Source organism: Coriobacteriaceae bacterium, assembly GCA_025992705.1.
GTDB lineage: Bacteria > Actinomycetota > Coriobacteriia > Coriobacteriales > QAMH01 > QAMH01.
In genome coordinates, this window is the sequence record DAJPGJ010000001.1 from 576,714 (window position 1) to 634,384 (window position 57,671).

54 protein-coding genes, 3 tRNA genes and 4 pseudogenes (2 of these 61 cut by a window edge) are annotated in these 57,671 nt (G+C 57.3%); 51 read left to right on the forward strand and 10 right to left on the reverse strand.

Features of this window, described 5'->3' with window-relative positions:
* The 9 genes from OIM11_02575 to OIM11_02615 form a co-directional block, all read left to right on the forward strand.
* Positions 1–255, forward strand: partial view of a Mur ligase family protein gene (locus OIM11_02575; GenBank protein HJJ00023.1) — the end only. Its footprint begins 1,092 nt before the window's first position; only the last 255 of its 1,347 coding nucleotides appear in the window; its start codon lies off the left edge, out of view; it ends in the stop codon at positions 253–255.
* A 46-nt stretch (positions 256–301) separates the two neighbouring features.
* Entirely contained in the window at positions 302–754 is a 453-nt protein-coding gene (locus OIM11_02580; protein ID HJJ00024.1) for a zinc ribbon domain-containing protein, read from the forward strand.
* Between the two features lie 109 nt (positions 755–863).
* Entirely contained in the window at positions 864–2,786 is a 1,923-nt protein-coding gene (thrS, locus tag OIM11_02585) for a threonine--tRNA ligase (GenBank protein HJJ00025.1), read from the forward strand.
* Complete coding sequence (gene leuC, locus OIM11_02590) at positions 2,786–4,051, forward strand: 3-isopropylmalate dehydratase large subunit (GenBank protein ID HJJ00026.1); 1,266 nt, start codon at positions 2,786–2,788, stop codon at positions 4,049–4,051. The genes thrS and leuC overlap by 1 nt, the downstream gene beginning before the upstream one ends.
* 3 nt (positions 4,052–4,054) lie before the next feature.
* A complete protein-coding gene (locus OIM11_02595) occupies positions 4,055–4,543 on the forward strand; it encodes a 3-isopropylmalate dehydratase small subunit (GenBank protein HJJ00027.1) in 489 nt (162 codons plus the stop codon).
* 5 nt (positions 4,544–4,548) lie between these two features.
* A complete protein-coding gene (gene leuB, locus OIM11_02600) occupies positions 4,549–5,646 on the forward strand; it encodes a 3-isopropylmalate dehydrogenase (GenBank protein HJJ00028.1) in 1,098 nt (365 codons plus the stop codon).
* The gene (locus OIM11_02605; GenBank protein HJJ00029.1) at positions 5,643–6,497 is read left to right on the forward strand and encodes a UTP--glucose-1-phosphate uridylyltransferase; all 855 of its coding nucleotides are present in this window, start codon (positions 5,643–5,645) and stop codon (positions 6,495–6,497) included. The genes leuB and OIM11_02605 overlap by 4 nt, the downstream gene beginning before the upstream one ends.
* A 68-nt stretch (positions 6,498–6,565) precedes the next feature.
* Positions 6,566–6,658, forward strand: a tRNA-Ser gene (locus tag OIM11_02610).
* A gap of 37 nt (positions 6,659–6,695) precedes the next feature.
* Entirely contained in the window at positions 6,696–7,604 is a 909-nt protein-coding gene (locus OIM11_02615; GenBank protein ID HJJ00030.1) for a glycosyltransferase, read from the forward strand.
* Between the two features lie 89 nt (positions 7,605–7,693).
* Here OIM11_02615 and OIM11_02620 read toward each other — a convergent pair whose 3' ends face one another.
* Positions 7,694–8,464 (reverse strand): HAD-IIA family hydrolase, encoded by a 771-nt coding sequence (locus OIM11_02620; GenBank protein ID HJJ00031.1) that lies wholly within the window; start codon positions 8,462–8,464, stop codon positions 7,694–7,696.
* Between the two features lie 58 nt (positions 8,465–8,522).
* A complete protein-coding gene (locus OIM11_02625) occupies positions 8,523–10,673 on the reverse strand; it encodes a PBP1A family penicillin-binding protein (GenBank protein ID HJJ00032.1) in 2,151 nt (716 codons plus the stop codon).
* 255 nt (positions 10,674–10,928) lie between these two features.
* On the opposite strand from OIM11_02625, the gene OIM11_02630 reads away from it, so the two are divergent.
* The 29 genes and pseudogenes from OIM11_02630 to groL all read left to right on the forward strand — a co-directional run bounded on the left by OIM11_02630 (position 10,929) and on the right by groL (position 37,865).
* Positions 10,929–11,096 carry a 4Fe-4S binding protein gene (locus OIM11_02630; protein HJJ00033.1) on the forward strand — a complete coding sequence of 56 codons (168 nt, stop codon included), beginning with the start codon at positions 10,929–10,931 and terminating at the stop codon, positions 11,094–11,096.
* Between the two features lie 84 nt (positions 11,097–11,180).
* Positions 11,181–12,515, forward strand: a complete 1,335-nt coding sequence (gene rlmD, locus OIM11_02635; GenBank protein HJJ00034.1) for a 23S rRNA (uracil(1939)-C(5))-methyltransferase RlmD — start codon at positions 11,181–11,183, stop codon at positions 12,513–12,515.
* A 21-nt stretch (positions 12,516–12,536) separates the two neighbouring features.
* A tRNA-Arg gene (locus OIM11_02640) sits at positions 12,537–12,613 on the forward strand.
* A 112-nt stretch (positions 12,614–12,725) separates the two neighbouring features.
* Complete coding sequence (locus tag OIM11_02645; GenBank protein ID HJJ00035.1) at positions 12,726–13,256, forward strand: peptidylprolyl isomerase; 531 nt, start codon at positions 12,726–12,728, stop codon at positions 13,254–13,256.
* A 33-nt stretch (positions 13,257–13,289) separates the two neighbouring features.
* Positions 13,290–14,966, forward strand: coding sequence for a tetratricopeptide repeat protein (locus OIM11_02650; protein HJJ00036.1), 1,677 nt, complete (start codon positions 13,290–13,292; stop codon positions 14,964–14,966).
* A gap of 63 nt (positions 14,967–15,029) precedes the next feature.
* The gene (ndk, locus tag OIM11_02655) at positions 15,030–15,431 is read left to right on the forward strand and encodes a nucleoside-diphosphate kinase (GenBank protein HJJ00037.1); all 402 of its coding nucleotides are present in this window, start codon (positions 15,030–15,032) and stop codon (positions 15,429–15,431) included.
* 186 nt (positions 15,432–15,617) lie between these two features.
* Positions 15,618–16,658 carry a rod shape-determining protein gene (locus OIM11_02660; protein HJJ00038.1) on the forward strand — a complete coding sequence of 347 codons (1,041 nt, stop codon included), beginning with the start codon at positions 15,618–15,620 and terminating at the stop codon, positions 16,656–16,658.
* A 60-nt stretch (positions 16,659–16,718) separates the two neighbouring features.
* Entirely contained in the window at positions 16,719–17,789 is a 1,071-nt protein-coding gene (mreC, locus tag OIM11_02665; GenBank protein ID HJJ00039.1) for a rod shape-determining protein MreC, read from the forward strand.
* Positions 17,782–18,348 carry a rod shape-determining protein MreD gene (mreD, locus tag OIM11_02670; protein HJJ00040.1) on the forward strand — a complete coding sequence of 189 codons (567 nt, stop codon included), beginning with the start codon at positions 17,782–17,784 and terminating at the stop codon, positions 18,346–18,348. Before mreC ends, mreD begins: the two co-directional genes overlap by 8 nt.
* Positions 18,349–18,360: 12 nt before the next feature.
* On the forward strand, positions 18,361–20,400 hold the full coding sequence (gene mrdA / locus OIM11_02675; GenBank protein HJJ00041.1) for a penicillin-binding protein 2: 2,040 nt from the start codon (positions 18,361–18,363) through the stop codon (positions 20,398–20,400).
* A 7-nt stretch (positions 20,401–20,407) separates the two neighbouring features.
* Positions 20,408–21,622 (forward strand): rod shape-determining protein RodA, encoded by a 1,215-nt coding sequence (gene rodA, locus OIM11_02680; GenBank protein ID HJJ00042.1) that lies wholly within the window; start codon positions 20,408–20,410, stop codon positions 21,620–21,622.
* A gap of 23 nt (positions 21,623–21,645) precedes the next feature.
* Positions 21,646–22,668, forward strand: coding sequence for a hypothetical protein (locus OIM11_02685; protein HJJ00043.1), 1,023 nt, complete (start codon positions 21,646–21,648; stop codon positions 22,666–22,668).
* Between the two features lie 33 nt (positions 22,669–22,701).
* Positions 22,702–24,654 carry a TIGR03960 family B12-binding radical SAM protein gene (locus tag OIM11_02690; protein HJJ00044.1) on the forward strand — a complete coding sequence of 651 codons (1,953 nt, stop codon included), beginning with the start codon at positions 22,702–22,704 and terminating at the stop codon, positions 24,652–24,654.
* Positions 24,651–25,322, forward strand: coding sequence for a TIGR03936 family radical SAM-associated protein (locus OIM11_02695; protein HJJ00045.1), 672 nt, complete (start codon positions 24,651–24,653; stop codon positions 25,320–25,322). Before OIM11_02690 ends, OIM11_02695 begins: the two co-directional genes overlap by 4 nt.
* A gap of 184 nt (positions 25,323–25,506) precedes the next feature.
* Positions 25,507–25,797 (forward strand): annotated as a pseudogene (gene rplU / locus OIM11_02700) (50S ribosomal protein L21).
* 174 nt (positions 25,798–25,971) lie between these two features.
* Positions 25,972–26,076: a Rho termination factor N-terminal domain-containing protein gene (locus OIM11_02705; protein ID HJJ00046.1), complete on the forward strand. Its 105-nt coding sequence runs from the start codon at positions 25,972–25,974 to the stop codon at positions 26,074–26,076.
* A gap of 19 nt (positions 26,077–26,095) precedes the next feature.
* Positions 26,096–26,347 (forward strand): 50S ribosomal protein L27, encoded by a 252-nt coding sequence (gene rpmA, locus OIM11_02710; GenBank protein HJJ00047.1) that lies wholly within the window; start codon positions 26,096–26,098, stop codon positions 26,345–26,347.
* Positions 26,348–26,489: 142 nt separating this feature from the next.
* Positions 26,490–28,322, forward strand: a complete 1,833-nt coding sequence (glmS, locus tag OIM11_02715; GenBank protein ID HJJ00048.1) for a glutamine--fructose-6-phosphate transaminase (isomerizing) — start codon at positions 26,490–26,492, stop codon at positions 28,320–28,322.
* 38 nt (positions 28,323–28,360) lie between these two features.
* Complete coding sequence (gene acpS / locus OIM11_02720; protein HJJ00049.1) at positions 28,361–28,858, forward strand: holo-ACP synthase; 498 nt, start codon at positions 28,361–28,363, stop codon at positions 28,856–28,858.
* Complete coding sequence (locus tag OIM11_02725; protein ID HJJ00050.1) at positions 28,851–29,735, forward strand: NAD(P)H-hydrate dehydratase; 885 nt, start codon at positions 28,851–28,853, stop codon at positions 29,733–29,735. The genes acpS and OIM11_02725 overlap by 8 nt, the downstream gene beginning before the upstream one ends.
* Positions 29,732–30,988: an alanine racemase gene (gene alr, locus OIM11_02730; protein ID HJJ00051.1), complete on the forward strand. Its 1,257-nt coding sequence runs from the start codon at positions 29,732–29,734 to the stop codon at positions 30,986–30,988. Before OIM11_02725 ends, alr begins: the two co-directional genes overlap by 4 nt.
* Before the next feature lie 27 nt (positions 30,989–31,015).
* Complete coding sequence (locus tag OIM11_02735; protein HJJ00052.1) at positions 31,016–31,642, forward strand: uracil-DNA glycosylase; 627 nt, start codon at positions 31,016–31,018, stop codon at positions 31,640–31,642.
* Complete coding sequence (gene tsaE / locus OIM11_02740; protein HJJ00053.1) at positions 31,639–32,115, forward strand: tRNA (adenosine(37)-N6)-threonylcarbamoyltransferase complex ATPase subunit type 1 TsaE; 477 nt, start codon at positions 31,639–31,641, stop codon at positions 32,113–32,115. The genes OIM11_02735 and tsaE overlap by 4 nt, the downstream gene beginning before the upstream one ends.
* 25 nt (positions 32,116–32,140) lie before the next feature.
* Entirely contained in the window at positions 32,141–32,893 is a 753-nt protein-coding gene (locus OIM11_02745; GenBank protein HJJ00054.1) for a J domain-containing protein, read from the forward strand.
* Between the two features lie 18 nt (positions 32,894–32,911).
* Positions 32,912–33,823 (forward strand): efflux RND transporter periplasmic adaptor subunit, encoded by a 912-nt coding sequence (locus OIM11_02750; GenBank protein ID HJJ00055.1) that lies wholly within the window; start codon positions 32,912–32,914, stop codon positions 33,821–33,823.
* 8 nt (positions 33,824–33,831) lie between these two features.
* Positions 33,832–34,500, forward strand: a pseudogene (gene tsaB, locus OIM11_02755) (tRNA (adenosine(37)-N6)-threonylcarbamoyltransferase complex dimerization subunit type 1 TsaB).
* A gap of 189 nt (positions 34,501–34,689) precedes the next feature.
* Positions 34,690–35,694: pseudogene (gene tsaD / locus OIM11_02760) on the forward strand (tRNA (adenosine(37)-N6)-threonylcarbamoyltransferase complex transferase subunit TsaD).
* 223 nt (positions 35,695–35,917) lie between these two features.
* Entirely contained in the window at positions 35,918–36,202 is a 285-nt protein-coding gene (gene groES, locus OIM11_02765; GenBank protein ID HJJ00056.1) for a co-chaperone GroES, read from the forward strand.
* A 28-nt stretch (positions 36,203–36,230) separates the two neighbouring features.
* Positions 36,231–37,865, forward strand: coding sequence for a chaperonin GroEL (gene groL, locus OIM11_02770; protein ID HJJ00057.1), 1,635 nt, complete (start codon positions 36,231–36,233; stop codon positions 37,863–37,865).
* 92 nt (positions 37,866–37,957) lie between these two features.
* On the opposite strand, the gene OIM11_02775 is transcribed toward groL, so the two are convergent.
* Positions 37,958–38,368, reverse strand: coding sequence for a PaaI family thioesterase (locus OIM11_02775; protein ID HJJ00058.1), 411 nt, complete (start codon positions 38,366–38,368; stop codon positions 37,958–37,960).
* Between the two features lie 157 nt (positions 38,369–38,525).
* Between OIM11_02775 and OIM11_02780 the strand changes: the two genes are divergently transcribed.
* Positions 38,526–39,851 carry a hemolysin family protein gene (locus OIM11_02780; protein HJJ00059.1) on the forward strand — a complete coding sequence of 442 codons (1,326 nt, stop codon included), beginning with the start codon at positions 38,526–38,528 and terminating at the stop codon, positions 39,849–39,851.
* Between the two features lie 48 nt (positions 39,852–39,899).
* On the opposite strand, the gene OIM11_02785 is transcribed toward OIM11_02780, so the two are convergent.
* Positions 39,900–40,508: a zeta toxin family protein gene (locus OIM11_02785; GenBank protein HJJ00060.1), complete on the reverse strand. Its 609-nt coding sequence runs from the start codon at positions 40,506–40,508 to the stop codon at positions 39,900–39,902.
* The gene (locus OIM11_02790) at positions 40,508–40,900 is read right to left on the reverse strand and encodes a helix-turn-helix domain-containing protein (GenBank protein HJJ00061.1); all 393 of its coding nucleotides are present in this window, start codon (positions 40,898–40,900) and stop codon (positions 40,508–40,510) included. The genes OIM11_02785 and OIM11_02790 overlap by 1 nt, the downstream gene beginning before the upstream one ends.
* 142 nt (positions 40,901–41,042) lie before the next feature.
* Between OIM11_02790 and OIM11_02795 the strand changes: the two genes are divergently transcribed.
* The 9 genes from OIM11_02795 (at position 41,043) to OIM11_02835 (ending at position 51,432) form a co-directional block, all read left to right on the forward strand.
* A tRNA-Met gene (locus tag OIM11_02795) sits at positions 41,043–41,119 on the forward strand.
* Between the two features lie 289 nt (positions 41,120–41,408).
* Positions 41,409–42,533 (forward strand): IS1249 family transposase, encoded by a 1,125-nt coding sequence (locus tag OIM11_02800; GenBank protein HJJ00062.1) that lies wholly within the window; start codon positions 41,409–41,411, stop codon positions 42,531–42,533.
* 189 nt (positions 42,534–42,722) lie between these two features.
* Positions 42,723–42,926, forward strand: coding sequence for a hypothetical protein (locus tag OIM11_02805; protein ID HJJ00063.1), 204 nt, complete (start codon positions 42,723–42,725; stop codon positions 42,924–42,926).
* A gap of 2 nt (positions 42,927–42,928) precedes the next feature.
* Positions 42,929–44,524 (forward strand): type I restriction-modification system subunit M, encoded by a 1,596-nt coding sequence (locus tag OIM11_02810; GenBank protein ID HJJ00064.1) that lies wholly within the window; start codon positions 42,929–42,931, stop codon positions 44,522–44,524.
* Positions 44,511–45,635 carry a restriction endonuclease subunit S gene (locus OIM11_02815; protein HJJ00065.1) on the forward strand — a complete coding sequence of 375 codons (1,125 nt, stop codon included), beginning with the start codon at positions 44,511–44,513 and terminating at the stop codon, positions 45,633–45,635. The genes OIM11_02810 and OIM11_02815 overlap by 14 nt, the downstream gene beginning before the upstream one ends.
* A 16-nt stretch (positions 45,636–45,651) precedes the next feature.
* Entirely contained in the window at positions 45,652–48,840 is a 3,189-nt protein-coding gene (locus tag OIM11_02820) for an HsdR family type I site-specific deoxyribonuclease (GenBank protein ID HJJ00066.1), read from the forward strand.
* A gap of 15 nt (positions 48,841–48,855) precedes the next feature.
* Positions 48,856–49,497, forward strand: coding sequence for a hypothetical protein (locus OIM11_02825; protein ID HJJ00067.1), 642 nt, complete (start codon positions 48,856–48,858; stop codon positions 49,495–49,497).
* Between the two features lie 57 nt (positions 49,498–49,554).
* On the forward strand, positions 49,555–50,103 hold the full coding sequence (locus OIM11_02830; protein HJJ00068.1) for an SLATT domain-containing protein: 549 nt from the start codon (positions 49,555–49,557) through the stop codon (positions 50,101–50,103).
* Between the two features lie 9 nt (positions 50,104–50,112).
* Positions 50,113–51,432 (forward strand): hypothetical protein, encoded by a 1,320-nt coding sequence (locus OIM11_02835; GenBank protein HJJ00069.1) that lies wholly within the window; start codon positions 50,113–50,115, stop codon positions 51,430–51,432.
* A gap of 550 nt (positions 51,433–51,982) precedes the next feature.
* Here the strand turns inward: OIM11_02835 and OIM11_02840 are convergent.
* Positions 51,983–53,170, reverse strand: coding sequence for an IS1249 family transposase (locus OIM11_02840; GenBank protein ID HJJ00070.1), 1,188 nt, complete (start codon positions 53,168–53,170; stop codon positions 51,983–51,985).
* Positions 53,171–53,306: 136 nt separating this feature from the next.
* On the opposite strand from OIM11_02840, the pseudogene OIM11_02845 reads away from it, so the two are divergent.
* A pseudogene (locus OIM11_02845) lies at positions 53,307–53,915 on the forward strand (Abi family protein).
* 109 nt (positions 53,916–54,024) lie between these two features.
* Positions 54,025–54,816, forward strand: coding sequence for a hypothetical protein (locus OIM11_02850; protein HJJ00071.1), 792 nt, complete (start codon positions 54,025–54,027; stop codon positions 54,814–54,816).
* Between the two features lie 268 nt (positions 54,817–55,084).
* Here the strand turns inward: OIM11_02850 and OIM11_02855 are convergent, their stop codons facing one another.
* The gene (locus tag OIM11_02855; GenBank protein HJJ00072.1) at positions 55,085–55,429 is read right to left on the reverse strand and encodes a DUF86 domain-containing protein; all 345 of its coding nucleotides are present in this window, start codon (positions 55,427–55,429) and stop codon (positions 55,085–55,087) included.
* Positions 55,426–55,722 (reverse strand): nucleotidyltransferase domain-containing protein, encoded by a 297-nt coding sequence (locus OIM11_02860; protein HJJ00073.1) that lies wholly within the window; start codon positions 55,720–55,722, stop codon positions 55,426–55,428. The genes OIM11_02855 and OIM11_02860 overlap by 4 nt, the downstream gene beginning before the upstream one ends.
* A 119-nt stretch (positions 55,723–55,841) precedes the next feature.
* Between OIM11_02860 and OIM11_02865 the strand changes: the two genes are divergently transcribed.
* Positions 55,842–56,276, forward strand: coding sequence for a TIGR04076 family protein (locus tag OIM11_02865; protein ID HJJ00074.1), 435 nt, complete (start codon positions 55,842–55,844; stop codon positions 56,274–56,276).
* Positions 56,277–56,740: 464 nt separating this feature from the next.
* On the opposite strand, the gene OIM11_02870 is transcribed toward OIM11_02865, so the two are convergent.
* Positions 56,741–57,370 carry a GyrI-like domain-containing protein gene (locus tag OIM11_02870; GenBank protein HJJ00075.1) on the reverse strand — a complete coding sequence of 210 codons (630 nt, stop codon included), beginning with the start codon at positions 57,368–57,370 and terminating at the stop codon, positions 56,741–56,743.
* A gap of 115 nt (positions 57,371–57,485) precedes the next feature.
* Positions 57,486–57,671, reverse strand: the end of a protein-coding gene (locus OIM11_02875) for a molybdopterin molybdotransferase MoeA (GenBank protein HJJ00076.1). It continues 1,134 nt past the right edge of the window; only the last 186 of its 1,320 coding nucleotides appear in the window; its start codon lies beyond the right edge, outside the window; its stop codon occupies positions 57,486–57,488.

Consider the following 57,671-nt stretch of genomic DNA (forward strand, 5'->3'; position numbering starts at 1 on the left):
GGCGTACTGGACGACAAGGACGCCCGCGGTATCATCCGCGAGCTCTGCCCGCTGTTCTCGCGCATCGTCGTCACGGCATCGTCGTCGCCGCGCTCCATTCCTGCGGTGGAGCTTGCCGCGCTCGTCGAGGAGGAATGCGGCATGCGCCCCGAGATTGCCACGAGCATATCCGAGGCCCGCGAGTTACTGCGCCACGAGCCCGTTATCGCTACGGGCTCGATAACCGTTGCTGGTGAGGTGAAGGATATTTGGTGATAGAATCTCACCAATAGTCCACTACCACAGGCAGTAAGAAGGCAGCATGTCCGCTATTCTCGCGTCGGTACTCACACCTCCCGTGCTCGTCATCCTCATCGTGACGGCAATCATCTTCGTGGGGCTCTGGGTCGTATGCATCATCTGGGTCAACAGGGATGCCAAGACACGCGAGGCTCCCGTGCTGCTATGGACCGTCATCGCCGCCGTACCCGTCGCCGGCTTGGTTGCCTACTGCTTGCTGCGTCCGCCCCTCAACGCGGCCGACTCCACCGAGCAGGTCATGAACCTTGAGCTCATGGGGCGGCAGCTCTCCGATTACGGTAACTGTCCCCGTTGCGGCGAGCCAGTGAAGAGTGACTACATCGCTTGCCCCAACTGTCGTGTCCAGCTGCGTAACGTATGCAACAGTTGCGGACGTCCGCTCGAGCCCAGTTGGCAGATATGTCCCTATTGCGCGCAGCCGCTCACGCGTCAGACGCGCCAGCGCTCGGTCTAGCGCAAGTTCTCCTTGCATCACGCCTGTTTGCGGTGTAGATTCTCGCCATGTGCTTTTAACGATAGGTCCCACTCGGTTTGTGACCGAGAACGGGCGGAAAGGAACAGCCATGAGCACGATTTCTGTCATTCTCCCCGACAATTCCACCAGAGAGCTCGAAGAGGGCGCGACGGTAGCCGATCTCGCGGCGGCTATCGGAGCCGGCCTCGCCAAGGCCGCCGTTGCCGGCAAGATCGACGGAGAGCTCGTCGGCCTCGATGCGCCGCTTGCTGACGGCGCGCAGGTCGAGATCGTCACCAAGACATCACCCGAGGGTCTCGGCATCTTGCGTCACTCGACGGCGCACATCATGGCAGAGGCCGTACAGGAGCTCTTCCCGGGTGCGCAGATTGCCTTTGGACCGCGAACCGATGACGGCTTCTTCTATGACTTCGGCTTGACCGAGAACCTCTCGTCCGATGATTTCGAGGCCATCGAGGCCAAGATGAAGGAGATCATCAAGAAGGACGAGCCCTTCGTGCGCGAGGTTGTCACGCGCGATGAGGCCAAGGAGATTTTCAAGGACCAGAAGTTCAAGCTCGAGCATATCGACGACTTGCCCGAGGATGCCGAAATCTCCATCTATCGCCACGGCGATTTCGTTGACCTGTGCAAAGGTCCGCACATTCCCAGCTCGCGCAAGATCGGCGCTTTCAAGCTCATGAAGCTCGCCGGTGCCTACTGGAAGGGTGACGCCGACAACGAGCAGTTGCAACGTCTCTACGGCACGGCATTTTTCGACAAGAAGGATATGAAGGAATATCTCTTCATGCTCGAAGAGGCCGAAAAGCGCGATCATCGCAAGCTCGGCCGCGAGCTCGGCATCTACATGATGGACGAGGAAGCCGGTGTTGGCCTGCCGCTGTATCTGCCGGCCGGCGCGCGCATCATCCGCATCATGCAGGAGTGGTTGCGCAAGGAGCTGTATCGCAGGGGCTACGAAGAGGTCATCACGCCGCACATCTACAAAGCAGATGTCTGGAAGACGAGTGGCCATTATGGCTACTACAAGGACAACATGTACTTCTTCGAGATTAACGAGGGAAGCGACGAGGAGCCGCGCCTGAGCGAGTATGGCGTGAAGCCGATGAACTGCCCTGGTCACGTTATCCTCTACAAGAACGACATCCACTCGTATCGCGAGTTGCCCATCAGGTATTTCGAGTTTGGTACCGTGTATCGTCACGAGATGAGCGGCGCCGTGCATGGTCTTATGCGTGCCCGCGGCTTCACGCAGGACGATGCACACGTCTTCTGTCGCGAGGATCAGGTCGTTGACGAGGTCTGCGCAATCCTCGACCTGGCGGATTCCATCATGAAGGAGTTCGGTTTCGAGTACATGGCCGAGATATCCACGCGCCCCGAGAAGTCCATCGGTACCGACGAGATGTGGGAAAAGGCCGAGAGCTTCTTGCGCGAGGCCATCGAGCGTCGTGGTATTCCATACGAGATCAACCCCGGCGATGGCGCCTTCTATGGGCCCAAGATTGACATCAAGGTCAAGGACGCGCTCGGCCGCTGGTGGCAGTGCTCGACGGTGCAGGTTGACTTCAATCTGCCCGAGCGATTCGACGTCACGTATCGCACGGCGGATAACACGAGCGAGCGTCCGTGGATGCTCCATCGTGCGCTCTTCGGTTCCATCGAGCGCTTCCTCGGCATACTCATCGAGCACACGAGTGGCAATCTGCCGTTGTGGCTCGCGCCGACGCAGGCCGTCATCATCCCCATTGCCGATCGTCACGTCGAAGCTGCCGAGCAAGTCGCGGCCGAGCTGCGCGCGCACGGCGGGCGTGTTGAGGTGTACGAGCAGAACGAGCCGATGCGCGTGAAGATTGCCAAGGCGCAAGGGCAACGCGTTCCCTACATGCTTGTCATCGGCGACAAGGAAGTCGAGAACGGCGAGGTTGCAGTGCGTGAGCGCCATGAGGGCGACTTGGGCTCGATGAAGCTCGAGTACTTCACGAAGATCATCGAGGAAGCTCAGGTCTAATGGCACGGCCCATGACCATCGCCGAGAAGATCCTTGCGGCGCACGCGGGGCTCGACGAGGTCGTTCCCGGCCAGCTTATCGAGTGTGAGTTGGACGTCGTACATGCCAATGACATTACGGCGCCCATCGCCATCGACGTGTGTCGCCAGGTAGGCGATGAGGTCTTTGACCCAGCGCGCGTGGTTCTCGTTCCGGATCATTACACGCCGAACAAGGACATCAAGAGCGCCGAGCAGGCAAAGATTATGCGCGAGTTTGCGCACGAGCAAGGCATCGAACACTACTACGAGGTCGGATGCGCGGGAATCGAGCACGCACTGTTGCCCGAGAAAGGCGTAGTGGTGCCGGGCGATCTCACCATAGGGGCTGATTCGCATACCTGCACCTATGGTGCACTCGGGGCGTTTTCGACGGGCATGGGGTCGACCGACGTGGGCGTTGCCTTTGCGACGGGCAGCGCCTGGTTCAAGGTGCCCGAGAGCATCAAGGTCGTACTCGAAGGGGAGTTCGCCCCTGGTGTAAGTGCCAAAGACCTCATACTGCACATCATCGGCCAGATTGGCGTTGACGGAGCGCTCTACCAGGTGCTGGAGTTCACCGGCCCGGCTGTCGCGCAGATCTCGATGGACGGGCGTTTTACCATGTGCAACATGGCCATCGAAGCTGGCGCCAAAACGGGCATCTTCGCCGTCGATGACGTGACACGTGCCTATGCGGAACCGCGTGCCGAGCGGCCATGGGTCGAGTACGCTTCAGATGAGGATGCGTCCTATGCGCGTGTCGTGCGCATTGATGTCTCGCAGCTTACCCCGACGGTCTCGCTGCCGCACCTGCCAAGTAACACGAAGCCGGCTGCTGACTGCAATGACATGTGCATCGACCAAGCTGTCATCGGCAGCTGCACGAACGGTCGTATCGAGGACATGCGCGTTGCCGCCGAGGTGCTGCGTGGCCGTGTCGTCAATCCCATGGTGCGCTGCATCATCATCCCTGCAACGCAAGACGTGTACCGCCAGTGCATGCACGAGGGGCTTCTCGACGTGTTTCTCGACGCGCATTGTGCCGTGTCGACACCTACCTGTGGTCCCTGTCTGGGCGGGTATATGGGCGTGCTCGCCTCGGGCGAACGCTGCATCGCCACGACCAACCGCAACTTCGTCGGTCGCATGGGGGCCAAGGACAGCGAGGTCATTCTCGCGAGTCCTGCCGTGGCCGCCGCGAGTGCTGTTGCCGGCTACGTCTGCACGCCAGAGCAATTGGATTAAGTTATGCAATTTGAAGGCACCGCAATCAAATACGGGCGCGACGTCGATACCGACGCGATTATCGCGGCACGCTACCTGAACTCATCCGATATGGACGAGCTCGCGGCTCACTGCATGGAGGATCTCGATCCAACGTTTACGCAACGCGTCAAGCCCGGTGACATCATCATCGCCGGCGAGAACTTTGGCTGCGGATCGTCGCGCGAGCATGCGCCGAGCTGCATCAAGGCAGCGGGCATCTCCTGCGTCATCGCCAAGAGCTTCGCGCGCATCTTCTACCGCAACGCCATCAACGTCGGACTGCCCATCATCGAGTGCCCCGAGGCTGCCGATGGCATTGGGGAGGGCGATGCGGTTTTTGCCGATACGGGCACGGGCATCATCGAAGACCTGACTACGGGGGAGAGCTGGAACGTCCGGCCCTTCGAGCCTTTCATACAGGAGATTATCGAGGCGGGTGGGCTTGTGGCCCGCACGAAGATGCACAGGTGATGACCGTGACCAAGCAACGATACGAGATCTGCGTCTTGCCAGGTGATGGCATCGGTCCGGAGATCATGCGAGTCGCGCTCGATGTTCTACATGCCGTCGGACGCAAGTACGACATCGAGTTCACATGCACCGAGGCTCTTATCGGCGGTTGCGCAATTGACGCATGCGGCAGCGCACTTCCCGAGGCGACGCTCGAACTTGCCCGCCGCGCCGACGCGGTACTGCTCGGGGCCGTCGGGGGTCCGCGTTGGGATACGGTTGATCCGGACAAGCCGCGTCCTGAGGACGGGCTCCTCGGCATACGCAAGGAGCTCGGGCTCTATGCGAACTTGCGCCCCGTGCACGTCTACGATGCGCTTGTCGCTGCCTCACCGCTCAAACCCGAGGCAGTGCGCGGTTGCGATATCTTCATCGTTCGCGAGCTCACGGGAGGCCTGTACTTTGGCGAGCATGCAACCGTGGAGACTGCCGCGGGGACGCATGCACATGATGTCATGCAGTATGACGAGTACGAGATCGAGCGTATCGCGCGGCAGGCTTTCGATGCGGCTGCGAAGCGACGCGGCAAGGTCACGAGCGTCGACAAGGCTAACGTGCTCGACACGGGGCGTCTCTGGCGAAAGGTCGTGCATCGTGTCGCCCTCGATTATCCCGATGTCGAGCTTGTCGATATGCTCGTCGATAATTGCGCGATGCAGCTTGTCATGAATCCGGGGCAGTTCGATGTCATCCTCACCGAGAACACCTTTGGCGACATACTTTCCGACGAGGCGTCCGTGCTGGCTGGTTCGCTCGGGCTGCTCGCAAGCGCCTCGCTCGGGGATGGGACATCGCTATTCGAGCCCTGTCACGGCTCGGCTCCCGACATCGCGGGCAAAAACATCGCCAATCCTCTGGCTCAGGTGCTTTCGACTGCTATGATGCTTGCGCACGGCTTGGGTTTGGATGAGGCCGCAGCCGATGTGAGGCGAGCGGTCGATCGCGTCTTGGCGCACGGTTGGCGTACGGCTGACATCGCGCAGGAAACGACGGATGCCGGGCATGTTCTGGGAACGACTGAGATGGGCGAGAAGATTGTCGCCTGCATCGAGGAGGAAAGATGAAAGCCGTAATACCTGCTGCTGGTTTGGGAAGCCGCTTCTTGCCCGCGACGAAGGCTCAGCCCAAGGAGATGCTCCCCGTACTCGACAAGCCGGCGATTCAGTACATCGTCGAAGAGGCTCTCGAGGCGGGCGTCGACGAGGTCATCATCGTCAACAGCCGTGACAAGAAGTCCATCGAGGACCAGTTTTCCCCGCACGACGCGCTTGTCGGGCACTTGCGCGGCGTGGGCAAGGACGCATATGCCGATGCCGTCGAGCATGCGGGTGCGCTGCCCGTGAGCTTCGTGTATCAGGATGAGCCGCTCGGCCTCGGTCACGCCGTTCACGTCGCCGCGCCCGAGACCGGTGACGACATGTTCTTCGTCATGCTCGGTGACGTGCTCGTACCCGAGAACGGCATCTGCCAGAAGATGCGCGAGGTATCCGAGGCGCATGGCAATGCGAGCGTGATTGCCGTACTGCCCGTATCCGATGACGAGGTGAGTCGTTTTGGCATCATCGGCGGCGAGGACCTGGGCGATGGCGTCTGGAAGGTCACGGAGATGATCGAGAAGCCGGCGCTCGAGGACGCGCCGAGCAATCTCGCGAGCTTCGGTCGCTATCTGCTGACTCCAAAGGTCATGGAGCTGCTTGCCACGACCGAGCCTGGTGCCGGTGGAGAAATCCAACTCACCGACGCCCTCGTATCGCTGCTCGACCATGAGGACATGTACGCGCTCGTCATCGATCCGCGCGATGGATATGACACGGGCACGGTTCCCTCGTGGATCGCCGCGAATGTCGCCCAGGCCATGAAGGATCCCAAGATCGCCGCATATCTCAAGGAGACGGTCGGCTCGCTCTTCGCGTAAATGCGCAGCAGCCAGATGGGTGCACGTGCATTTGTCTGGTGTAGAATACAGCGATGCGCGCCACATGCGGAGGGATGGCAGAGTGGTTGAATGCAACGGTCTTGAAAACCGTCAGGCGGTGCTGAGCCGCCTCCAGGGTTCGAATCCCTGTCCCTCCGCCAGCTGGCAAGCTGGGCAACGCAGCTCGAAAGGGGAGTCATGAGCAGCATCGCACGTGTGCTCGTTCTCATGGCCACCTACAACGGCCAAGAGCATCTTGCCGAGCAACTCGATAGCATCTTGAGCCAGGAGGGCGTCGAGGTCTTCGTGCGCGTCTCCGATGATTGCTCGACCGACAGTACCTTTCGGATTCTCGAGACCTATGCTTCCGAGCACGACAACATCGAGATCATCTACAACAGCACGCACCAGGGCAAGACGCGCACCATCATGCAGCTCGTCTACGATGCGCCGGTCGAGGAGTTCGACTACATTGCGCTTGCGAACCAGGACGATATCTGGCTTTCCGGCAAGCTCGCGGCCGGTACCGACCACATCTCGGCGAACACGAGCCGTCCCGAGCTCTACTATGCGGGCAGCGTTTGCATCGATGCGCGGGGCAGGGTGATTGGCGACGAATTCGACGGGTACGAGGTCTGTGCGTCGCATCCGGGCAGCCTCCTGCTCGTACGCAACTGGGCTCTGGGCTGCACGATGCTCATGAATGGGGCGCTCGTTAAGCTACTGCGCCGCCGTCCCGTCTTCGATTTCGCGCGCAGCTACGATACCTGGATTCACGCAGTCGCGCTCTACTGCGACGGCTACGTCTTTTGCGATTTGCCACATCGTTACGTCGATAGACGCCTTGCGCCAGGGCAGTCAGTGCTGCCTGCCTGCGATGACCTGGACCCCGAGCTTGCGGACCAGGCGACCACCATGGCGCGGGTGCTTTTGCGCGAGTACGAGCGAGCCATGAATCCGGATGCCGCCAAGCTCGTCGAGGCGGTCGCGGTCAGGCATGTTTCGGCCAAGGCGCGTCGCTTTCTTGCCGGACGCACGGACATCATGTTGCCGACGAATCCACGCACGAGCAAGCTGCGCTGGAATATCCTGAGAAGCAAGTTCTAGGCCGGCGGGTGAGACACATTGGACAGGTACATCTGTCTCACTGCATGCAGTGAGACAGATGTACCTGTCCAATGTGTCTCACCCGCCGGCTACTCCGGTTTTGCTGGTTCGCCGATGAGGTTAAGCAGCTCGCCGACGTTTTCCACGCTCACGGCATCTCCGTAGACATGCGAGCTAATGATGATTGCGGGACTGCCAAACTTGCCCGCCATGACGATGTCGGTGTCGTAGTTGTCACCAACGACGAGAATCTCCTCCGGCGCCAGACCGAGTTGCTCGCTGACCTCCTTGAGCATGAAGGTATTGGGCTTGCCGATCGTGAGGTCGACCATGCGCCCCGAGCACCACTCGACCGATGAGACCATGCCGCCGCAGCCGGGCATGAGGCAGTCTTCCTCGCCCGGATAGGAGCGCTCCTTGTTGCAGGCGATGACCTTGTCGACCTTGAGGGCGACGTTGCTGGCAATGGCGAGCTTCTCATAGTCGAATTCCGGGTCTAGACCGATGAGCATGTTCTCGGCCTCGTCGGGCTCGACGGAATGCACGCTGAGCTTTTCGCACTCGCTGACGAGGTTCTTGGAGCCGCATACGTAAATGTTGGTGAGGCGCTCGCGATGCGCGTAAAGAGCCGCAGCGTATCCGCTCGTCAGAACCTCTCTGAAAGTGCAGTCGATGCCCATGTTGCGTAGCTTGTGAAAGATCTGGGAGCGGGTCTCGGAGGAGTTGTTAGTGAGGAAGAAGACGGATTTGCCCAGCTTGCGACAATGGCGAATGACCTCGTCAATGCCGTCGATGAGCTTGGAGCCCCGGTATACCGTACCGTCGAGTGCAAACGCGACGGCCTTTGTATCTTCAAACATGCGGTCTTTCCTCCTGCGGGAATACTATCACAGCGTCAATGGTTCCTCTGGCCAACGCTTATTCGGCCGGGGATTCGGGTGCAGGCTCACCGCCGCCACCTTCGTCACCGCCGCCCTCATTGCCGCCTTCCGAGCCTGGGTCACTCGGCTCCTGGGGCTGCTCGGGATTGGGAGCGTTCGGGTCTGCCGTTGAGCTTGCGTTTGGGTCGGTCGAGGAGCTGCTCGTGCTCGAGGACTCTTCGGGGGGCGTCCAGTCGTCGTCTCCGCCAATGATCGTGACGTCCTTGGTGAAGTCCCAGGTGCGTGCCGGCTTGTAGTTGATCTTCTCGCTCGTCGAGGGGAATTGCTTGATGGGTTGACCTGCGAGTGCCGCGTTCATGAAGTCGCGCCAGATGGGGCCACAAGTGCTGCCGCCGTACATCGAGGTTTCGCGTTCGATACGATAACCCGCCCAGACAGCCGTGGAGTACTGCGGCGTGAACCCGCAGAACCAGAGGTCACGACCATGCTCGGAGGTGCCCGTCTTGCCGGCGCAGGGCTGGCCGTTGCTGAGGTTGGCACTCGTGCCCGTACCCGAGCTAATGACGCGCTCGAGAATGTCGGTTGCCTTCTGCGCGACGGCTGCCGAAAGCACTCGCTGTGGCTGCTCGGCCTCGTGCGTGTAGACGGTCTTGCCGGAAGGGTCGACGATCTCGGTGACGGCGTAGGGCTCGTAGTAGTAGCCGCCGTTGGCGATCGTGGCGTAGGCACTTGCCATCTCGAGCGGGTTGACACCGCTTGAGCCAAGCGAGACCGTGTCGTCTTTCTCGAGCTCGGACTTGATGCCGCAGGCGTGGGCGATGTCGATGGTCTTCTGCGCTCCGATGGCGTGGACGAGTTGTGCGTAGACGGTATTCACCGAAGAGATGGTGGCATCGGTGACGCTCATCGATCCGTGTCCGTGACCCTCGGAGTTGTTGACGGTCCAGTCCTTGCCGACCTGCACCGGGCTTGAGGAGTCGATGTAGGTGTTATCTGGGTCGAGCCCCTCGTTGAGGGCGGAGAGCAGGGTGAAGGTCTTGAAGGAGGAGCCAGCCTGGCGACTCATCTGCGTGGCGAGGTTGAACTTGTTGGTTTCGTAATCCCTGCCACCGACCATGGCGACGATCTCTCCGTCGTCAGGGACGACGGAGACGAGAGCGGCATCGAGCTGGCTGTCGCTCCAACGCATGTTTTGCGAGATGGCGTCGTTGGCGTCCTTTTGCAAATCGGGGTCGAGCGTCGTGTACACCGTCAGGCCGCCATGCGCGATGACGGTGGCGGGAAAACGCGGGTTCTCGTCGAGTTCGCGACGCACGTAGTCGATGAAGTAGGGGGCGATGTCGGAGATGGTCTCGTCAGTCATCTTCTCGGTCGAGAGCACGGGCGTGTCCGCGAGCGCCTCGTCGTATTCGGTCTGCGTGATATAGCCGTTCGAGAGCATGCGCTGCAGCACGGTTGCGCGGCGTGCCATCGCCTTGTCCATGTGCTCGCGGGGGTTATACGCATTGGGCGATTGCGGGATGCCGACGAGCAGGGCCGCCTCGGAGAGCGTGAGCTCGTCGGCGTGCTTGCCGAAGTAGTCGCGGCTTGCCGCCTCGATGCCATAGCAGCCATCGCCGTAGTTGACGACGTTAATGTACATCATGAGGATGTCATCTTTGCTGTACTGACGCTCGACCTGCGAGGCGATGTACATCTCACGCACCTTGCGCTTGATGGAGATGTCGTTCATCTCGTCGAGCAGGACGGTATTGCGCACGAGCTGCTGGGTGATGGTCGAGGCTCCCTCGGAGGCGCCGCGGGAGGCGGCGTTGACGATGACGGCACGGGCAATGCCGATGGGGTCGATGCCGCCATGCTCGTAGAAGCGCTCGTCCTCGGTTGCGATCGTTCCCTCGAGCACGTAATCGACGACCTCGTCCTGCGTAACCTCGATGCGATTTTCGAGATAGAGCTTTGCGAGGACCGTCTCGCGGTCATTCGCGTAGATGGTCGTGATGCCCGTGTTCGCGTACGAACTGATGGTGCTGTAATCGGGCAGGCCTATGAGCCAGGTCGCGCCTACCACGCAGGCAAGGACAACCACCAGGCAAAATGCTCCGGCGATACATCCAAGAATGGTGAGGAGATTGACTGAGCGTCGCTGTGATTTCTGGCGGCGTTTGCGGTTACGGCTTGACGAGGGCAACTCGGTCTCCTTTCGATGTGAGCACATTATGCCCTAAATACGCGCGCATGGTATTGAACTGCGTTCAAAATTCACCGAAGGTGTCACAACGCGCGTCTTGTGTTGTCGTCCGAACGCAAAAGTCTGTTGCGTCTGCTGTCGTTTACCGCTCTGCATGCAATCGAGCGGCATCACGCCTCCCATTTTGGCTACAATCTGCTTCGTGTTGTTTTTTGACAGCCCGCAAGGTGCGGGCTGTAGAGAAGGAGGATTCCCATGGCCGTAACTGTGAACGAGGATACCTGCATCGCCTGTGGCGCTTGCGCAGATGCCTGCCCCGTCGACGCGATCACCATCGCCGATCATGCCGTGGTCAATGCCGATGAGTGCATCGATTGCGGCTCCTGCGTCTCCGTGTGCCCGACCGATTCGCTGAGCCTCTAAGCATCAGGTACATGAGCAAGGGCTGTCGAGAGGGGTGAATCCTCTTTTGGCAGCCCTTCGTCATGTCCGAAGGTAATTACTCCTATGAACACCGAGACAATTTCCATCGAATCGCTCGCGTACGGCGGTGATGGCGTAGGCCATCTTGCCGATGGGCGCGTCGCCTTCGTCGCAGGGGGCTTTCCCGGTGACGAGTGTCAGGTCGCGTACGTGAACACCGACGATCGCTTCGTGCGCGCAAAGCTCGAGAACCTCGTCGAGGCGTCTCCCGAGCGCGTGCAGCCCCTTTGCCCCGAAGCCGCGAGCGGCAGGTGCGGGGGCTGTCCCTGGGCCGGCCTTGCCTACGATGCGCAGCTGCGCTGGAAGCGCCAGGCCGTCATCGATGCGCTCGAGCGCATCGCGCACATGGATGCCGCCTGGGTCGATGCGCACGTGCCCGCGTGCATCGCGAGCAAGCGCGAATGGCATTACCGCAACAAGGTCGAGTTCGAGGTCGGGCTTGACGTGGCGGGACGCTTCACGCTCGGCATGCATGCGCGTGGCGGCGACTTCACGCCGATTTCGAGTTGCGCGCTCATCCCCGGCAAGTTCTCGCAAGCTCCCAAGGCGCTTACGGGAGCGCTGCGCTTTGCCGCCGGCCAGGAAGATCTCGGCATCGAGCGCGTGGGCATCCGCGTTTCGACACGCACCAACGACGTCGAGGTTGCCCTTTGGACGAGCACGGGACGCTTTCCGCGTGCGCGCGTTGCGCAGGTGGTGGGCGAGAGCATGTCCGTGAAGGGCCTCGGTGTGACACGGGTGCTGCTCAAGGGCTCGGCAAAGGAGCGCAAGGTTGCCGGTGTCGAATCGCTGCGGGGACGCGGGTCCTGGAACGAAGTCATCAATGGCATGAACATGCTCATTTCGGCGCCTTCGTTTTTCCAGGTGAACACGCCAGGTGCCGAGGTGCTCACGCGCCTCATCTTCGAAGGGCTACATCCCAACGGGCTCGATTACATGCTCGACCTCTATTCGGGGGCCGGAACCTTCACCTTGCCGCTTGCGCACGAGGTACAGCGCGTTGCGGCGGTCGAGTCCGCTGGCTCGTCGGTACGCGACTTGCGACGCAATCTCGAGCGCAACAAGCTGGACGCTGATGTCATCGGGGGCGATGCCGCACGCGAGCTGAGTGGCCTGGGTGCACCCGACAAGGTCGTCGTCGATCCTCCGCGCAGCGGCTTGGGCGAGAAGGCCATTCAGGGCCTGTGTGCGAGTGGCGCTCGCGCAATTGCCTATGTGTCGTGTAATCCGACGACGCTTGCCCGCGATCTGGTCCAGCTCCAGGCGGGGGGTTATCAGGTGGAGCGCGTAACTCCGGTCGACATGTTTCCGCAAACCTACCATGTCGAGACGGTCGCGATTCTCACGAAGACGTCCTAGATGTGGTAGATTTACAAACCAGTCCCCTTAGCTCAGCTGGATAGAGCGTTTGCCTCCGGAGCAAAAGGCCGCAGGTTCGAATCCTGTAGGGGGCACCAGAAAAACCGCAGGCCAGGGGCTATTGCCGCTGGCCTTTTTGCCGTCTGTTCACTTATCGTCTAAAATCATAGAGTTTAGCAACTTCATCATGTACTACATTCAGGAGGAACAATGGCTCTGTATACGCCGGAATATAAGCCCAATGGCAAGGAAATCGCCATCATCACGACCGATGAGGGCACGATTCGCGTCCAGCTTCACGGCGAGGATGCGCCCATCCACGTCGGCAACTTTGTCGAGCTCGCGCAGAAGGGCTTCTATGATGGTCTGAAGTTCCATCGCTATGTGCCGGGCTTTGTCATCCAGGGCGGCTGCCCCAATACGCGTGACATGTCCGCTGCCGACGTTGCCGCTGGCAAGAGCGGCCCCGAGGGCATGCCGGGTACCGGCAACCCTGGCTATTCCATCAAGGGCGAGTGGAAGACCAACCCCAACAACTCGCACGAGGATGGCACTCTGGCAATGGCACGCAGCTCCATGCCCGACTCCGCCGGTAGCCAGTTCTACTTCTGCCTCGGTCCCCAGCACTTCCTCGATACCGACTACACGGTTTTCGGCGACACCATCGAGGGTCTCGACGTCATCAGCAAGCTTCGCGCTGGTAGCGTCATCGAGAACATCACGATCGAGAACGCAGACTAGTAGGCGCACGTCTACCAAAGGGAGCTTTCCATCATGAAAGTCGAGGTTTTCAAAGAGGCGCAGGAAGCCTATGCCAAGGGTGACTACAAGGCTGCCCTCGAGGGCTTCATCGCCTGCACGCATGACGTTGCAGGTCTTGCGCCCGCCGACCTCAGCAAGTTCTACCACCTCATTGGCAATTGCTACGTGAAGAGCAATGACCCGCGCTCTGCCGCCGAGTACTATCTCAAGGCGCTCACGGGCAGTCCCGAGAAGCGCAAGCCGTCGCTCTACGTCAACTTGGGCACGGCGTTGCTGGGCACGAAGGATTACGAGAACGCGCTCGAGGCATTCGGGCGCGCGCTCGACTATCCCATCTACACGACGCCCTATAAGGCGTATGCCGGTATCGGTGCCGCGCAACTCAAGCTCGGCAACATGGTCGAGGCGGGCGCCGCATATCGCGAGGCCGCGCTCGATCCCGCCAATCCGGCTCCTGCCAAGTCGCTCGTCAACCTGGGCGTTTGCTTTATGGAGCTCGGACGTCCCGAAGATGCCGTTTCCGTGTACGAGACGGCCCTCGATTTCGATCTCGACGATCGCGCCCGTGCGAAGGCCTACGCTAACCTAGGCCAGGCCTACATGGCACAGGGCCGCGTCCCGCGTGCGCTCAACGCCTTCGAGAAGGCCGAGGAAATCGGCGAGGAAATGCCCTCGCTTGCCATGCACGATTACGAGATCGCACGCACGCTCAAGGAGCGTGTCGACTCGCGTGCGCCTGGCATCCTCGACACGGGCTACATCCTGCCCGTCGCCACTGACGCAAGCGCGCCCGAGGAGGCCGAGGACTTCGACCCGTTTGCTCCGCGTGATGCGCAGGACACGGCTCAGGATGACACACGGCCAACCGAGCAGACGCAACCGGCGGCACCTGTCGAGGCTGCGGGCGAGACGCTTGACCCCTCGCGGGCGCAGACGATTGCCATGGAGGCGCTGCCCACGCCGCTTCCGAGCGACAACGCGAGTGATGCGGATGCCACGGGCAAGATCGAGCTCCCTCAGGAGGCCGGTCCCGCCTCGCAGGGCGATGCATCTGGCGAGCAGGTATATGATTCCGGTCTCGACGAGACGCCCTTCACCTACAACGAGCAGCCTGGCTACGAGTACGGTGTCGCCTTCGACTTCGGCGACGAGTACGCCGACGTGCGCGAGTCTGCCGAGCTCATGGATTCCACGGAGATGCACATGCCCTCGCCCGAGGACACGGCCTTCTTCGACATCACCGAGCAGCAAATCAAGAGCAACGCACGTCAGGGCAAGCGCCAGAACCGCAAGGCGCGTGGTTGCGGCTTGAAGATTGCCATCGTGTTCGTCGTCCTCTGCATTCTCGTTGCCGGCGCAGCCTGCGCCGCCTACGTACTTGGCTACGGGTACCCGTTGCAGGAGACGGTCACCGAGGACTTCTTCGCCGCCGTCCAGAACGATGGTGATACAAGCCAGTACTGGGCCAAGGACGTGAGCCCGAGCATGCAACGTGCCCAGGAGGCATCGCTGCAAGACCTGACCTCCTATAGCGTTGAGGCCGTGCAACGCAGCATGGACCAGACTGCGGTCTTCGTGAAGGCCACGCTCGCGCAAGGTGGCACCATCGACTATGAGGTCGTTCTCACGCGCAACGGCATCTCGTGGGCAATCGAGTTCGTTCAGCTCTACTTCCCGAGCGAGCAGTAAAAGAAACACCAGATAAGGCCCGGGTCACGATGACGCGGGTGAAAGTGAAAGGATTGAAGCAAGATGATCGAGAAGACTTACACCATGATTAAGCCGGACGGCGTTCGCAACGGTCACATCGGCGAGATCGTGAACCGTTTCGAGCGCGTGGGCCTTACCGTCGAGCGCATGGAGCTCGGCATGGTGAGCGAGGAGCTCGCCAAGGCCAACTACGCCGAGCATGAGGGCAAGCCCTTCTACGAGGGTCTCATCGCCTACATCACGAGCGGTCCGGTTGTGAAGATGGTCGTGAGTGGCGAGAACGCCGTTGCCACCGTGCGCAAGCTCATGGGCGCCACCAACCCGGCTGATGCCGCTCCGGGCACGATTCGCGGCGACTTCGGCTTGACCATGGACGAGAACGTCATCCATGGCAGTGATTCCGTTGCCAGCGCCGAGCGCGAGATCGGCGTCTTCTTCGGCTAGGAGATTATCTTGAGGCGAAGGCCCGTCTGCGATGGCGGGCCTTCGTGCGTTACCTTTTATTTTCAAAACCGTAGCAATTTATGTGGAATAGGTTCAGATTTGGCAGCAGTCCCGATTGAAAAACGGTGCCGTGCTACACTTGCAGGCCACGCTTCAAATATGAGCCAGATAAAGTAAGGAGCGACTATGTCGCTGACAGACAGACTCTTTGGCAATTTCGGTAGCGATATGGCTATCGACCTTGGTACGGCTAATACGCTCGTGTCCGTGCGAGGTCAGGGTATTGTCATCAACGAGCCTTCGGTTGTCGCCATCGAAAAGCAGGACCAGCGTGTTCTGGCCGTTGGCGCCGATGCCAAGGAGATGCTCGGCCGCACGCCGGGCAGCATCATCGCCATGCGTCCACTCAAGGACGGCGTCATTGCCGACTTCGATGTGACCGAGGCCATGCTCCGTTACTTCATCTCGCGCGCCCAGGGCAAGCGCATGCCGTGGCATCCCAAGCCGCGCGTCGTCGTCTGCGTTCCCAGCGGCGTCACTTCCGTCGAGAAGCGCGCCGTCTTCGAGGCGACCATCACGGCTGGCGCACGTCAGGCCTTCCTCATCGAGGAGCCCATGGCCGCCGCCATCGGCGCGGGCCTGCCCGTCGATAGCCCGACCGGTTCCATGGTCGTCGACATCGGTGGCGGTACGACCGAGGTCGCCGTCATCAGCATGGGCGGCATCGTCAACGCGACGTCCATCCGCATCGCGGGCGACGCGTTTGACGCGGCTGTCGTGCAGTACGCCAAAACCCACTACAACATTGCCATCGGTGAGCGCACGGCAGAGGAAATCAAAATCACCATCGGCTCGGCGGCATCGCTTGTCGAGGAGGTCGATGTTGAGGTGCGCGGTCGTGACCTTTTGTCGGGTCTGCCGCGAACCGTGCGAATTGAAAGCGAAGATGTGCGAGAGGCTCTCGAGGAGCCCATTGCCAAGATGATTCAGGCGGTCAAGGACACGCTTGACGAGACACCGCCTGATCTGGCAAGCGACCTCATGGAATACGGTATCACGCTCACGGGCGGTGGCGGTATGCTGCGCGGCCTCGACGAGCGCTTACGCGCCGAGATTGGTGTTCCCGTGCACGTGTCAGAGACGGCTCTCATCAACGTTGTCGAGGGCTGCGCCATGGTTCTTGAGGCACCTGATTTTCTCTCGCAATCATACATGCAGCAGAGGTAACGCTTCATGCCTGGACTCTCGTTTAGCAACCAGAGTCAGAACAGACGCTCGGGTCTTTGGTTGATTCCGATTGTTCTGATTGTCATATCTGTCATGCTCATCACGCTGTGCGTGCGCTTTGGGAACTCGGGCCCCTTCGCGGTCGCGCGCGGCGTCGTGCAGACCGTGACCCAGCCCATCGCGCAGGTCTGCTCCGTCGTCTCGACGCCCTTTGCAAACGTCGGTGCTGTCGATATCGATGAGGAGGTCGCACGCCTTCAGGAAGAGAACAGCCAGCTACGCACGCTCGTGGCAGAGCTCGAGGAGTACCGTCAGCAAGACCAGCGCCTTACCGCGATGCTGCAGTTCTCCGACATATACGGCTTGGAGACCCTGAGCGCAGAGGTCATCTCCATGACCTCCGGCTGGGATCGCACCGCGACCATCAACAAGGGATCGCGTGACGGCGTGCGTGTCGGCATGGGCGTCATGAGCACCTGTGGTCTCTACGGGCAGGTCGAGTCCGTGACCGAAGCCGCGAGCGTCGTGCGCCTCATCAATGACCCGAATTCGTCCGTGGCGGTCATGGTCCAGAACTCGCGCGCACACGGCATCATGCACGGTTCCTACGACGGTACGCTCACCCTCGAATACGTGCCAATCGATGCAACCGTGGGCGAAGGCGATATCGTCATCGCGTCGGGAAGCGGCGGAACCTATCCGCGCGGTATCGTCGTCGGCACCGTGCGCGCCATCGAGGCAGACTCGTCCAAGCTCTATCACCGCATTACCGTCGACCCGCTCTTCAACATCGAATCCTGCGAGGAAGTACTCGTCTTGACCGGCAACGAAACCGAGACCGAGCGCATCCTGAACGAGGAGCTCCTGCAGCTCATCATCGACTCGGCCAACTCGGTGAATGCCTCTTCCGCGAGGGTCGGAGCCATCGCCAAGGCACTACTCAACGAGGCGAACGAGGCATACCGCGCCGCCGAGGCCCAGCGCAGGGCAGAAGAGCAGGCAGCACGCGAGAGGCAAGCGGCCGCAGGGGACCAGACGGGTTCCGGCAGCTCCGGTTCTGGTTCGGGCTCAGGCTCGGGCTCGGAAGGCGAAGCCGGTACGGGTTCAAGTGGAGGTGGTGCCGGTGAGTAAGCAGACGGTCTACCTCATCACCATCGTCCTATGCATCCTGTTGCAGGCAGGCATCGCCCCTGCCATTGCCATCATGGGATGCAGGCCCAACTTCTTGCTCATCCCCGTGCTCCTCATCAGCATGCGCTCGGGGACGGCCGCCGGAAGTATCACGGGCTTCTCCCTCGGCTTGCTCTACGACCTCATGGGCAGTGGCACCATTGGCTGCATGGCCCTCGTGCTCACGCTCATCGCCTTCATCGTGGGTGTCGCGGGCGAGAGCATGGATTTGCTCACACCCATCGTGACCATTGGCGTCGCCGTCCTCTCGTCGCTTTTGCTTGAGATCGGCTATGGCATCGCCGCCATTCTCACGTCTTCGGAGGGCGGTGGCGTCATGTCGACGATGTTGAGCTATTCGCTTCCCTCGGCCCTGTACACGGCCGTGTTCGCGGTCATCGCTCTCGTTACCATTGGCCTGGTAATCGCCGATGACAGCGCGGGCATGCCCACGCGTCTGGGCGAGCACCGCGACGGGAACAAGCGCGCGATGTCCCACATGAAGTCACGTCTCAAGTAGGGAGATGAGTGCATGACAGCGGCAATTTTTGCAGCAATCAGCGTTCTTCTCATAGTCGTGGCCATTGCCATCATCGTTATCGTCATCCGCTCGGGACGACGTAGGCCAACACGCATCCCCATCGACACGCGCAACGCATCCGAGCTTGCCATGAGCACCGAAGCACATGGTGGCCCTGGCGGTGACAGCCAGGGTCCGACGCGCCGCCGCTTCTTTGGCTTCGTGGCCGTCATTGCCGCCTGCATAGGTGCGCTCATCGTCAAACTGTGGTCGATGCAGGTCATCTCCGGTGCCGAGTACACGGCCAAGGCCGAAGGCAATCGCATCAACGAGTACACGACCATCGCGCCGCGCGGTCGCATCTTTGATCGCAATGGCGTCGAGCTCGTTGGCAATCGCTCAACCTTTGCGGTTTTGGCAAGCGCCGACGTGCAAAACGACAAGCTCGTGATACAGCGTCTCTCCGACGTACTCGGCATTCCGCGCGAGACCATTGCATCGCTTGCCGCCTCGCAGACGCAGGGCGCGCAGGCCGACCGACTCATCGCGCTTGATGTCGATGACCGCGCCGTCGCCTACATCTCCGAGCACCCCAACGCGTTTCCCGGCGTACGCATCGAGAGCCGCACCGTGCGCACGTATCCGAACGACGACCTGGCGGCACATGTGCTCGGCTATACGGGCACCATCTCCCAGGAGGAACTCAAGCGCGAGGTCAATGGCCTGACCTACGAGTCGGGCGACATCGTCGGCAAGGATGGCGTCGAGCAGGCCTTCGAGTCCTACCTGCAGGGCGATCGCGGCATCAAGCGCGTTGAGGTCAATGCAGCTGGCGAGGTCGTGAACGCCGTCGATTCGGTCGAACCCGTGCAAGGCAATGACATCCGCATCACCATTGACGCGAACGTGCAGAAGGTTGCCGAGGAGGCCCTGCGTCGTGCCTTTGCCGACGCGGCTGTGTCGGGCAACGACAGTGCCCGCTCCGGTGCCATTGTCTGCATGAACTGCAATACCGGCGAGGTCATCGCCATGGCTTCGGCTCCGTCGTATAGCCCGAGTCAGTTCATCGGCGGCATATCGTCGGATGTCTGGGAGGAGATGACGAGCGAAGACTCGGCCTACCCGCTCTCGAATCGTTGCATCGCCGGCTTGTACCCGGCTGCCTCCACCTTCAAGGGCTTCACGGGTCTGGCGGGCCTGGAATACGGCTTCGTCACCGACAGTTCGGTGTGGGAGTGCGAGGGCACCTGGACGGGATTTGGCGAGGAGTGGCCCCAGAAGTGCTGGAAGACGAGTGGTCACGGATCGATTGGCTTCCACAAGGGCATCGTCGAGAGCTGTGACGTCGTTTTCTACGAAATCGCCAAGAACTTCTACCAGTACAGCGAGAACGAGACGGCATTGCAAGACTATCTCAAGAGCTGGGGATTTGGATCCAAGACGGGTATCGAGCTTTCGGGTGAATCCGAGGGCCGCGTGCCCACGCCCGAATGGAAGAAGAAGTTCAACCGTGATGCACCCGAGAGCCAGGCATGGCTGCCAGGTGACCTCTCGAACCTCATCATCGGCCAGGGCGACCTGCTCGTGACACCGCTGCAGATTTGCTGTGGTTATGCGGGGCTTGCAACCGGCCGCGTGCCCAAGCCCGTGCTACTGCATTCCGTCATATCCACGGACGGAACCATGACGGCAGTCGATGGCGCACGCTATCAGGGAAGCATTATCCAGCCCGAGTTTGACCAGAAGAACATCGACATCATGCGCAGCGGTTTCCGCGGCGTTGTCGAGAACGGATCGGTTTCCCGTGTTTTCGAGGATATGGGAATCGCCACCTCCGGCAAGACGGGCACCGGCGAGGTCGCCGGCAAGGACGACTACGGCTGGTACGTTGGCTACGGTCCGACCGATGCACCCGAGTACGTGTGCGTCTGCTGCATCGAGGAAGGCGGATCGGGTGCCACGTGCGCCGCGCCCGCAGTGCGCTCGGTGCTTTCGGCTGCCTTCGGCCTGTCTGCAGAGCACGTTTCCGGCTCCGCAACAGAGGAGCGCTGATACGGATATGCCGTCGTTCTCATTCGGAAAGTCCCCCAAGGTTCACGCGCGCACTGCTTCGTCTGCCAACCTTTCCCGTTCGAGCGAAAAGCGCTCGTTCTCGATTCCGGCCAACATCATCCTGCTCGTCATCATTGCGCTCATCCTGTGCTGCGGCCTTATCACGCTCTATGCGGTGACGAGGACCGAAACCGAGTATTCGATTACGCGCCAGCTCGTTGGCGTGGCGATTGGCATCGTCATCATGGTGGCCGTTTGGTTCTTCGACTATCGACGTCTGGCCAATCTCATCGTTCCCCTCATCGTGCTCGATGCGATTCTCATCTTGTTGCCGATGGTTCCCGGTCTTGGCCATGAGGTGAACGGCGCGACGTCGTGGATCAGGATCGGTTCGCTCACCTTTCAACCGTCCGAGCTTGCCAAACCGGTGACCATCCTCGCAATCGGTGCGGCTACCGCGCAGTACCAGGGTTCTATTGTCCGAGGCGCTGACTTCTTGAAGCTACTCGGCATCTTGCTCATACCCTTCGTTCTGCTCATGCGCGAGGATTTGGGTACGGCCCTCGTCATTCTCATCGTCGGCTTCTGCATCCTGCTCATTGGCGGCGTGGCACGGCGGTGGCTCATCATCTCGGTCGCCACGGCCGTAGTGGGCGTCGCGGCCCTGCTCGGGATCAATGGCGTCGTGAATGACTGGACGGGTGGCGACGTGCAGCTTATCAGGCAGTACCAGATGAGTCGTCTGCTCGTCTTCATCGACCCGGATAATCCCGAATATGCAGACGATGCCTACAATCTCAACCAGGCGAAGATCGCCGTCGGAAGCGGCGAGCTCGTCGGCAAGGGCTGGGGTAACGCGACACAGTCCTCGGGCGGCTTCTTGCCCGAATCCGCGACCGACTTCATCTTCTGCGTCTACGCCGAGCAGTTTGGCTTCGTGGGGGCGTTCATATTGCTTGTGTTGTATCTGGCGCTGCTCTTGACGGCGCTGGGCATCGGGCTTTCGTCGTCGGATTTGTTCGGCTCGCTCATCGCAGCTGGTATCATGGCGATGTGGTTGTTCCAGATTGTAGAGAACATAGGCATGGACTTGGGACTCATGCCCATTACGGGCATTCCGTTGCCGTTCATGAGCTACGGTTCCTCGTTCATGTTCACCAACTTCATTTGCGTCGGCTTGCTCTTATCGGTCTGGTCAAGACGCAATGACGCTCTGGGCTAGGAAGAGAAAGGTTCGGACACGTTATGCCGAGCATGCCAATTGACGTAAGCAAGGTACTAAGCGCAATCACGACCATCGGGCAGCAGCGTTACCTGCCTTCGCGCGTCGAGCTCGTCTTCGATCCGACGGCGAGCATCGCACTCGTCGACAAGGTGATCGAGGCATTCGTTGACGTGTCATCCAATGCCCATGTCACGGATGTCGTGCTCGACAAAAAGGTCCCCGTCATCCCCAAGGATACCGATCTCGTCGTCGTCATCGGTGGTGACTCGCTGCTGCTGGGCGACGTGGTGCATGCGGCCGAGGAGCATGACGTCCCCGCGGTCGTCGTCATCGAGCGCGGCAAGACCTACTTCGCGAATGACAGGCGCTCGGCGCAGGCCTATGCCGACATGACGCTGTCGGCGAATACTGCCCCGACCCTGACGGGTACGGCCCATACGCCGGGCGTGGGCAGGGGCATCGACCTCGAGAACCTCGTGGACCTCGAACTCGATGGGGAGTCCGCACGTCCACTCGAACAGCTCGGCACCTGGATCGTCCAGAACGTGCCGAGCAAGCGCCTCTCGCTTGCGCGGGCCTTTCCGTTCATACGTCATCCACTGGCCGTCGAGCTTGCCAAGCAGACGACCATCCAGAACGGTGCCATCGGACTCGTCTTCTTCGTGCCGGGTGCCGATATGCCGCTCATCGCGCTCAACCAGGCCAAGATGGTTCTTCAGATTGCCGCCGTGTACGGCAAGGAGATGAGCAAGGAGCGCCTCGGCGAGGTGCTCGCCGTGATGGCGGGCGGCTTCGGCTGCCGCGCCGTCGCGCGCCAGCTCGTCGCGCGTGCGCCCATGCTGGGCTGGGCCATCAAGCCTGCCGTTGCCGCATCGGGAACGATGGGCATGGCGATTGCCGCGATCGAATACTACGAGGAGAACGGCAAACTGCACGGGCTCTCCGACGTGGCTGCCAAGGTCGCCAAGAAGGCGGCTCCCGTCGTCGATAAGGGTGGAGACCTTGTCGGCAATGTCGTGAGCAGTGCAACCGCTCACGACTAGGCAGTACCGTAAGCTACCGTAAGCCAGCATCCCATGATTCCAAAATCGGCCTTGGAGGCAGACGACGTGCAGGAACTCAATCTGTGGCAACGCTATGCGCCGCTTCTCGCCCGGGTCGAGAAGCCCTCTCGCTATTTGGGCCAGGAGTGGGGTAGCGTCGCGCCTTCCGAGAAGCAAGGCGCCGATTATCATGCGGTGCTCGTGTATCCGGACACGTACGAGATCGGCCAGGCAAACCAGGCCATCGCCATTCTCTACGATTGCCTCAACGCCGATGAGCATATCTACTGCGAGCGTGCCTATCTGCCCTGGGTCGACATGATCGCTCTCATGCGCGAGCATGGGCTGCCGCTTGCGTCCCTCGAGACCTATACGCCCGTGCGCAATTTCGATTTCGTCGGCATCACCTTGCCGCACGAGCTCTGCGCCACGAACATCCTCGAGTTTCTTGATCTTGCCGGCATCACACTGCATGCCGACGAGCGCGGGGAGGGCGAGCCGCTCGTCATGGGCGGTGGTCCCTGTGCGTACAACCCCGAGCCGTTCGCGCCGTTCTTCGATCTCATCTTCGTGGGGGAGGGTGAAGAACTCGACGTGGAAGTCGCGCTCAGGCATCGCGAGCTCAAGAAGCGGGGTGCGTCGCGTGCGGAGATTCTGCGCGAGCTCTCCCGCATCGAGGGCGTATATGTTCCGAGCCTCTATGACGTTGAGGAGCATGAGATTCGCGACGAGCAGCTGGCAGCAGACATGCGTGGCTACACGACGGTCACGCCAGTTGACGCGGAGGTGCCGGCGCAGGTCGCAAAGCGCATTATTCGCGATTTCGATGCGTTGCCTGCCCTGCCGCGCCAGATCGTCCCGTATTGCGAGCTCGTACACGACCGCCTCGCAATCGAGATTCTGCGCGGCTGCAATCGCGGCTGCCGCTTTTGCCAGGCGGGCATGATCTATCGTCCCGTACGCGAACGCAAAGCCGATACCGTTATCGCGGCGGTCATGGATGGCCTTGCCTCGACGGGCTATGACGAGGTGTCCCTCACCTCGCTTTCCTCGACGGACCACTCGACTATCGAGCAAATGCTCAGGCGATTGAACCGCAGCTTCTCGCAGACGGGCAAGAGCGTGAGCCTGCCGAGCCAGCGTGTCGATGCGCTCGGCGTCGAGCTTGCGCGACTCGCGGCGGGCGAGAAGAAGGGCAGCCTTACGCTTGCTCCCGAGGCGGGCACGCAGCGTATGCGCGACGTCATCAACAAGGGCGTGAGCGAGGAAGATCTGCTCCATGCCGTGACGAGTGCCGTCGAGGCGGGCTGGCGTGGCTTCAAGCTCTACTTCATGATCGGGCTGCCAGGTGAGACCGACGAGGACGTTGCCGGCATCGGCGCCCTGTGCCGTCGCGTCTATGCCGCTGCCAAGGATGCCGTTCCCGAGGGGGCGCCGCGCAATATCCGCCTCAATGTCTCGGTCGCGCTCTTCATTCCCAAGGCGATGACGCCGTTTCAGTGGAACGGCCAGATATCGCTTTCGGAGATTAGCCATCGCATCGACGTGCTGCGGGCGAGCTTCCCCAAAAAGGGCATTAACCTGCACTGGCACGATTCGGATACGAGTTACGTTGAAGCAGTCTTGGCTCGTGGTGGACGAGAGTGCGCCGAGCTGATTGAGGAAGCATGGCGTCGAGGCGCGCGTTTTGACGCCTGGACCGAGCAGTTTACCTTTGCCGCCTGGGAACAGGCCGGCGATGTGTGCGGCGTGCCCATCATGCAGCGCGCTGCCTGCGAATACGAGGAAGGCGCTCCTCTCCCGTGGGGTCATATCTCCGCTGGCGTGAGCGAGGAGTTCCTGCGCGAGGAACGTGCCCGTGCCCGCGTGGGCGAGGTGACGCCCGATTGCAGCTTTACGAGCTGCTCGCAGTGCGGCGTCTGCCCGCTTGTGGGAATGACGAACGTTATCGAAGGCACGCGAACCCTGCGAGGTGAGTGCGCATGAGCGAGGGGTTTCGTCTGCGAGTCGAGTACCAGATCACGGACAGGCTCGCGTATCTGTCGCATCTCGAGACCGTGCGTTCGATGGAGCGTGTCGTGCGCAGGGCCGGCCTGCCCTTCGCGATCACCGAGGGCTTCAATCCGCATATGAAGATTGCCTTTGGTCCTGCGTTGCCCGTAGGAGCCGGCTCACGCTCGGAATACTTCGACCTGCGTTTGCTCGAGTACGTTTCACCCGACCTTGCGCTCGCGGCACTGCAAGCGGCTGCTCCGGAAAACCTCATGCCCATTGCATGCGCATATTGCGCCCATGGCGATGATGCGATTGATGTTACGTATCCGGTGAGCGTGTGGAAGGCCGAGCTCGCGTGTGGGGGAATCGATGTCGACGACGTGACGCGCGCGCTCGAGCAGCTGGTTGATCGCGGCTTCATCGAGGTCACAAAGACCAAGGGCCATAAGACGACGGTCAAGCGCGTCGAATTCGAGGGTAGGCTCGTGGATGGTCCGCACGTAACTGCCGACGATGATGTCGTGACGGTCGACTTCTCCACCTTCCAGGGCAACGAGGGGGCGCTGCGCCCCGACAAGTTCATCGCCGCTGCTTGCGAGCTGATGGATGGACCCGTTGCCATCAGGAGCCTCACGCGGATGGAGCTGCGGGAAGCGTAAACCACGGAGCGGCTGGACGACCACATGGGGGCTTGCTCTCGTACCCGATGCGCTGTCCCTTCAAAATTTTTCCTTGTCACGTCGGGGTTCTGCTAGTAGACTATTAGCGTTTGCCCCCTCGTGACGGTTCTTTTCCCTTTCCCGCACGATACGGGCATGTCAATGAGTAATGAAAGGTACGAACATGTACGCGATTGTTAAAACCGGTGGCAAGCAGTACACCGTGAAGCCGGGCGATGTGCTCGACGTTGAGAAGATCGAGGGTGAGGCCGGCGACAAGGTCTCTCTCGACGTGCTCTTCCTCAACGACGGCTCCAACGTCGTCACGGACGCGAGCGCTCTTGCCAAGACCAATGTCACGGCCGAGATTCTCGACCAGCACAAGGGTGACAAGCAGATCATCTTCAAGTTCAAGAAGCGCAAGGGCTACAAGCGCACGCGCGGTCATCGCCAGCAGCTCACTCGCCTTTGCATCGTCGACGTGAACGGCACCAAGGCTGCTGCTCCGGCGCCCAAGAAGGCTGCCGCAGAGAAGCCGGCCAAGGCCGAGAAGCCTGCAAAGGCCGCTAAGCCCGCCGCCGAGAAGCCCGCCAAGAAGGAGACGAAGGCGGCTGCTCCTGCCAAGAAGGCTGACGTCGATTTCACCAAGATGACGGTTGCCGAGCTCAAGGATTACGCCAAGGAGCATGACATCAAGCTCCCGAGCGGTGCTCGCAAGGCCGATATCATCGAGACCATCACCAACGCAGAGTAGCGAAGGGGGCTGAAGACTTATGGCACACAAGAAAGGCCTCGGATCCAGTCGTAACGGCCGTGATTCCCACGCGCAGCGTCTTGGCTGCAAGCGTTTTGCCGGTCAGGTTGTCAACGCGGGCGAGATTCTCGTTCGCCAGCGCGGCACGCACTTTCATCCCGGCGAGAACGTCGGTCGTGGCAAGGATGACACGCTGTTCGCGATGGTTCCCGGCACGGTGAAGTACACCAAGGGTCTCAAGCGCAAGGTCCATGTGATTCCCCAGGCGTAACGCACCTCAAGCAATGCAGGAAAAGCCCCGTTGCCATATGGCAACGGGGCTTTTTATGTAGCTCGGTGCGTCCAGTGGTTTGGGACAGGGCGCTTTGATAGAATCTGTACTTTAAGACTCACCTTGAAAGGGCGGTTTCCACATGTGCGGAATCGTTGGTTACACTGGCACTGCTCCCGTACGCGACATATTGCTCGAAGGGCTGTGTAAGCTCGAGTATCGCGGCTACGACTCGGCGGGCATCGCCGTCGAGACGAACGACAAGATCAGCATCGTGCGACGTGTCGGCAAAGTCGAAGAGCTAGCCAAGGCGGTCGAAGACTGGGATGTCACCTCGACTTGCGGCATCGGTCACACGCGCTGGGCAACGCACGGTCGTCCGACCGAGCCGAACGCGCATCCTCACTCGGATTGCTCGGGCAAGATTGCCGTCGTGCATAACGGCATAATCGAGAACTTCGTGCAGCTGCGCGATCTCCTCGAATCCGAGGGCCACGTCTTCAAAAGCGAGACGGATACCGAGATCGTCGCCCATCTCATCGAGAAGTACTATGACGGTGATTTGATCGACGCTCTCGCACACACGACGGAGGTTTTGCAGGGCGCCTACGGCCTGGCCGTCATGCATGTCGATCATCCGGGCGAGATTGCGGTCACGCGTAAGGATAGCCCCATCGTCGTCGGCCTCTCCGAGGGCGATAAACCCGCCGCGCTCGTGGCCAGCGACATCGTTGCTATCATGGATTTCACGCGCGACGTCGTCTTTCTCGAGGATGGTCAATTCGCACTGCTCAAGCCCACGAGCATCGATTACTTCAGCGCGCCGGGCGAGCCCGTCGAGCTCGAGACCATGCACATCGATTGGGACGCCGAGGACGCCGAGCGCGGCGGTTTTCCGGACTTCATGCTCAAGGAGATTTACGAGCAGCCGCGTGCCGTGCGCGATACCATCAGCGGCGCGGTCAAGAACGGCTACGTGCTCTTCGATAACCTCGCGCTTGACGATGACGATATCGATGCCATTGACAACGTCTACATCATCGGCTGCGGCACGAGCTATCATGCCGGTCTCGTTGCCCGCGACCTTATCGAGCGCTGGGCGCGCATCCCGACGACGGTCGAGGTGGCGAGCGAGTTTCGCTATCGCAATCCCATCGTCTCGTCCTCGACGCTCGTCATTGCCGTCTCGCAGTCTGGAGAGACCGCCGATACGCTCGCTGCCGTGCGCATTGCCCGTTCCAAGGGCGCGCGCGTCTTTGCTATCACCAACTGCGTGGGCAGTCGCATCACGCGCGAATCTGACGGCACGCTCTACGTCAAGGCGAACATGGAGATTTCCGTCGCGGCAACCAAGTCCTTTCTCGCGCAGATTTCCTGCCTTGCGCTCATCGCGATGTTCCTGGGCCAGAAGAAGGGCCGTCTCACCACGCGTCAGGTCAAATCGCTGTACTACGAGCTGCGCGAGACGCCCGCCCAGATCGAGGACATCTTGCAGGACACCTCCGTGATCGAGGAGGCGGCCAAGGAGGTTGCGAAGGCCCATTCGGTCATGTACGTGGGTCGCGGCATTGGCTCTCCCATCTGCAAGGAGGGGGCGCTCAAGCTCAAGGAGATCAGCTACCTGCACGCTGAGGCCTATCCGGCTGGCGAGCTCAAGCATGGCCCGATTGCGCTGCTCGATGAGAACGTTCCCGTCGTCGCGGTCGTGACCGAGTCTCCCACGCGCATGCAGACGCTCAGCAACGTGCAGGAAATCCTCGCGCGTGGCTCGCGCGTCGTGGCAGTTGCCTCCGAGGGCGATCAAGAGGTTGCCGATATCGCCGATTACGTCTTCTACATTCCGCGTATTGCCGATTGGTGCACGGCTATCACGGCAAGCGTTCCGCTGCAGCTCTTCGCGCGTTATATCGCGCTTGAGCGCGGCTGCGATGTCGACAAGCCGCGTAACCTTGCGAAGTCGGTGACCGTGGAATGACGAGCGCCGCTCAAGAAGCTCCCTCGACGGGGCTTGGGGTGGATATTGTCGAGATCGAGCGCATGGAGAATATCCTCCAGCGTTCCCCCCGCTTTGCCTACCGCGTCTTCACCGATAACGAGCGTGCCTATTGCGAGGGCCATCATCGGCCTGCCGTGCGCTATGCGACGCACTTTGCCGCCAAGGAGGCCGTCCTCAAGGCGCTTGGTACGGGTTTTGCCGATGGCATCGCCTTCACCGATGTCGAGGTCACGCACGACGAGAAGGGCAAGCCGCTCGCGCTGTTGCATGGACGTGCGCAGCAAATTGCCAGCACGCTCGGCATTCTCGAGATTCCCCTGTCGCTGAGTCGTACTAACGAGACCGCCGTCGCTAATGCCATTGCGGTCACGGCAGCGACGCGCCCCGTCGTCGAGGAGAAGACGACACCTGCCCAGGAGCTCGCGATGCGTTTTCGCGAGCTGCGCAGCATGCTCGACGACCTCGAGAGCGACGTCGACCAGGCCTATGGGGAGGCGGACGATAGCGATGAGTGAGCCTTTGGCGCTGATGCTTTCGGAGCACGACATCAGGATGCTTATCCCGTACCCAGCGCTTGATGCGAACAAGTACTCGCGGGGAACGGTAGGCGTCGTAGGCGGAAGTGCCCCGTATCCCGGGGCACCCATACTGGCATCAAACGCCGCCGCGCGTTGCGGGGCGGGTTACGTGCGTCTTGTCACGACGCGTGACGCAGCCTCGTGCGCGCATGCGCATCTCGTCTCGATTCCCGTCTCGGCATGTGACCAGGGGCTCGAGGGCACGCTGTGTGCGACGTCTCTCATTCAAGCACGGGAGGATCTAGCCAAGAGCCAGATCATTCTCATGGGGCCGGGCATGGGAGCGACGGATGATGCCGAGCGCTTTCTCGCCTCCTTTCCGCAGGATCGTCCCATGGTATTCGATGCCGACGCGCTCAATCTCATCGCGCGCAATCATGCGCTGCTCGAAATGCCCGCACGGCATCCGCGCATTCTTACGCCGCATGAGGGGGAGGCCGCACGTCTGCTGGGACGCAAGGTCGCCAACCGCAATGAGGATGCCGTCACGCTTGCTCGCGCATATGATGCGACGGTCGTTCTCAAAGGTCCCGAGACGCTTATCGCAACGTCAGTAGGCGAGCTGCGTGCCGTTGCCGAGGGAGGTCCCGAGCTTGCCAAGGCCGGCATGGGCGATGTGCTTGGCGGCATGATCGCCGCGTTTCTCGCGCAAGGGCTCGATGCATTTGATGCCGCCACGCTTGCGGTGTTCGTTCACGGTCGTGCAGGCAGACTCGCTGCACGCGAATTGAGCGTTCACGCCGTGATGCCGGAAGATATAATCTGTAAAATTGGTCCTGTTCTCTTAGGTTTGGAGGCTGAGGGCGTCTCGTGAGCACGAACGAGGTCAACTACTTCGGTGCGCATCCCCGTGTTGAGGGATTCTCTTCCGAAGCCACAACAGACGAGCATGAGCATCTCAATCGCGATGAGCTCAAACTCAAGGAATGCTACACCCGCGAAAACGTCCCGCGTGGAGCGTGGGTCGAAGTCGATTTAAACGCCATCGCGCACAACATCCGCGTCATCCGCAAGCGCGTCGGGCTCGAGCGCCAGATCATGGCGATCGTCAAAGCCGACGGCTACGGTCATGGCTCCGTACACGTGGCTCGCACCGCACTCAAGGCGGGCGTCGACCAGCTGGCCGTCTCCTCGGTGGAGGAGGGTGTCGAGCTGCGCGAGCATGGCATCGAGGCTCCCATCTTGCTGCTTTCGCAGCCACCCATGCGCGCCATTCCCTATGTGCTGGCCTACGATCTTACACCCACGGTCATCACGGAGGAGTTCGCGTTGGCTCTGGGTGAGGAGGCCGATCTCAATGGCATGGTCGCCAAGTACCACCTCGCCATCGATACAGGCATGAATCGCATCGGCATATTCTATTTGGACGTGGTCGATTTTCTGCAGTCCATCAACTTTCACCGTGGCCTCGAGCTTGCCGGCGTCTTCACGCATTTCGCAACGGCAGACGAGGAGAGTGACTGGGACTTCCGCATGCAACTGCAACGTTTCAACGAGGCGCTTCAGCTCATGCGCAACGCTCGCATTGATTACGGCCTTGCGCATAGTGCCAATTCCGCGGCGACGCAGCGTTATCCCGAAGCTTACTTCGACATGGTGCGCGTGGGCATCACGATGTATGGCCTTGCTCCCAGTCCTGTCTTGCGCAGCAGCGATGATCTATATCCGGCGATGGCGGTAAAGGCCCAGATTATCCAGGTGCGCGAGCCCCAGATGGGCGAGGGCGTCTCGTATGGTTTCAACTACCGTGTGGCCAAGCCCGTGCAGATCGCCACGGTTCCCATCGGTTATGCCGATGGTGTGCGCCGCAGCTTATCGGGACGCATGCGCGTGCTCTACAAGGGCCGTCCGTGCAGGCAGGTAGGCAACATCTGCATGGACATGATGATGATCGAGATTCCCTTCGACGCCGGTGTCGAGAAGGCGAAAATTGGCGACGAGGTCGTGATCCTGGGCCAGCAGGGTGATTACGAGATCACCGCCGATATGATGGCCGACGAGATCGATACCATTAACTACGAGCTCATCTGCATGTTCGGTGCGCGTCTTCCGCGCATCTACGTGTAAGTGTGAGGTTGGCACGAGGAGCACGTGATGGCAACGACGCAAGCGGTGACAGATCTAGACGATCACATTCACAAATCCCTGAGCGAGGCATTGGCGGGTATCGATAGCTGCCATAAATGCGCATTGGGCGATACGCGCACGAATGTCGTGCCTGGTGCCGGTAATCCGCGTGCCAAGGTGATGTTCATTGGCGAGGCGCCGGGCAAGAACGAGGATTTGCAGGGCGAGCCCTTCGTGGGCGCGGCCGGCAAGCTGCTCAACCAGATGCTCGAGCGCATCGGCCTCGCGCGCGAGGATATCTACATCGCCAACATCTTGAAGTGCCGTCCGCCGGGTAACCGCGACCCCAAGCCCGAGGAAATCGAGGTATGCACGCCCTGGCTGCGCGAGCAGGTCAAGGCCGTACACCCCACGGTGCTCGTGACGATGGGCAATTTCTCGACCAAGTTCATCCTGCAGACGAACACCGGTATCACGCGCTTGCGCGGCAAGATTCATGTTACGGGGCCGTTTAGGGTCATTCCGACATTTCATCCCGCGGCAGCCATATACGACCGCAGCAAGATTGGCGCGATCGAGCAGGACTTCGATCTCATCAAGCTCCTGCTCGATACTGACGATGCTCGCGAGAACGAGAAGGGAAGTGTCCATTGATTCACTGTCGATGTAATTCGCTTGACGACACCATACGGTTGGGCGAGGCAATCGCCAGACTCATGGAGATGAACGACTGCGTTGTGCTGAGCGGCGATCTTGGTGCAGGCAAGACGCAGTTTGCCAAGGGCTTTGCCGCGGGCCTCGGCGTTGACGACGAGATCACAAGCCCGACGTTCAACATCCTGTTCGAGTACGTCGGAGACGAGCTCCCGCTCCTCCACTTTGATTTGTATAGACTCGATGAAGAAGACGAGCTCACGGACATCGACTTTTTCGGGCTACTCGAGAGCGGCGCCGTGTGTCTCGTCGAGTGGGGTGACAAGTTCCCTGCGGCCATGCCCGATGAGCGTATCGACGTTCAGATCACGGTTGCCGATGACGAGACGCGTGCCATTGCCATCACGGGACATGGCGCACGTGGGGCGCAGCTCGAAGCGGCACTTGGGGAAGCCCTCGACGCCTCTTCCTAGGAGATTCACGGTACAATAGCCAGCCATGCAGCAGAGAGATCCATATTCAGTGCTCGGTGTGCCTTCCGGCGCCTCCAAGGAAGAGGTGACCAAGGCATATCGCAAGCTTGCCAAAAAATACCACCCGGATCTCAATCCTGGTGACGAGCAGGCAGCCAAGAAAATGGCTGAGGTGAACGCTGCGTACGATTCCATCATGAATGGCACACCCTACGGCCCGCGTGTCAACACTGGTAATCCCTATGGCGGGCAAGGTCCGAGTGGCAACCCCTTCGGCGGCTATGGAGGAGGACAAAGCGGCCAGGGTGGTCAGCAGCAAGGCGGCTGGTATTACGGGCCCTTCACGGGCGGCGATCAGCAGCAGGGCGGCGGGCAATACTACGATCCCTTCGAGGAGATGTTTCGCCAGTGGCAGCAGGCGAGCCAGTCAGACGCCTATCGCGAAGCTCGCGAGGAACAGCAGCGTCAGCAGCGCGAGCAGGCGCGCAACACGGCAAACGGCTGTTTCAGATGGGTCATGCTCATTCTCATCATCAACCTCGCCCTCAACATTTTCATGGGCGGATGTTCCGCTTGGCGCAACTCGCTTCTCTTCACTAACCAGCAGACGCCGTCGAAGGAGCAGGCCGCGCCCCTCAACGCCGATGGAAGCTCGGAGAGCGCAAGCTCCTCATCGTCATCGAGCACGACCGCTCCCATGCCGCGTCGTGACTTTTCGTTCACGGCGGTCGACTACACAGGTGGTGCGACCTATACGGTTGACGTGCCAATCGAGTAGCGTGCATAAGGCTTCGCCATGCTGTTTGAGAGCAAGAGAAATGCAGACGCTCGGCAGGAGATGAAGCTGCGCACGGCAGCAAGTGCGCTCATCGTGGTGGCCGCGCTCGTGTTTGGCGGTGGCCTCTTCATGATGGGGGCCCACGCCAGCGGTCTGATTAAGACGACGGGCGCATATACGACGACACGTCTTGTGCCGGGAACGTATTCCAACACCATCGAATGTAACGGCAGCGTCATGCCGATTCGCGTGACGGATGTGGACACGAAAGCAAAGGGCAGCGTTACCGTCGTGCATGTACGGGACGGCCAGTACGTGAAACAGGGAACGGTGCTGTTCGAGATGCGCGACGGACAGGATGAGCCACAGGTTATCACCGCCAGCGTCGCAGGAACCGTGACAAACCTCAAGGTCGCCGTTGGCATGACAAGCGATCAGCTTGCGCAACAGGGGCCTGCCCTGCAGATTGCGGATATGAACGTGCTCATCGGCGTCGTGCAGACTCCGGAATACGTCTCCGTATTGCTCGAAGCCGGCCAATACGTGAGCATTACCTCGACGGTAACGCCTGGCGTGCGCTATCAGGGCATGCTCACGGGCTTCTCGAAGAATCCCTCGTCGTCATCTTTGACGAGCAGCGGTCAGGCGCTCTACGATGCGTCCATCATGTTCGACAATTCGGGTGCGCTCAAGGTGGGCGACCCCATCGTGGCGCAGATGCGCATCGAGGACTACGGCCAGGTGTTCTACGTGCCCGCAACCGCCGTGCGCGAGATTGACGATGTGGCATACGTGGACATCGTGCGCGCAAACGGCACGGTCGAACAGCATCAGGTTGAGCTTTTGGGTACGAGCGATGACGGCAGCAAGATCGTCAAGGGCGACATCCTGACGAGCGAGACGGTCATTCGGGCCGATTTGAACGAGTAGGAGAGGGCATGCGGGTCTTGGCACTCGATACCGCGAGCACGCAGATGGTGTTGGCATTGGCAGACTTCGACGAGGCGGACGCATCGGCTGCGATGGTTGCTTCATGTCAGATTGATGCGCCACGCCAGGCAAATCAGGTGCTGCTCACGCAGGCTGCGCAGCTGCTTGCCGATGCGGGGCTCGAGGTGAGCGATATTGACGCCATCGTCGTGGGTCGGGGTCCTGGTTCGTTCACGGGCGTGCGTATCGGCGTGGCGACCGCGAAGGGGCTTGCCTGCGGCCTGGCCGCGCCGCTCTATGGTGTTTCCACGCTCGACGCCGTTGCCTGGCGCGCGTGGTGGGCCGGCGTACGTGGCAGGTTGGGTGTCGTGGCCGATGCCATGCGCAAGGAAGTGTATCCCGTGCGCTACGCCCTCGATGATGCGGGCGTGACGCGTCTGGAGCCTGATACCGTCGCCAAACCGGCGCAGGTCGCGCAGCAATGGGCTTCGGAGGAAAGCTCTCTCACGCTTACGGGCGAGGGGCTGCTCAAATACGCGGAGCTCTTCGAGGGCGCTCCGTTCGAACTTGCGCCTGCGGGGCTTTGGCTGCCCGATGGCCAGGGTCTCATCAGCGCCTTTGCACAGGCATTTGCGACTGGCGCTGCCGGTTCGGGAGACGCTGCAGCGCTCGTGCCCGTGTACACGCGACTTTCTGATGCCGAGGAAAACGAACAGCTGCGCTTGGCCCAGATGACCGATCCGCGCGATGCGGAGAGGCGCGCGCGCCTGCAGCACGAGATCGAACGCGATGACCGCGAGATGCGTATCTCGCAGCCGAGGACCGAGTGCGCGCATGACTTGGCTGCACGCCATGAGGCGCCCTTCATACTCGCAATCGAGAGCTCCTGCGATGAGACGGCTGCTGCCGTCATCGATGGCAAACGGGCCATCCTCGCGGATTGCATCGCAAGCCAAATCGACTTTCATAAGCGCTTTGGTGGCGTTGTCCCCGAGATCGCGTCGCGCAAGCACACCGAGGCCATCGTTCCCACGGTCATGTACACGATGGAGCGGGCGGGGCTGGGCTTCTCCGAGCTTTCAGCCGTTGCATGCACGATTGGGCCGGGCTTGGTTGGAGCGCTCGTCGTGGGTGTCGCCTTCGCCAAGGGGCTATGCTTCGCGACGGGACTTCCCTTCATTGGCGTGAACCATCTTGAGGGGCACCTGTATGCGAATCGTTACGTCGACCCCACGCTCGAGCCGCCTTTCGTTGCGCTGCTTGTGAGCGGTGGTCATACCATGCTCGTGCATGTGAAGGACTGGGGCGACTACGCTGTGCTCGGGAGTACGCTCGATGACGCCGTGGGCGAGGCGTTCGATAAGGTCGCCAAGGCGCTCGAGTTGGGGTATCCCGGCGGCCCCATCCTGAGCAAGCTCGCCCAAGATGGTGACGCCAAGGCTATCAACTTCCCACGCGCGATGATGCATAGCGGCGATTTGCAGTTCTCGCTCTCGGGTCTCAAGACCGCTGTCATCACCTATATCAACGAGCAGCGCAAGGCGGGTATGGATATCGACATTCCCAATCTGGCGGCGAGTTTCACCGCCGCTATCGTTGACGTGCTTGTGGCCAAGTCGCTCGATGCGTGCAGGCAAGCGGGCGTTGACGTCCTGTGCATTGGCGGTGGTGTGGCGGCGAACCCCGACTTGCGCGAGGCCCTCAAAAACGAACTTGGCAAGCGCGGCATTCGCGTTGTCATGCCCGAGCTCTCGGATTGTGCCGACAACGCTTCGATGATCGCGTCGGTGGGCCTCGATCTCTTCGAGGCGGGCGAGCGTACCGGGCTCGATGCCGACCCGATGGCGCATATGCCCCTGCGCACCAAATGACGGGAATAAGATGGGGGCCACACCATCTCATTCCCGTCAGCAGCCCCGTCGTTTCGCAGGTCAGGGCGATATCGGGTATATAAAAGGGTAACGAGGAAATCTAAGTGTCATATTAGTAGATTATTTCTTACGGAATGTTAACAAGGGTATGAATCCGCACGGTGCGCGCGTACTATGAGGAACGTTATTTTGTTATCACCCCGTAGTTCTAGGAGGCACAAAGATGAATTTGAAGCCGTTGGGCGATCGAGTCATCATCAAGCAGGACGAGGCGGAGGAAACCACCGCATCCGGTCTGATTCTCACGAGCAATTCCAAGGAAAAGCCGCAGCGTGGCAAGGTCATCGCCGTGGGCGAGGGCAAGTACCATCATGGCAGCCTCGTTCCCGTTCCCGTCAAGCCGGGTGATACCGTTATCTACGGCAAGTATGGCGGACAGGACATCACCGTTGATGGCGAAGAGTACGTCATTCTTCGCGCCGAAGACCTGTACGCAGTTGTCGACTAACTATCACATGTGAAAGGAATGATTATCAATGGCTGCTAAGAACATTAGCTTTGATTCCGATGCGCGCAGCGCGCTTGCCGCCGGTGCATCTAAACTTGCCGACGCTGTCAAGGTCACGCTTGGCCCCAAGGGCCGCTACGTTGCCTGCGAGCGCAGCTTCGGCGCCCCGCTCATCACCAACGACGGCGTGACCGTCGCCAAGGAGATCGAGCTCGAGGACAAGGTCGAAAACATGGGTGCCCAGCTCATCCGCGAGGCTGCCGTCAAGACCAACGACGTCGCCGGCGATGGCACTACCACCGCCACGCTGCTCGCCGATGTCATGATTCGCGATGGTCTCAAGAACGTGACCGCCGGTGCCAACCCGATCGCCATCCGCACGGGCATGAACAAGGCTGTCGATGCGCTGGTCGAGAAGATCAAGAAGGACGCCAAGGAAGTCAAGACCTTCGACGAGATCAAGAACGTCGGCGCCATCTCCGCGGGTGATCCGCAGATCGGCGAGAAGATCGCCGATGCCATGGAGAAGGTCGGCAAGGATGGCGTCATCACCGTCGAGGATTCCAACACCTTTGGCATCGATATCGACATCGTCGAGGGCATGGAGTTCGACAAGGGCTATCTGAGCCCCTACATGGTCAACAACACCGAGACCATGAAGGCCGAGCTCTCCAACCCCTACATCCTCATCACTGACCAGAAGATTTCCGCCATCCAGGACATCCTGCCGCTGCTCGAGAGCATCATGCAGTCCGGCAAGCCGCTCCTTATCATCGCCGAGGACGTGGAGAGCGAGGCTCTGGCCACGCTCGTCCTCAACAAGATTCGCGGCACGCTCAACGTCGTTGCCGTCAAGGCACCCGGCTTTGGCGACCGTCGCAAGCGCATGCTCGAGGACATCGCCATCGTCACCGGTGGCCAGCCCATCATGGAGGAGCTCGGCGTCGCGCTTTCCGATGTCACGCTCGACATGCTCGGTACTGCCAAGAGCGTCAAGGTGACCAAGGACACCACGACCATCGTCGATGGTGCGGGCAAGAAGGCCGACATCGAGGAGCGCATCAACACCATCAACGCGCAAATCGAGGAGACCAGCTCCGATTTCGATCGCGAGAAGCTCCAGGAGCGCAAGGCCAAGCTTTCCGGTGGCGTTGCCGTCATCAAGGTCGGCGCTGCGACCGAGGCCGAGCTCAAGGAGACCAAGTCCCGCATCGACGACGCGCTGCAGGCAACGCATGCGGCTGTCGAGGAGGGTATCGTCGCTGGCGGCGGCGCCGCGCTCATCGACGCCATGACCGTCCTCGATGACCTCAAGGCCGAGGACACCGACGAGCAGGTCGGCATCAACATCGTGAGCAAGGCATGCGAGGCTCCGATGCGTGCCATCGCCGAGAACTCGGGCTTCGAGGGCTCCGTCGTCATCGACAAGATCAAAAATTCCAAGACCGGCTATGGCCTGAATGCCGCGACCGGCGAGTACGGCAAGATGATTGACATGGGCGTCATCGACCCGGTCAAGGTTGTCCGCTCCGCGCTGCAGAACGCCACTTCTGTGGCGACCATGCTGCTCATCACGGCTGCTACCGTGTCCGACGTCCCCAAGGACGGCCCGGATATGGCCGAGATGGCCGCTGCCATGCAGGGTGCCGGTGGCATGATGTAAATCATGCGCCCACAGGCGACTCGAGGGGCCCGCGATTGCGGGCCCCTTTCGTTGTTTCGGCTGCTTTGGGCGCTATGTGAGTGCTGGGTGCGCTAGTGACTTGTGCGCATCACGGTCGCGCTCATGCGGGCGACGAGATTGCCGGGCTCGTCGAAGAGGTCGATTGTGAAGAAGGCGAGGTTACGACCGAGCTTGTCGGGATGGGCGACGGCCTTGAGCTTGTTGCCCTTGACGCGGCGCATGTGGGCGATGCTGGAATTGGTCGAGGCCGAGGGCGGTTGGTTGACGTTGCTCGCGACAGCGAGCGCGTAGTCCGCGAGCGAGAAGAAGACCCCGCCCATCACGAAACCCTGGGCATTGTGATGGCGATCGTCGATCTCCATGCTCACGGTCGCGATGCCGGTTTCGAAGTCGTAGTCGTCAATGGTTGCTCCCAGGCACTTGCGCGCGAACTCGTCATCGGCAAAGTATGCGCGAATGTCCTCGATGTTGTCGAAATCCACGGCTGCTCCTCTTTTCTCGCGGATAGTGCCATCAGTGTAGACCAACAGATAACGTCTTGGTACATGGGTTCGGGATTGACGCGTTCGAGATGCCCGAAAACGCATTATTCGCTAGAATAGGGGCGCATGGTCGTAGTTAAGGAGCCGCGCAACAAAAATGTTTACCGTGATTAGCATTTTGCTCGTCATCTTTTTCCTCTTGATGAACGCCTTCTTCGTCATCGCAGAATTCGCTCTGGTACGTGTCCGCAAGTCGCAGATCGAGCTTGCCGTTGAAGAGAAGAAGCCCGGTGCACGCGCTGCCAAGAAAATCGCCGAGAACATAAACGCGTATCTTTCGGCCTGTCAGCTCGGCATCACGCTCGCATCTCTTGCCATAGGCTGGCTGGGAGAGCCTGCCGTGTCTGCCGTTCTCGAGATGCCGCTTCTTGCAGCCGGACTGCCCGAGAGCACCATCTATCCCATTTGCGTCGGCGTCGGCTTCTTCATCGTAACGACGTTGCATGTTGTGGTGGGCGAGCTCATCCCCAAGTCCTTCGCGATTTTCTCGACCGAGAAGTACGCGTTGGCGACTGCGGGCCCCCTCGCGTTCTTCTACAAGATCACGTATCCGTTCATGTGGTTGTTCAACGGCATCACCAATCTCGTCGTCCGCGCGACTGGTCATGACCCGGCAAAGGAATACGAGGTTTACACAGACGAGGAGATTAAGCTGCTCATCGACGAATCGACGGAAAGCGGGCTCATCGATCCCGAGCAAAACGAGTACGTCGATAACATCTTCGATTTGGGAGACAAGGACGCCGAGGCCATCATGACGCCGCGCATGGACATGATTTGCCTCGATACCGAGGATACGCTCGAGGAGAACCTTGCCCTCATTCATGAACACAAGTACACGCGTTATCCCGTGTGCAGTGGCTCGAAGGACAACGTCATCGGCTTCGTGCACGTGAAGGACCTTTTCGATCAGGAGCGGGGCCTGCCCCTTGAGGACTGGAACATCCGCGAACTTCCCGCCGTGCCCGAGACGCTGCCCATCGCGCGTTTGCTCGACACGCTGAGGGAAAACCGCACGGGCATCTGTCAGGTAATTGACGAGCATGGCGGCACGGCCGGCATCGTGACCATGTCCGACGTGTTCGAACAGATCGTGGGCCGTGTCGATGACGAGTACTATCACGATGACGAGGAAGAGGAGGTCGTCGAGCTTTCCGACGGCACCTTCGAGATCGACGGCGCGCTTGCCATCGACGACCTTGAGGAGATTATCGGCTTCAGGCCCGAGCAGGCCGACGAGGTCGAGACCGTGGGTGGTCTGTTCATGGCGCTTACCGATGGCATTCCCGACGAAGGCGATGTCGCGGAGATGGATCACTACGACAAGCACGTCAAGTTCACCGTGCTGAGCATGGATCGCCATCGCATCGACAAGATCAGGTGCGTCGTCACCGTTGCCGAGTCCGAGGACGAGGAAGATTAAGCGGGAACGAATCGAAAAAGTTCTTGCGGCCGGAACCGCCTTTACCCCCTAAGCGCGCCAGATATCGTCATCGCAGATAGCCTCCATGAGCCATGACCCGCGCATGGCGATGTTGCCAACCCACGAGAGCGCCCCGCGCGTCCAACGCGCCAGTGCGACAAACTCAACGGAATTATCGAAGACGGTCACTTCATCACATAGCCTGATAACGCTGGACAGGTTTCGCATCGAGGCGATGTAACGACGACGTACCGCCTCCTCTTCGACCGGATGACCTCCTACAGACACGCGATGCGCAATGCGATCGAGTGCCAATTGGGATGAAGCGACTCCGATGTAGTACAGCACGATGCGATAGCCCTCGTCTTGGGCCCTACGGATGGTTTTCAAACAGGTGCGGCCCGTAAGCGTGGTCTCCTGATTGAAGCTCACATGATGCGAGAGGCAATCGTCAATGCGACGAAGCGCTTCGCGCCCAGCGCGAATTTGGTCGGCGCTTGATTGGGGATTTCCGCCAGATTCGATTACGATTTCATCGGAGTTTATGCGCACGAGGGAACGCGGTGTCGAGGGCCCTTTCCAAAAGTCCGTATGATAGAACGTCGATTTGCCCGCTCCATTTACACCGGCAAAGACCACGTACGTAGGGGCTCTCATCAATACACCCCAGATTTGATCAATTGGGCTTGCTTGCGCTGAAGAAAGAAATCGGCCACCGCCATGTAAAAGTCTGCTTCCTCGCTGCTTTTTGCTTGCGACATCATTTCCTCGGTAGGAATGTGCTGGAAGAGGGCGCGGCAACGGTCATACAGCTCATGGAGCGTATTGTCTGTTTTTGCCGGGGACATTCCTTCGTTCTGGAGGTCTTTGACCTGGTTTTTAGGACGTCCTGCCCTGGGCTTTTCCATAAGGCGCTGCAGGACATCTTCTTCGCGAAGCACCCATCCGCGACCACATTTCGTTGCGGGCAATTGACCCGATTTGATAAGTGCTCGGACACGTGCATCACTAATGTTCAGTTGCTTTGCGCTTTCGGAAACGGATAACATAGCGTTCTCCTAAATTATTGCGTTATCGCAATAATAACATGAAGAGCGATATGCGTGCACAATGATCTGAAAAAGTTCTTGCATTTAGCGGGATTCGCGCGTAGTATAGTCAAACGCGCTTGAAGCGCACTGCTCGACATATTGCGGGGTGGAGCAGTCTGGTAGCTCGCCGGGCTCATAACCCGGAGGTCGTTGGTTCAAATCCAGCCCCCGCGACCAAGAAATCGCAGGTCAGATGGTTAATCCGTCTGGCCTGCTTGCTTTGTAACGGGCGGGTTTTGAGGGGTCGGTGCAGATGGGCGCATCTGCTTGTGGCGAATTGCGGGTTATAGGACAAAACGTGTTGATGATTTCATCTGTTTCTCCAGGTGAGAGTGCGTAAAAGTGCCTTCAAAGTTGTCTGCGTCCAATTATGAGGGTGGACAAAACGTGTTGATAGATTCAAGCATATCCCCAGATCAGGTGCCATAAAATCCCTCTGAAAGTTGCCCGTGTTTGAATTACGGGCATGAACAACATCAAATGCCCTGTGTGCGGGGGCAAGATGGTACGGAACGGCAAGACTGCTGCAGGATCGCAGCGTTGGCTTTGCAAGTCTTGCAGGGCGACCACCACGCACAAACTAGATAACACCGCAAAGCAGCTAAAGACCTTCCTCAAATGGCTTCTCTCGAACGAGCGCCAGGCAGACATGGCCGGTGGCGGCCGTACGTTCAGACGCAAGTGTTCAAAGTTCTGGAGCATCTGGCCGCTGGCTCCGATCACAGGGGAGGTCCACCATGTCGTCTTCGCAGATGGCATCTATCTGGCCCGCAACGTCGTCGTCTTGATCGCCTGCACCCAAGAGCATGTGATCGGCTGGTATCTCGCGCGTTCGGAGAACTCGAGGTCATGGGCTGCCCTCATGGGCAAGATACCCCCGCCGGATGTCGTGGTCTGCGATGGCGGCACGGGATTCGAGAAAGCGCGCAAGAGGGTATGGCCGACAACCCGCGTCCAACGCTGCACCTTCCATGCTTTTTGCCAAGTCAGGGCGCAGACGACGTCACGTCCCAAGCTGCAAGCCGGAGTCGAACTCTACGGATTGGCCAAGGAGCTGCTCGCGATCAAGGAGGTGGCTTCAGCATTGGCCTGGCTTGAAGCCTATAGCGCATGGTGTTCCAGGTGGGAGGGTTTCCTCGCCGAAAGGACCCTCGATGAGGAAAGCGGACGGATGCGCTGGACGCATGAGAGGCTGGTAACGGCGAGGAACGGCTTGAACAGGCTCGTGAGCAAGAACCTGCTGTTCACCTTCCTGGATCCAGAGCTTACCTGCGACGGGCCAATCCCGAGCATGAACAACAAGATCGAGGGAGGAATCAACGCACAGCTCAGACGCATGCTGAGAGACCATCGAGGGCTGAGTTTGATGAGAAGGGCGAAGGCTATCTTTTGGTGGTGCTATGTTCATACGGAAGTCCCGCTTCCGGCAGCTGAGATTCTGAAAACCATGCCTACGGATGACGATATAGAGGAACTGTGCAGGCAAGTATCGACAGAATCTCAGAGAACCGATGGTCCTGAAGAGTGGGGCGATGGGCTAGTCTGGGCAGAACTCAGGCATGCTCTCCCATGGCGCGCCGAATGGGATTAGCCATCAACACGTTTTGTCCTATAACCCCAAAAATGAGAGTCCTGTGTTTGCGGGACTCTTTTTTGCGCGAAAGCCAAATAACGTTGCAACGCGTTGCAAGTAAGTTGACATCCATTTTCCGAAGTGGGTTAGGAGGTTATAATAATTGCATATGTATTGCAAAACGGTTTATCAGCCGAAAGGGTCAACATGGATTATGCGGAGCTAGTCAAATCTGAGGCATGCCAAGCAGATATTCAGCAGTATCTAGCTGATGGCGAGACAACAGCAATCACAATACGTTTGCCCAAAAACCTGCGTGACGCCTCAAAAGAAGCGGCTGCAATGCGAGGTATGGGATTCAGTACGTTCGTAAGAATGTGCCTAATCGAAGAACTCAAGAAGGGACTGTAGACGTGGCGAAAGCAACAAAGAAAAAGGAACTAACTCTTGAGGATGCGCTTTGGAAGTGCCGTGTTGCCCTGCGTGGCGTCGGAAGCATGGAGAAGACCCGCGATGCCGTTATCAGCCTCGTTTTCCTGAAGTTTGCTGGCGACAAGTTCGAGAAGAGACGCGAGCAGATAAAACAGGAGTATGGCGACATTGAAGCATTTATTGAGAAGCCTTCTTTCTACAATGCTGAAAATGTCTTCTATCTCGATGAAGAGTCCCGTTGGTCTTATTTGGTCAAAAATGCCAGCGCGAATGACATAGCAGTCAAGATCGATAACGCCATGGCAAAAGCCGAAGAACGGAACCCAACGCTTAAAGGCGCTTTGCCGCTCAATCATTTCTCAACGCTCGGTGCCGAGCTAAGATCTGTAAAGGACCTCATCGATTCCATCAATCTGATTAGCGAAGAGCGCTTTCACGAAGAAGACCTAATCGGCCGCGTATACGAGTACTTCTTGCAGGCATTTGCTGTCTCTGCCTCCAAGGAAGACGGAGAGTTCTATACGCCAGCCAATGTCGTTCAGCTCATCGCTGAACTTATTGAGCCCTATGAGGGTGTGGTTTACGACCCTTGTTGCGGTTCAGGCGGCATGTTCGTGCAGTCCCATAAGTTCGTGGAGAAGCATCAGGGCAATACGACTGCTATTTCCGTGGTAGGGCAAGAGAGCAACCCTGACACGTGGCGGCTTTGCAAGATGAACCTTGCGATTCGTGGTATCTCAAATAACCTTGGCGAAAAGGCAGCATCCTCGTTCACGGAAGATCAGCATAAAGACAAGAAGGTCGATTTCATCATGGCTAATCCACCCTTCAATTTGAAGGGCTGGCGTGATGACAATGAGCTGCTGCAAGATCCGAGATGGCGCGGGTACGATGTTCCGCCTGTAGCAAATGCCAACTACGCTTGGATTTTGCATATGCTCTCGAAGCTAGATGTCAATCACGGCGTTGCCGGGTTTCTCTTGGCAAACGGCGCATTGAATGCCGACGGCATTGAGGGAAATATCCGCCAGAAGCTATTGGAAAATGATAAGGTCGAAGCAATTATCGTGCTTCCTCGCGACATGTTCTATACGACGGATATTTCGGTCACGCTTTGGATTATCAATATGAACAAAGGCGAGCAAACCCTCCGAGGCCGAAAGCTTCGTGATAGGCGCGGCGAAGTTCTCTTCGTTGACCTTCGCACCTGGGACAAGAATATTGAAGAGTACAAGATTGACAAGAACAAGAAGAAAAAGAAAGTCGTGCTGACACCCGAGCAGATTCAAGAGGTTCAGGCTTTGTATCACTCCTGGCAAGAAGAGAATTCTGGCTATGAAGATGTGCCTGAGCTGTGCGCATCGGTTCGAATCGATGATACCGATGGTCTTATTGATAACAGCTATTCGCTGGCTCCCAGCAAGTATATTGAATTCGTAGATCGAGACCTTGGCATTGACTACGAGAAAGAAATGCTTCGCATTCAAAACGAGATGCGAGATCTTGTGAAGATGGAGAAGGAATCCCAAGCGATGCTTGAAGCCGCGTTCGAAGGAATCGGGCATGGGATTAACTAGATACAGACTTGGGGATTTGATCGAGCATTCGACTTTAAATAATCGTGATGAGCGATATGGATCCGATCTGATTAGAGGCGTTAATAATAAAATGGGGCTTACTGCACCGAAGGGTGATATTGATAACGTTAACTTGAAGCCATATAAGATTGTTAGAGAGGGCGCGTTTGTCTATAACCCTTCTAGGTTGAATTTGGGTTCTTTGGCTTATTGTCAGGAGAAACTATGCATCGTATCGCACTTGTATACCGTTTTTTATCTAAGTGACAAAGGTAAGTCTGTACTTAATCCGATTTATCTATATCTGTACTTTATGAGGGATGAGTTCTTCCGCGAAGTTACATTCCGAAATTTTGGAAGCCAACGCCCAGAGTTTAACTTCAAAAAAATGAGCGATTTGGAAATTAATCTCCCTCCCCTTAAGATTCAGCAGAAATATGTAGATATCTACAACGCCATGGTTGCAAATCAGAAGTGCTATGAAGAAAGCCTCGAAGATCTAAAGCTGGCATGTGATGCGGGGCTTGAAGCGCTAATGAGTGAAATGGAGATGGACTCCATAGGCGGTTATATTCAATTAACCGACGAAAGGAATAATGGGGTTTACTCATCGGACAACGTTCGCGGCATTTCAATAGAAAAAGTCTTCATTCCAACAAAGGCAAAAATGGATGGCGTCAGTGTCAAGAACTATAAGATCGTTGAACCACGCGATATCGCTTACGTTCCTGTTACATCAAGGAATGGTGGAAAGATAACAATTGCCCAAAATGTTGAGGGTGCGGCATACCTTATTTCTTCTGCATACACCTCATTTCGGTGCAATGAAACAAAACTTCTTCCTGAATACCTTATGCTCTTTTTCACGCGACCAGAGTTTGATAGATATGCAAGATTCCACTCTTGGGGAAGCGCCCGAGAAGTTTTTTCCTGGGATGACATGCGAGACGTAAGGATCCCCATTCCAGACATCAAAACTCAACAATCATTGGCAAATCTATTTACGGCATACAACCAGCGAAAAGAGATTAACGAACGCATGAAGACGCAAATTAAGGATATCTGCCCAATCCTGATAAAAGGGACTTTGGAAGAAGCGAGCAAAGCATAAGCGAGAGCGATAGCGCATGGAAACAGAGTTCATAAGAGGAAAATTTACAGAAGAACAACTTGAACTGGCGATTATCCAGCTGTTCAAGGATCAAGATTATGACTACGTCAACGGCGAAACGATGCATCGTCGATTTGAGGACGTTCTCATTGAAGGAGACATTCGCAACTATTTAAGCGAGCACTACCGCGATGCTGCTCTTACGGAAACCGAAATCCAAACCATAATCAACAAGCTCAAACATATCAGCGACTATCCTCTGTACGAGGGAAACCGCGAGACGTTTTGGCTTATTAATGAAGGCTTTGATCTTGTTCGCGAAGATCCCGCAAAATCTGCTTTGCATATCGAGTACGTCAATTTCGAAGACCCAGATAAGAACATCTTCAAGGTAGTAAACCAATACAGCGTCCAAGATCGTGCGCTGAGACGACCCGACGTGCTGGTCTTCGTAAATGGTATCCCTGTTGCCATCTTTGAGTTCAAAACTGCTATCGAAGAGGGCAAGACCATACATGATGCCTGGAAGCAGATTACCGTTCGATATGCAAGAGATATACCGAAACTTTTGAAGTATTGCTGTCTGGCGGTTGTCAGCGACGGTGCCAATACCAAGATGGGCACTATCTTCACGCCGTACGAGTATTTCTATGCATGGAATAAGGCGAATGACGGAGACAGGGTTTCCAATGGAATAAGCTCCCTGTTCACGATGGTGGAAGGTGCTTTTTCCAAGGCGAGGCTGGTGGAAATCATCCGTGACTTCGTCTTCTATCCAGACGACAGTAAGCATTGCGAAGCAATTGTCTGCCGATATCCTCAATACTTTGCCGCGATGAAAATGCTCGATAACATCTGCGCGCATATGCTGCCTGACGGCGATGGCAAAGGCGGCACGTACTTTGGTGCTACGGGATGCGGCAAGACTTATGCCATGATGTTCCTGTCACGCTTACTAAATATGCGCCGAAGGGACGAACTCAACAATCCGACGATTATCATCATCGTAGATCGCGAGGATTTGGATGATCAGTCCTCGGAGCTTTTCGTAACCGCAAAGCGCTTTCTGCATGATGACGATGTGAGAAGCATAGAGACAAGGGCTGACCTTAAGAGCACCCTTAAGGATAAACCGAGTGGTGGCGTCTATATCACCACCATTCAGAAATTCACGGAGAGCCTTGGTCTGCTTTCTGATCGAAGCAACATCATCTGCATATCAGATGAGGCTCACAGAACACAAACAGGAATCGGGTCGAAGCTCAAGAAGACGGATAAGGGTGTCTTCACCACCTATGGCTTCGCGAAGTATCTGCGTGACAGCTTCCCTAACGCGACCTACTGCGGATTCACTGGCACTCCTGTTGATGAAACGCTAGCTGTTTTCGGCCCTGTTGTGGATAGCTACACCATGAAGGAATCCACCGATGACGGAATCACCGTGCGCATCGCCTATGAGCCAAGGTTGGCAAGAATACAACTCTCCGAGACCGAGACAAGGAAGATTCAAGAGTATTACAACAAGTGCGCCGAAGAAGGCTCAGCTCCCGAGCAGATTGAGGAGAGCCAGAAGGCTATGAGTTCGATGTCGATACTTCTGCGTAACCCTGACAGACTCAAGAAGTTAGCAGCGGACTTAGTGGATCATTACGAGACTATGCAGGCGGAAAAGCCGGAAGTGGTTCAAAAAGCCATGATTGTGTGCTCGGAAAGGAAACATGCTTACGAACTGTTTCAAGAGATTCTTAAGCTTCGTCCAGAATGGGGCATTCCCAAGCGAGCTGATGACGAAAGCAAACTTACGAAGGATGAACTGGAGGCATTAGAAGAGCTGCCAAAGATTAACTTGGTGGCAACTCGTGGCGTTGATGATGAAGAAGAGTTGCGCGAGGCCTGCGGCACCAAAGAGTATCGGAAGATGCTCGACAAGCAGTTCAAGAACAACGATTCTAACTTCCAGATTGCCGTGGTCGTTGACATGTGGATCACCGGCTTCGATGTGCCGTCCTTGGCAGTTATGTATATAGATAAACCGCTGCAGAAGCATACGTTGGTTCAGACAATTTCCCGCGTTAATCGTGTGTTCGAGGGCAAGGATCGCGGCCTTGTGGTCGACTATATTGGCATCCAAGAAAACATGATGCAGGCAATGAAGCGTTACGGCGGCAAGCAGGAAAGCCCAATCGATGAGATCAATGTGACGCTTGGAATCTTTCGAAACAACCTTGCTTTGATCGATGACTTGATGGAGAGATTTGATCCCAGAAGATTCATCATCGGGGAGCCGCTTGAGAGGCTTAAGTGCTTGAACGATGCGGCGGAGTATGTGCAGGAGTCCAAGGAGCGACAGACGCGCTTCATGGGGTTGTCGAAGATTCTGAAGAAAGCATACCAGATCTGCATGCCCTCAGGTGAGCTGACTGATATCGAGACTGCTAAAGCACAGTTCTACATGGCCATACGCTCCATAATCTACAAACAGACCATAGGAGACGCGCCCGATGCTGAGATTATGAACGCCCATGTGGAGGAGATGGTTGCGCGAGCGATCTCTTGTTCCGGCTTTGAGAGCGTTGTGGAAGCGCAAGAGAGTGAGGATCTGTTCAGCGATGAGTTCGTTGAACGCCTGAATAACATTGAGATGCCAATCACCAAATTCAACGCTCTTTTGAAGCTGGTGAATAAAGCTATCAAGGAGTATGGGCGAATCAATAAAGTAAAGGCGGTAGAGTTCGACGAACGGCTGAGGTCGGTTGTGGAGCTTTACAACACCCGCGACAATCTCCAATTCAGAAGCGAAGAGATGGCCGAGTTTGTTGATGACCTAACCAATCAGGTGTTGGACATACTTCAAGATCTAGAAGAGGACAAGGGCTCATTCGAACAGATGGGCATAAGCTACGAGGAAAAAGCGTTCTACGACATTTTGGTCAAGGTACGCGATGAGCACGGATTCCCATACGCTGACGAGAAATGTCTTCACTTAGCCAAAGAGATTAAGAAGCTGGTCGACGACAAGTCCCAATATGCGGATTGGTCAACTCGCGACGATATCAAGAACCAGCTGAATATGGATCTAACGGTCTTGCTCTACAAGAATGGCTATCCGCCCGAGTGGGATGAAGAAGTGTTCGAGAAGGTCATGGAGCAAGCCGAGAACTTTAAGTCACAGGGCAGCTACGAATATGCGGTTATTGCGTTTTAGGACAGGGCTAACCAAATGGGCATGACCTGCTTGGACATATGGCTGATTTTTACAGGCTTCGGCTGCCTGATTGGTATATCACGGCTAGTTTATGGCTACTACACCGTACGGAAAGATCAAGCTTTTTTCGAAGAATACGCAAATCACTTTATGAAATATACCGAGGATATACGCGGTAAAGAAGTGTATGAAGATGCGATGTGGCTGATACAGCATGGCGATAAAATGGCGGAAATCATGGGAGAAGACGGCTATGTTACTTCTCCAATGGCTGGCTTAAGGTCTGTACCATTACATTTGGTCAATTATCTTTGCTCGCTCTATTTTGAATCCCTACCTTCAGATTCAATGATTGAATGGAACTTGCAGGCTGCACTTCCCTCACTCATTTCTTTTGAAGGCATATTGGGAGAAAGACGTAAAAAGGCATTTTGGCTCTTGGTAAATCCTCTAAATTGGATAATTGAAGGAGTGTGCGGAATTTTGCGTTTGCCGCTGTATATATTGCAGCGAGCTGGATTGTTCGGAGTAAACGCATATGCTAAAGCATCAAACAGTCTCTTATTCCGTCTTTTATCTGGGTTAGCAACTTTGATTACAGTGTTTTCGCCAATAGTGGGGTTTGTCGTCAATTGGCTTGAGCGGCAGACATATTAAAATGAGATATCAAGAAGAAAGAAGTTAGATTACTTGGTCATATCGTAAAACTCTTGGATGAAAGTCGAAACAATGACAATGTGTGCATCAAACGAAACCATTTGCGATTCATCAGGAATTGAAAAATTATTTGATGACATAGTTTGGACGCATAAGATTCACGAAAAGCAAGCAGATATCTATTCCATCAATGGCACGCGGCTTCAAAAAGCAAGCATTGCGTGTATTGCGATGACAGCAGTTCTCGCAGGGGTCGGCATTGGCATTCAGTGTGTCTGGCTAAATATTGCTGCAACCGTATTTGCTGTCGTTGCAACCTTTGTGTCTATATATCGAGAAGCAAAGCCTTACGATGTGCTTGTTTGTGACCATTCTTCATATGCGAAAGACTACCTTGCACTACGCGAAGAACTGACTTCGGTTTTGACTAAAACGCCTATATATAAAGAAGCCATTGATTGTGTTCGATGCAAATATGTCCAATTGTGCGATCACGCACCGCGAACTACGGACGAAGCGGAGAAAGCAGCAGAGATAGCAATTAAAAATGGTGAGGGGAAACTGTTTAGCCAGTGTTTTGGAAAGCGTGATATAGAAGGAGAATAAGAAGTTTATATGAATCACAGTGCCACGTTCAAAGCATTCTTTGATGACGTTCAAATGAAGGACATAACTGAGTATGAAGACGATCTTCGTGGTGTAATAAAAAAGCTCAATCAACACTACTATGACAGTGACGAGGAAAAATCTAATCGCCTAATAGCTGGATCCGTTGGTCGGGGCACGGCGGTCGATGGATGCAGCGATCTAGATGTCATCTTCAAGATGCCCAGCGAAGAATTCAGTCGTTATGACAATCGCGAAGGTAATGGGCAGAGTGACTTACTGCAGGATGTTAAGAAAGCTCTGAAAGAGAAATACCCCAATACAGATATAAAAGGTGACGGACAAGCGGTTGTTATTTCCTTTACCAATAAACCTTACACAATAGATTTGGTGCCCGCTTTTGAACAGGCTAACGGAAGTTTTAAGTACCCCGATACGCATGATGGCGGTTTATGGAAGATTACCAAGCCCGTTGAAGAGCAAGATGCGTGCATAAATGCGGACTCTTCCACCAATAATAATTTCACCCGAGTATGTAATGCTCTGAGAGTCTGGAAAGATAATACTGGTTTTTGTTTTGGCGGCTTGCTGATCGATACGCTTGTCGACAACTACAGAGATGAACTAGATCTGGAAAATGCCACCTTTTCAACTTACTACACCGTGCTTCAGGGCGTCTTCTCAAAACTCAAGTCAGAAGATCCAGATCGAAGCTACTGGTTGGCCCTGGGAAGCAATCAGCAGGTTGAGAATAGCGGTAATGGAGCCTTTGTTAGAAAGGCAAAGAAGGCATTTAACAAACTCAATGAAGCAGCAACGGATTTAGAAAAAGAGGAAGCTTTAATTGAGCTGTTGGGTAAGCGTTTTGAGGACTGCATCGTTGATAGCGTCAGCGAAGAACAGGAAGCGAAATGGGCCACGCTTCATGAAAGCGCTAATACCGAAGAGTTTATTGAGGATATGTATCCGGTAGAGATTCGCTATTCCATGAAGATTGATTGCACTGTTACGCAAGACGGATGGAGACCTCAAAAGCTGTTGAAGATGCTAGCAGATGGTGTTTTCTTACGAAAAGACAAGGGTCTCGATTTTGAAATAGTTGACTGTACGGTACCCAAGCCGTATGACGTGTTTTGGAAAGTGAGGAATGTTGGCGAAATTGCTCATATTGAAAACCAGATAAGAGGTCAAATTAAGAGTGATTCCAACAAGGTAAAGCATCACGAAAGCACTCGCTTTTCAGGGCCTCATTTTGTGGAATGCTATATCGTGAAAGACGGAAAATGTGTTGCCAGAGATAGAATCGATGTTCCCATCAAAATAGAGTAGACAATCATTGCGGTTCCTTCCTGGCTTAATATAATCTTGCGCACACTTTGCAAAGTATTGGAACCGTTAGGTGATTCACCAATTGGTCTCCACAATACTGTGATAAGATTTCTTTCAGTGAACCCGCCATGCCTAGCTCCCTTTTAGGGATGATGCAAACTTTGGCGGGTGTTTTTATTTTAGGAGATACATGGAGTACACAAAGCCATGGCTATCATATGAGAGCCAAGTCAATCTCCTCGAAACGAGAGGGCTTGTCTTTGACCGCACTGACCTCATAATGCGCCTCTCTGAAGTTGGTTACTACAGGCTGAGCGGCTATTGGTATATCTTCAAGCGAAACCAAAATCCAGACGATGAATCCTTTATCGAGGGTACCGATTTTTCAAAAATTTGGGATTTATATACTTTCGACCGACAGCTTAGGCTCGACATTCTTAATGCGATAGAGCGCGTCGAAATCTATATGCGTTCTCAACTTGCCTATAGGTTGGCTGAGGTATCCGGTCCTTTTGGGGGCTATGTTTCAAAAAGTGTGTCCGGCGGGACATCACTGACGGTACCTCGTCGGCATGTGAAACTCGTTCCAGTCGATGGCCTTCCCATACCTCTCCGGGCTTCCATCCGAATGCCGGCCCTCGCCCGAGACGGTTGCGAAAAGCCCGTCGACGTCTTCGTCCCTCGGCATGCGGCGCAGGATCTCCGCCGGGCTCTCGGGCTCTTCGGTGTGCATGTAGCACCACCACATGACGGCCTTCACGCGGTGCAGCAGCGGCAATCCCCGATGCAGCCTGAGCATCTCCCTCAGTTGCGCGTTCAGGCTCTCGATCGGGTTGTTGGTGGAATCCCAGCGCCCGCCGCGCTCCCTTTGCATCTCGATGAATGTGAAAAGCGTCCCTTCCTTCACCAGGCGGTTGAGGCTTCCCCTGGCCCGCCGCAGCCTCTCGTGCGTGTAGACCCTCCTGCCGTCTTTCACCGTGAACTCCTTCAGGAACTCGCTCCAATCGGAGCACCACTGCGCGTAGTCGACGAGCCACTCCCTCATCGCGTCCTCGTCTTTGGCCCTCGTCAGGCGGTTCGCGATGCCCAGGAGCTCGCGGCCGCACTCGAGCTTGGGACTCTTGGTCGTGTAGCGCTTGACCTGGCGCGCGGCATGCACGACGCAGCGCTGTATCCTGGTGCCGGGCCATACGGTGCGCGCCGCCTTCGCGAGCCCGGTGGATCCGTCCGACACCACCAGCATCGGAGCGGGTATCCTCATCATCAGCGCCGCCCAGGAGCTCGAGCACTCCCTTTGCGCCAGGTGCCATGCGATCACGTGCTCCTTGGAGCGCGCGACGAGCACGACGGCGTCGTGGGAAAACCAGATGCCGTCGAGAAAGACCGTGTCGAAGACCTCGCCGGTGAAAGGGGCGATGGGCCAAAGCTCCCAGAACCCGGCGCACTTTCGCCAGAAGGTCGACCTGCTGTATCCGAGATCGGCGATCGACCTCTTGGAGAGGATCCAGGCAAGGAAGGCCCGGAGCAGCTTGGCGGCGTTGTCAATCCTTCTCGTCTTGGAGGCACCGCACGACTTGCACCGCCAGCGCTTGGTCCCTGCCTTCGTGTATCCGTTCCCCTTCATCTCGCTTCCGCAAACGTCGCATCTCGGGCTACTCAAGGCGTCATCCTGTCCACTAGGCAACTTTTCCCTTCGGAAAGCTTGCCTGAACAGGCACGTCAAGAGGAAAGCGGACACACTTTTTGAAACACCTTCGAGTTGGGCGATTCCAACTCAAGGACCTGATTTGCTTGTGTTCAACTGGGGTAACGGGTCTTATTCGGACACACTTTTTGAAACATAGCCCCCTTTTGGATTTCTCGAGCGTTCTTCTTTACCCAATATCGATCAAAGCAAGTATGGGCATTTCTTGTCGCGCTGTTTTACCGCTTACGACAGATCTAAAGCTATGTTTGTAGAGCACTTCAAAGATGAATACGGAGATGAGCACGGTCTTCCTCCATATTGGATTCTCGTTAACATCATGGATTTTGGAATGATGCTTACCCTGTTTCGAGCAGCCCCCGAGGAAGTCAAAAAAGGGATTGCTGCGGAGCTTGGTGTTCCAGTTGAAGTCCTGGACTCGTGGCTTTTGACTCTCAACACTGCAAGAAACATTTGCGCGCATCACGATCGTTTATGGAATAGGCGTTTAGGTAACCGTGCGAAGATTCCGCGTGAGCCTCGATATCCCGAATGGCATGTGCCCTACAAAGTCAACAATAGCTCGACGTTTACCCTGTTGACCATCCTAAGCTTTTTGCTCGAATCTATTGCTCCGAGCACCTCTTGGCATAGGACTACGATTGAATTACTTAGCAAAAGAAGCGAAGACGATCTTAAGCGCATGGGATTTAGCAGTGGCTGGCAACTATGTCCTATATGGGAGAAATGGCTAATCAATCCTAATGCAACTGAGGTTGTTGTACAAAAGGGTGAATAATCTCCGCATCTGTCTTTGCTTCACAGCGCGGCGAAGCCCTAATTCGTATCCTTTATTGTTCTCTAGTTGGGCTAGATGAAGCCTAAGTACTGTTTTGGAAAGGTTTCTTATGTTTGGTGTAGATGGTCGGGCTGACATCATCCTTGATGCTTTTATTCAAGAAGAAAAGGATGGCGCCTCTCGTTTCGATATAGATCCGGAGGGTCCAGATGCTCAGTTCTATTCCCAATTAAAAGAAGCCGAGCTTATTAATGCTATAGGGGCATGGGGGTGTGGAGTAGTCGTGGTAAACGGCGTAACTCCTGCTGGAAGAGAGCATGCTCAGAAGGTTGAGCAGTCAAAGTTTGCCGCAGGCTTCCCAATGCTTACTCTTGATGAAGACGCACTGTTCAGAGAGTGCTATAAGCGCTTTGAAATAGATGGAATTGTTACCGATGGAGTAATCTGCGAAGAAAATGCTGATGCGCTTCGAAGGCTACACCAACAAGGGTTAATTGATGTCGGTTATGCAGACAATAGGCCTTATGTCCTGAAACGTATAACCAAAAAAGGCATGCAGTACGCTCAAGATTTAATACCGGAGGCAAGCAACATGAACGTAAACGTCAGCCCTATTTTCAATAATTCAGTGAATAGTGAAGCAACGGCAATGGCGTTTGTACTGAACAGCATTACAGTCTCGAGTGCTATTAAGGCAATTGAGGAAAGCAGCCTTGAAGAATCGGAAAAGAAAGAGGCCAGAGACGCATTATGCGATCTAGAAGAAGCTGCAGGATTAAAAGATGAGGGCGGATTCCTAAATGCATTGGAAAAGATTTCGAGGATTGCGAAAAATGCAGCAGATGTGGGGAACGCAGTTATCCCTCTTGTGGCAAAGCTCGCCACGCTTTTTGTCCAATGATGCGGCATTGCAATAAGAGGCTCTGTATGTTTGAAAAAGGCGGTGCAGATGCGGTGCAGATGAGCATGAAAACATGCCCAAATGCACCGAAATCTGCGTGATAGGCTTAGCGCAAAACACCAGTTCAGACATACAATTTAATTTACGTCCCTTCAAGACCGCTCATAACCCGGAGGTCGTTGGTTCAAATCCAGCCCCCGCGACCAAACTCTCGAGGCCAGCTTAGCAGCTGGCCTTTTTGTTTGGGCGGAGACATCCCAAAAAGCGACTATCCGGCGAACTCGTCGAGCTCTTCGACCTGCTTTATGAATGCCGACAGCTCATCGAATACGACCTCGGCGATCATGGTCCAGTTCGTACCTTCGTAATCGTGCGCGAGACGATGACGCAAGCCGGATATTTCTGCCCAAGGTATCTCTGGATGCTGTTCGACCAGCTGACGGGAGAGCTGATTCGTCTGCTCTCCTATGTTAAACAAGGGCGTGGTTATGAGCCACTGGGTTTCGAGATCATTGAGCAGATCTTCGCGTGTAATGTCACGCTCTGCGATGACGCGCGAGAGCTGGGCGCCAAGCTCGCTAATTCGTCGCAATCGATACTGGTCATCTCTCATAAGGCGACCGCTTCTCTGAGTACGGTATCGCGGAAGGAACCGGGGTCTAGCTCCGAAAGCTCGTATACGTCAACTTGTTTGCCAGACATGCGATGAAGCTCCTCGGCAAGGCCGAATATGCCGAGAGCCTTGAAACCGTCATTTCCGACGAGTAGCACGTCGATGTCAGATGACTCGTCAGCGTTTCCGCGAGCATAGGATCCGAACAGGCTCGCTGAGGCCATGTTGTACTTCAGCAGAAGGGGCTCGATCATGAGACGGATTTCATCAATCGAATAGACTTTTGCGGTCATGCCGGCAATCCTCCTTCGCGAAGCGCGGGTTGGTGTATGGTCATTATACAAAGTTTGCGACCTCCGGGCCCATAACCCGGAGGTCGTAGGTCCAAACCATTCACTAGAAAGGAGTCGTCATGAAGCATCGTTGCAAGGTCACCGTGTTGGAGACCAAGGTCTTCGAGGACCTTCAGGAGGAGTATCTGGCTGACCCCAAGAGCGGGAGCTGTCCGTGCTTTGCCAAGGGTGACGAGTTCGTATTCGACCGCGAGCCGGAGAAGGATGACTACTACCATCTAGGCCGGGGCACCCGCGTGAAAGACGGCGGCGACTGGCCATGTGGCGAGGCCTGGGACGCAATCAACCGCTACATCTACACCGCTTTGCAGGGCGGCTCGATCATGCACGGCTGGACCAACGACGAGCGCATGATGATAGCCTGTTGCAACGATGGCACGCGCCCCGTCATCTTCAAGATCGAGCGCATCGATGTGCCCCAGACCGCGCAGGAGGAGCGATGGCTCGAGGATCAGGACTTCTCCAATGGCAAGGACGACGCCTACACGGGTTAGCCGGCCCACTGTCTGAAACGCGAGTCATTGATGCCGCTTGAGATGTCATGGGACCAAAACGAAGGCGGGCTGTAGAGGGGATTCCTCGACAGCCCGCCTGCTTGAGTTTGGGCACCGGTGATTACCGGCTTGCGTCCTATTAGTCGCGGAGCTCCTCGGCCTTCTTCTCCTGCTCCTTGGCCTCGTCGACGGAGATGGTCTCGTCAGCGTCGCTCTCGAAGCTCTCGAACTCCACGCTCTTGCCCTTTTCTTCTGCCATGATAATCACCCTTCCAAATCATCGTGCATACATTTGATGCCAGTTGCACTGGGTGCCTTGACCGTCTGTAAGCCGGATTGTCATCCCCTCCAATGACTGCCGCGGCGCTCCTGTACTTGCACCGATAATATAATACCACTTACGGAATATTTTTGAGAAAAAGTATTGAAATTATTTAACTTTTCATATCTCAGTTTGCTTTGGTTTACGACACAGGGATGCGAATGACGGTCCTAAGCTTTTCGGGCGCGCAACGGCGGGGGTCAGAGAGGTAGATCTCGTGGTGCAGGCGCGTGTCCGTCAAATCGACGGTGTGGCCCTGTTCCTCGGCAAAGCGGTGCATGGCCTCGATGGTTGCTGGCTCGTCGTCATAGGGGCCGATGTGCATGCACTGGACGCAAAGTCCTTCGTCGATTGTCAGGAATTCGGCAGGCGAGTAGTCCTCGCCCTTCTTCTCCGTCGCGATGCTCTTGGCCTGTTCGAAGACGTCCAATGTCACGAATTCGGGAAGGCGGATGCAGCTCATCCATTCGAACTCGTCCTTGCGCGAGAGATCGAACGCTCCGTTGCTGCCGACCTGCTTCCAAAAGCCCTCGAGCGGCGGCACGACGTAGGGAAAGTAGCCAGCGATGTCCCAGCCTGATTTGGGGGACATCTTGATGGTGAAGGAAATACCGTAGAGCAGCTGCATGGCATGCTGGTATGCACCGCCCTCGACGTTGGGGTTGCCCGTGCCGCGCACGGCGACGTAGTTGGCGGGCGGCACGTCGATGAGCGAAGGCGTCTTCTTGGGTTGGTAGAGGTCCTTGCATTCCTTCTTGTAGTCGAATGCCATACGAGCCGTCCCTTCTCAGATAGTCGGGCCTAATGTGTGCCACGTCGTCATGATAACGTAAGCTCGCGTTCGGGCGTACGGCCTCTACGTGATACGAGACACTCTCGGCGGCGTGTCACACGAGCGGCTCGACCATGATGATGTCGCCGGGGGAGGGCATCGTGGCCGATACGCCAGCCGGTAGCATGTAGAGTGCGTTTGCGCCGTATGTCTGAGGCGACCCAGGGCGACCGGGTAGCGGGGTTGCCACGAGCTGCCCGCTGGAATCAACCTCCAGCCTGAGGAACTTGACCGAGAAGAA

Excerpts from the sequence above, each read along its gene's own strand:
- OIM11_02580 (HJJ00024.1), top strand. The coding sequence starts at position 302 with ATGTCCGCTATTCTCGCGTCGGTACTCACACCTCCCGTGCTCGTCATC.
- thrS (HJJ00025.1), top strand. The coding sequence starts at position 864 with ATGAGCACGATTTCTGTCATTCTCCCCGACAATTCCACCAGAGAGCTC.
- leuC (HJJ00026.1), top strand. The coding sequence starts at position 2,786 with ATGGCACGGCCCATGACCATCGCCGAGAAGATCCTTGCGGCGCACGCG.
- OIM11_02595 (HJJ00027.1), top strand. The coding sequence starts at position 4,055 with ATGCAATTTGAAGGCACCGCAATCAAATACGGGCGCGACGTCGATACC.
- OIM11_02605 (HJJ00029.1), top strand. The coding sequence starts at position 5,643 with ATGAAAGCCGTAATACCTGCTGCTGGTTTGGGAAGCCGCTTCTTGCCC.
- OIM11_02615 (HJJ00030.1), top strand. The coding sequence starts at position 6,696 with ATGAGCAGCATCGCACGTGTGCTCGTTCTCATGGCCACCTACAACGGC.
- OIM11_02620 (HJJ00031.1), bottom strand. The coding sequence starts at position 8,464 with ATGTTTGAAGATACAAAGGCCGTCGCGTTTGCACTCGACGGTACGGTA.
- OIM11_02630 (HJJ00033.1), top strand. The coding sequence starts at position 10,929 with ATGGCCGTAACTGTGAACGAGGATACCTGCATCGCCTGTGGCGCTTGC.
- rlmD (HJJ00034.1), top strand. The coding sequence starts at position 11,181 with ATGAACACCGAGACAATTTCCATCGAATCGCTCGCGTACGGCGGTGAT.
- OIM11_02645 (HJJ00035.1), top strand. The coding sequence starts at position 12,726 with ATGGCTCTGTATACGCCGGAATATAAGCCCAATGGCAAGGAAATCGCC.
- OIM11_02650 (HJJ00036.1), top strand. The coding sequence starts at position 13,290 with ATGAAAGTCGAGGTTTTCAAAGAGGCGCAGGAAGCCTATGCCAAGGGT.
- ndk (HJJ00037.1), top strand. The coding sequence starts at position 15,030 with ATGATCGAGAAGACTTACACCATGATTAAGCCGGACGGCGTTCGCAAC.
- OIM11_02660 (HJJ00038.1), top strand. The coding sequence starts at position 15,618 with ATGTCGCTGACAGACAGACTCTTTGGCAATTTCGGTAGCGATATGGCT.
- mrdA (HJJ00041.1), top strand. The coding sequence starts at position 18,361 with ATGACAGCGGCAATTTTTGCAGCAATCAGCGTTCTTCTCATAGTCGTG.
- rodA (HJJ00042.1), top strand. The coding sequence starts at position 20,408 with ATGCCGTCGTTCTCATTCGGAAAGTCCCCCAAGGTTCACGCGCGCACT.
- OIM11_02685 (HJJ00043.1), top strand. The coding sequence starts at position 21,646 with ATGCCGAGCATGCCAATTGACGTAAGCAAGGTACTAAGCGCAATCACG.
- OIM11_02690 (HJJ00044.1), top strand. The coding sequence starts at position 22,702 with ATGATTCCAAAATCGGCCTTGGAGGCAGACGACGTGCAGGAACTCAAT.
- OIM11_02695 (HJJ00045.1), top strand. The coding sequence starts at position 24,651 with ATGAGCGAGGGGTTTCGTCTGCGAGTCGAGTACCAGATCACGGACAGG.
- OIM11_02705 (HJJ00046.1), top strand. The coding sequence starts at position 25,972 with ATGACGGTTGCCGAGCTCAAGGATTACGCCAAGGAGCATGACATCAAG.
- rpmA (HJJ00047.1), top strand. The coding sequence starts at position 26,096 with ATGGCACACAAGAAAGGCCTCGGATCCAGTCGTAACGGCCGTGATTCC.
- glmS (HJJ00048.1), top strand. The coding sequence starts at position 26,490 with ATGTGCGGAATCGTTGGTTACACTGGCACTGCTCCCGTACGCGACATA.
- OIM11_02725 (HJJ00050.1), top strand. The coding sequence starts at position 28,851 with ATGAGTGAGCCTTTGGCGCTGATGCTTTCGGAGCACGACATCAGGATG.
- OIM11_02735 (HJJ00052.1), top strand. The coding sequence starts at position 31,016 with ATGGCAACGACGCAAGCGGTGACAGATCTAGACGATCACATTCACAAA.
- OIM11_02745 (HJJ00054.1), top strand. The coding sequence starts at position 32,141 with ATGCAGCAGAGAGATCCATATTCAGTGCTCGGTGTGCCTTCCGGCGCC.
- OIM11_02750 (HJJ00055.1), top strand. The coding sequence starts at position 32,912 with ATGCTGTTTGAGAGCAAGAGAAATGCAGACGCTCGGCAGGAGATGAAG.
- groES (HJJ00056.1), top strand. The coding sequence starts at position 35,918 with ATGAATTTGAAGCCGTTGGGCGATCGAGTCATCATCAAGCAGGACGAG.
- groL (HJJ00057.1), top strand. The coding sequence starts at position 36,231 with ATGGCTGCTAAGAACATTAGCTTTGATTCCGATGCGCGCAGCGCGCTT.
- OIM11_02780 (HJJ00059.1), top strand. The coding sequence starts at position 38,526 with ATGTTTACCGTGATTAGCATTTTGCTCGTCATCTTTTTCCTCTTGATG.
- OIM11_02785 (HJJ00060.1), bottom strand. The coding sequence starts at position 40,508 with ATGAGAGCCCCTACGTACGTGGTCTTTGCCGGTGTAAATGGAGCGGGC.
- OIM11_02790 (HJJ00061.1), bottom strand. The coding sequence starts at position 40,900 with ATGTTATCCGTTTCCGAAAGCGCAAAGCAACTGAACATTAGTGATGCA.
- OIM11_02800 (HJJ00062.1), top strand. The coding sequence starts at position 41,409 with ATGAACAACATCAAATGCCCTGTGTGCGGGGGCAAGATGGTACGGAAC.
- OIM11_02805 (HJJ00063.1), top strand. The coding sequence starts at position 42,723 with ATGGATTATGCGGAGCTAGTCAAATCTGAGGCATGCCAAGCAGATATT.
- OIM11_02815 (HJJ00065.1), top strand. The coding sequence starts at position 44,511 with ATGGGATTAACTAGATACAGACTTGGGGATTTGATCGAGCATTCGACT.
- OIM11_02820 (HJJ00066.1), top strand. The coding sequence starts at position 45,652 with ATGGAAACAGAGTTCATAAGAGGAAAATTTACAGAAGAACAACTTGAA.
- OIM11_02825 (HJJ00067.1), top strand. The coding sequence starts at position 48,856 with ATGGGCATGACCTGCTTGGACATATGGCTGATTTTTACAGGCTTCGGC.
- OIM11_02830 (HJJ00068.1), top strand. The coding sequence starts at position 49,555 with ATGAAAGTCGAAACAATGACAATGTGTGCATCAAACGAAACCATTTGC.
- OIM11_02835 (HJJ00069.1), top strand. The coding sequence starts at position 50,113 with ATGAATCACAGTGCCACGTTCAAAGCATTCTTTGATGACGTTCAAATG.
- OIM11_02850 (HJJ00071.1), top strand. The coding sequence starts at position 54,025 with ATGTTTGGTGTAGATGGTCGGGCTGACATCATCCTTGATGCTTTTATT.
- OIM11_02855 (HJJ00072.1), bottom strand. The coding sequence starts at position 55,429 with ATGAGAGATGACCAGTATCGATTGCGACGAATTAGCGAGCTTGGCGCC.
- OIM11_02860 (HJJ00073.1), bottom strand. The coding sequence starts at position 55,722 with ATGACCGCAAAAGTCTATTCGATTGATGAAATCCGTCTCATGATCGAG.
- OIM11_02865 (HJJ00074.1), top strand. The coding sequence starts at position 55,842 with ATGAAGCATCGTTGCAAGGTCACCGTGTTGGAGACCAAGGTCTTCGAG.
- OIM11_02870 (HJJ00075.1), bottom strand. The coding sequence starts at position 57,370 with ATGGCATTCGACTACAAGAAGGAATGCAAGGACCTCTACCAACCCAAG.